At 70.0% G+C, this 57671-nt stretch carries 46 protein-coding genes and 1 pseudogene (1 of these 47 running past the window's edge); 24 read left to right on the forward strand and 23 right to left on the reverse strand.

Features of this window, described 5'->3' with window-relative positions; translation table 11 throughout:
* Positions 1-158, reverse strand: a pseudogene (locus GQ56_RS44695) (phosphonoacetaldehyde dehydrogenase); the annotation flags it as partial.
* Positions 159-211: 53 nt separating this feature from the next.
* Positions 212-550, reverse strand: coding sequence for a GNAT family N-acetyltransferase (locus GQ56_RS0125595; protein ID WP_031401352.1), 339 nt, complete (start codon positions 548-550; stop codon positions 212-214).
* 267 nt (positions 551-817) lie between these two features.
* On the opposite strand from GQ56_RS0125595, the gene pdxR reads away from it, so the two are divergent.
* From pdxR to GQ56_RS0125620, 5 genes are all read left to right on the forward strand, one after another.
* Positions 818-2341, forward strand: a complete 1524-nt coding sequence (pdxR, locus tag GQ56_RS0125600; protein ID WP_031401353.1) for a MocR-like pyridoxine biosynthesis transcription factor PdxR — start codon at positions 818-820, stop codon at positions 2339-2341.
* Between the two features lie 548 nt (positions 2342-2889).
* Positions 2890-3288, forward strand: coding sequence for a nuclear transport factor 2 family protein (locus GQ56_RS0125605; protein ID WP_031401354.1), 399 nt, complete (start codon positions 2890-2892; stop codon positions 3286-3288).
* Between the two features lie 172 nt (positions 3289-3460).
* Entirely contained in the window at positions 3461-5278 is a 1818-nt protein-coding gene (xsc, locus tag GQ56_RS0125610; RefSeq protein WP_031401355.1) for a sulfoacetaldehyde acetyltransferase, read from the forward strand.
* A gap of 127 nt (positions 5279-5405) precedes the next feature.
* Positions 5406-6440, forward strand: a complete 1035-nt coding sequence (gene pta, locus GQ56_RS0125615; RefSeq protein ID WP_031401356.1) for a phosphate acetyltransferase — start codon at positions 5406-5408, stop codon at positions 6438-6440.
* Positions 6437-7204, forward strand: a complete 768-nt coding sequence (locus tag GQ56_RS0125620; protein WP_031401357.1) for a sulfite exporter TauE/SafE family protein — start codon at positions 6437-6439, stop codon at positions 7202-7204. Before pta ends, GQ56_RS0125620 begins: the two co-directional genes overlap by 4 nt.
* A gap of 93 nt (positions 7205-7297) precedes the next feature.
* Here GQ56_RS0125620 and GQ56_RS0125625 read toward each other — a convergent pair whose 3' ends face one another.
* Positions 7298-9016 carry a cobaltochelatase CobT-related protein gene (locus GQ56_RS0125625; protein ID WP_031401358.1) on the reverse strand — a complete coding sequence of 573 codons (1719 nt, stop codon included), beginning with the start codon at positions 9014-9016 and terminating at the stop codon, positions 7298-7300.
* Complete coding sequence (locus tag GQ56_RS0125630; RefSeq protein WP_031401359.1) at positions 9013-10002, reverse strand: AAA family ATPase; 990 nt, start codon at positions 10000-10002, stop codon at positions 9013-9015. Before GQ56_RS0125630 ends, GQ56_RS0125625 begins: the two co-directional genes overlap by 4 nt.
* Before the next feature lie 176 nt (positions 10003-10178).
* Between GQ56_RS0125630 and GQ56_RS0125635 the strand changes: the two genes are divergently transcribed.
* Complete coding sequence (locus GQ56_RS0125635; protein ID WP_031401360.1) at positions 10179-10931, forward strand: IclR family transcriptional regulator; 753 nt, start codon at positions 10179-10181, stop codon at positions 10929-10931.
* A 32-nt stretch (positions 10932-10963) separates the two neighbouring features.
* Here the strand turns inward: GQ56_RS0125635 and GQ56_RS0125640 are convergent, their stop codons facing one another.
* From GQ56_RS0125640 to GQ56_RS0125675, 7 genes are all read right to left on the reverse strand, one after another.
* On the reverse strand, positions 10964-11911 hold the full coding sequence (locus GQ56_RS0125640) for a dimethyl sulfoxide reductase anchor subunit family protein (RefSeq protein ID WP_031401361.1): 948 nt from the start codon (positions 11909-11911) through the stop codon (positions 10964-10966).
* Positions 11912-11948: 37 nt separating this feature from the next.
* Positions 11949-12695, reverse strand: a complete 747-nt coding sequence (locus tag GQ56_RS0125645; RefSeq protein ID WP_031401362.1) for a 4Fe-4S dicluster domain-containing protein — start codon at positions 12693-12695, stop codon at positions 11949-11951.
* A gap of 16 nt (positions 12696-12711) precedes the next feature.
* Entirely contained in the window at positions 12712-15648 is a 2937-nt protein-coding gene (locus GQ56_RS0125650; protein ID WP_031401363.1) for a molybdopterin oxidoreductase family protein, read from the reverse strand.
* Positions 15649-15870: 222 nt separating this feature from the next.
* On the reverse strand, positions 15871-17295 hold the full coding sequence (locus tag GQ56_RS0125655) for an amino acid permease (protein WP_031401364.1): 1425 nt from the start codon (positions 17293-17295) through the stop codon (positions 15871-15873).
* 174 nt (positions 17296-17469) lie between these two features.
* Positions 17470-18885: an NAD(P)/FAD-dependent oxidoreductase gene (locus tag GQ56_RS0125660; protein WP_031401365.1), complete on the reverse strand. Its 1416-nt coding sequence runs from the start codon at positions 18883-18885 to the stop codon at positions 17470-17472.
* A 389-nt stretch (positions 18886-19274) separates the two neighbouring features.
* Positions 19275-20579 carry an MFS transporter gene (locus GQ56_RS0125665; protein ID WP_031401366.1) on the reverse strand — a complete coding sequence of 435 codons (1305 nt, stop codon included), beginning with the start codon at positions 20577-20579 and terminating at the stop codon, positions 19275-19277.
* A gap of 128 nt (positions 20580-20707) precedes the next feature.
* Positions 20708-22366 (reverse strand): GMC family oxidoreductase, encoded by a 1659-nt coding sequence (locus GQ56_RS0125675; protein ID WP_031401367.1) that lies wholly within the window; start codon positions 22364-22366, stop codon positions 20708-20710.
* A 183-nt stretch (positions 22367-22549) separates the two neighbouring features.
* Here GQ56_RS0125675 and GQ56_RS0125680 point away from each other — a divergent pair, with 183 nt between their 5' ends.
* Positions 22550-23374: an IclR family transcriptional regulator gene (locus GQ56_RS0125680; RefSeq protein ID WP_031401368.1), complete on the forward strand. Its 825-nt coding sequence runs from the start codon at positions 22550-22552 to the stop codon at positions 23372-23374.
* A 64-nt stretch (positions 23375-23438) separates the two neighbouring features.
* On the opposite strand, the gene GQ56_RS0125685 is transcribed toward GQ56_RS0125680, so the two are convergent.
* From GQ56_RS0125685 to GQ56_RS0125700, 4 genes are all read right to left on the reverse strand, one after another.
* On the reverse strand, positions 23439-23762 hold the full coding sequence (locus tag GQ56_RS0125685; protein ID WP_031401369.1) for a hypothetical protein: 324 nt from the start codon (positions 23760-23762) through the stop codon (positions 23439-23441).
* A gap of 124 nt (positions 23763-23886) precedes the next feature.
* A complete protein-coding gene (locus GQ56_RS0125690) occupies positions 23887-24909 on the reverse strand; it encodes a DUF2891 domain-containing protein (RefSeq protein ID WP_031401370.1) in 1023 nt (340 codons plus the stop codon).
* A 10-nt stretch (positions 24910-24919) separates the two neighbouring features.
* Entirely contained in the window at positions 24920-25870 is a 951-nt protein-coding gene (locus tag GQ56_RS0125695; RefSeq protein ID WP_031401371.1) for a DUF979 domain-containing protein, read from the reverse strand.
* Positions 25867-26556, reverse strand: a complete 690-nt coding sequence (locus tag GQ56_RS0125700) for a DUF969 domain-containing protein (protein ID WP_031401372.1) — start codon at positions 26554-26556, stop codon at positions 25867-25869. Before GQ56_RS0125700 ends, GQ56_RS0125695 begins: the two co-directional genes overlap by 4 nt.
* 346 nt (positions 26557-26902) lie before the next feature.
* On the opposite strand from GQ56_RS0125700, the gene GQ56_RS0125705 reads away from it, so the two are divergent.
* Positions 26903-27127 carry a hypothetical protein gene (locus tag GQ56_RS0125705; protein WP_031401373.1) on the forward strand — a complete coding sequence of 75 codons (225 nt, stop codon included), beginning with the start codon at positions 26903-26905 and terminating at the stop codon, positions 27125-27127.
* Between the two features lie 139 nt (positions 27128-27266).
* Here GQ56_RS0125705 and GQ56_RS0125710 read toward each other — a convergent pair whose 3' ends face one another.
* Positions 27267-27821 (reverse strand): DUF4946 domain-containing protein, encoded by a 555-nt coding sequence (locus tag GQ56_RS0125710; protein ID WP_031401374.1) that lies wholly within the window; start codon positions 27819-27821, stop codon positions 27267-27269.
* A 373-nt stretch (positions 27822-28194) separates the two neighbouring features.
* On the opposite strand from GQ56_RS0125710, the gene cheB reads away from it, so the two are divergent.
* A complete protein-coding gene (gene cheB, locus GQ56_RS0125715; protein ID WP_031401375.1) occupies positions 28195-29199 on the forward strand; it encodes a chemotaxis response regulator protein-glutamate methylesterase in 1005 nt (334 codons plus the stop codon).
* A gap of 49 nt (positions 29200-29248) precedes the next feature.
* Positions 29249-30322: a diguanylate cyclase domain-containing protein gene (locus GQ56_RS0125720; RefSeq protein WP_031401376.1), complete on the forward strand. Its 1074-nt coding sequence runs from the start codon at positions 29249-29251 to the stop codon at positions 30320-30322.
* Between the two features lie 13 nt (positions 30323-30335).
* On the opposite strand, the gene GQ56_RS0125725 is transcribed toward GQ56_RS0125720, so the two are convergent.
* Together GQ56_RS0125725 and GQ56_RS0125730 are read right to left on the reverse strand one after the other, a co-directional pair.
* Positions 30336-32567, reverse strand: coding sequence for a putative bifunctional diguanylate cyclase/phosphodiesterase (locus GQ56_RS0125725; protein WP_031401377.1), 2232 nt, complete (start codon positions 32565-32567; stop codon positions 30336-30338).
* Between the two features lie 336 nt (positions 32568-32903).
* On the reverse strand, positions 32904-33920 hold the full coding sequence (locus tag GQ56_RS0125730; protein ID WP_031401378.1) for a LysR substrate-binding domain-containing protein: 1017 nt from the start codon (positions 33918-33920) through the stop codon (positions 32904-32906).
* Between the two features lie 124 nt (positions 33921-34044).
* Here GQ56_RS0125730 and GQ56_RS0125735 point away from each other — a divergent pair, with 124 nt between their 5' ends.
* Entirely contained in the window at positions 34045-35898 is a 1854-nt protein-coding gene (locus GQ56_RS0125735; RefSeq protein ID WP_031401379.1) for a sulfatase-like hydrolase/transferase, read from the forward strand.
* A 45-nt stretch (positions 35899-35943) separates the two neighbouring features.
* Here the strand turns inward: GQ56_RS0125735 and GQ56_RS0125740 are convergent, their stop codons facing one another.
* A complete protein-coding gene (locus tag GQ56_RS0125740) occupies positions 35944-37338 on the reverse strand; it encodes an MBL fold metallo-hydrolase (protein ID WP_031401380.1) in 1395 nt (464 codons plus the stop codon).
* 210 nt (positions 37339-37548) lie between these two features.
* Between GQ56_RS0125740 and GQ56_RS0125745 the strand changes: the two genes are divergently transcribed.
* The 3 genes from GQ56_RS0125745 to GQ56_RS0125760 all read left to right on the forward strand — a co-directional run bounded on the left by GQ56_RS0125745 (position 37549) and on the right by GQ56_RS0125760 (position 41171).
* Positions 37549-38271, forward strand: coding sequence for a haloacid dehalogenase type II (locus tag GQ56_RS0125745; RefSeq protein WP_031401381.1), 723 nt, complete (start codon positions 37549-37551; stop codon positions 38269-38271).
* A gap of 216 nt (positions 38272-38487) precedes the next feature.
* Positions 38488-38868: a TraR/DksA family transcriptional regulator gene (locus tag GQ56_RS0125750; protein ID WP_031401382.1), complete on the forward strand. Its 381-nt coding sequence runs from the start codon at positions 38488-38490 to the stop codon at positions 38866-38868.
* 440 nt (positions 38869-39308) lie between these two features.
* Positions 39309-41171 carry a potassium transporter Kup gene (locus tag GQ56_RS0125760; protein WP_031401383.1) on the forward strand — a complete coding sequence of 621 codons (1863 nt, stop codon included), beginning with the start codon at positions 39309-39311 and terminating at the stop codon, positions 41169-41171.
* A 129-nt stretch (positions 41172-41300) separates the two neighbouring features.
* Here GQ56_RS0125760 and GQ56_RS0125765 read toward each other — a convergent pair whose 3' ends face one another.
* A complete protein-coding gene (locus GQ56_RS0125765; RefSeq protein ID WP_031401384.1) occupies positions 41301-42260 on the reverse strand; it encodes a LysR family transcriptional regulator in 960 nt (319 codons plus the stop codon).
* A 156-nt stretch (positions 42261-42416) separates the two neighbouring features.
* Between GQ56_RS0125765 and GQ56_RS0125770 the strand changes: the two genes are divergently transcribed.
* The 3 genes from GQ56_RS0125770 (at position 42417) to mmsB (ending at position 46280) form a co-directional block, all read left to right on the forward strand.
* Positions 42417-43736: an MFS transporter gene (locus GQ56_RS0125770; RefSeq protein ID WP_031401385.1), complete on the forward strand. Its 1320-nt coding sequence runs from the start codon at positions 42417-42419 to the stop codon at positions 43734-43736.
* 109 nt (positions 43737-43845) lie between these two features.
* Positions 43846-45372: a CoA-acylating methylmalonate-semialdehyde dehydrogenase gene (locus tag GQ56_RS0125775; RefSeq protein ID WP_031401386.1), complete on the forward strand. Its 1527-nt coding sequence runs from the start codon at positions 43846-43848 to the stop codon at positions 45370-45372.
* Between the two features lie 17 nt (positions 45373-45389).
* Positions 45390-46280 (forward strand): 3-hydroxyisobutyrate dehydrogenase, encoded by an 891-nt coding sequence (gene mmsB, locus GQ56_RS0125780; protein WP_031401387.1) that lies wholly within the window; start codon positions 45390-45392, stop codon positions 46278-46280.
* A gap of 133 nt (positions 46281-46413) precedes the next feature.
* Here the strand turns inward: mmsB and GQ56_RS0125785 are convergent, their stop codons facing one another.
* A complete protein-coding gene (locus GQ56_RS0125785) occupies positions 46414-46746 on the reverse strand; it encodes a hypothetical protein (protein ID WP_031401388.1) in 333 nt (110 codons plus the stop codon).
* 513 nt (positions 46747-47259) lie between these two features.
* Here GQ56_RS0125785 and GQ56_RS0125790 point away from each other — a divergent pair.
* The 3 genes from GQ56_RS0125790 to GQ56_RS0125800 all read left to right on the forward strand — a co-directional run bounded on the left by GQ56_RS0125790 (position 47260) and on the right by GQ56_RS0125800 (position 50785).
* Entirely contained in the window at positions 47260-48810 is a 1551-nt protein-coding gene (locus GQ56_RS0125790) for an NCS1 family nucleobase:cation symporter-1 (protein ID WP_031401389.1), read from the forward strand.
* A 21-nt stretch (positions 48811-48831) separates the two neighbouring features.
* Positions 48832-49560, forward strand: a complete 729-nt coding sequence (locus tag GQ56_RS0125795) for an aspartate/glutamate racemase family protein (protein WP_031401390.1) — start codon at positions 48832-48834, stop codon at positions 49558-49560.
* A 61-nt stretch (positions 49561-49621) separates the two neighbouring features.
* A complete protein-coding gene (locus GQ56_RS0125800; protein WP_031401391.1) occupies positions 49622-50785 on the forward strand; it encodes a LysR family transcriptional regulator in 1164 nt (387 codons plus the stop codon).
* A 32-nt stretch (positions 50786-50817) separates the two neighbouring features.
* Here the strand turns inward: GQ56_RS0125800 and GQ56_RS0125805 are convergent, their stop codons facing one another.
* Together GQ56_RS0125805 and GQ56_RS0125810 are read right to left on the reverse strand one after the other, a co-directional pair.
* Complete coding sequence (locus GQ56_RS0125805; protein WP_031401392.1) at positions 50818-51759, reverse strand: AEC family transporter; 942 nt, start codon at positions 51757-51759, stop codon at positions 50818-50820.
* An 87-nt stretch (positions 51760-51846) separates the two neighbouring features.
* Positions 51847-53415 carry an MFS transporter gene (locus GQ56_RS0125810; protein WP_031401393.1) on the reverse strand — a complete coding sequence of 523 codons (1569 nt, stop codon included), beginning with the start codon at positions 53413-53415 and terminating at the stop codon, positions 51847-51849.
* A gap of 100 nt (positions 53416-53515) precedes the next feature.
* On the opposite strand from GQ56_RS0125810, the gene GQ56_RS0125815 reads away from it, so the two are divergent.
* The 4 genes from GQ56_RS0125815 to GQ56_RS0125830 form a co-directional block, all read left to right on the forward strand.
* Complete coding sequence (locus tag GQ56_RS0125815; protein ID WP_031401394.1) at positions 53516-54394, forward strand: LysR family transcriptional regulator; 879 nt, start codon at positions 53516-53518, stop codon at positions 54392-54394.
* Between the two features lie 303 nt (positions 54395-54697).
* Complete coding sequence (locus GQ56_RS0125820) at positions 54698-55795, forward strand: glycosyltransferase family 2 protein (protein WP_031401395.1); 1098 nt, start codon at positions 54698-54700, stop codon at positions 55793-55795.
* Positions 55796-55801: 6 nt separating this feature from the next.
* Positions 55802-57049: a glycosyltransferase family 87 protein gene (locus GQ56_RS0125825; protein ID WP_031401396.1), complete on the forward strand. Its 1248-nt coding sequence runs from the start codon at positions 55802-55804 to the stop codon at positions 57047-57049.
* A gap of 192 nt (positions 57050-57241) precedes the next feature.
* Positions 57242-57671, forward strand: partial view of an ABC transporter substrate-binding protein gene (locus tag GQ56_RS0125830; RefSeq protein WP_031401397.1) — the 5' portion only. Its footprint extends 638 nt past the window's final position; only the first 430 of its 1068 coding nucleotides appear in the window; its start codon is at positions 57242-57244; its stop codon lies beyond the right edge, outside the window.

Raw genomic sequence — 57671 nt, forward strand, 5'->3', positions numbered from 1 at the left:
ACGTCGTCCAGCGTCGCCTTCGGCACGGTGCCGACCAGCGTGCCGTCGTACGGGTTGCGCACGTCGATCACCGCGTCGCGCCACACGCGCTGCCCGTCGATGCGCAACGCTTCGTGCCGCACGCCGGATGCGGGAATCGGCTTCAGGACCGTGCTCATGTCGTCTCCCTCTTCGTGTTGCGTGATCGCGGCCGCGCCGTCGGCTCCCGCCGCTAGCGAACCACGACCAGCCCTTCGTATTCGAGGCAGCGGCACAGCGTCGCCCACGCCGGCGAGTCGGGCCATGCGCGCGCACCGGAATCGATGCGGATCGGCCGCCCGAATTCGCGCGATGCGCACGCGAGCAGCGTGTGTGCGATGCCGCTGCGCCGGTACGCGGGCTCAACGTACAGCCGCGCGAGCGACGGCGCCGGGCCCATGCCGTCGCCATCGTCGAGACCGAGTTCGCCGATCGCCACGTCGTCGCGATACGCGACAGCCGTCGCACGCGCGTCGTCGAACACGATGCGGATCACGCGCTCGCAGCGATCCCTGAACACGACGACGTGCATGACGTTCCCCTCCTCCGCATGACCCGCGCGGCGAACGCAACGGGCGCACGCCTCCCTGCGCCCGCGTACCGGGGAGTAATCCGGATCGTCCGGGGGCGACGAGTTGAGTATCGTCTTGCCACGTCGGCGCGCAGTAGTGCCAGACGACGCCTTTCATTGAGTCCACATCCGCGACGCGACGCGCGTATTCTCGCGACACCGCGCCCGTCGCCGGCCGCGCGCCACGCGCACCGCCTCGCGTTTCCCGTATCGATCACAGGAGGAAGCATGCCGAGTCGTACCCCGACCGCCCTATGGGCCCAGCAGTTCCGGCGGTCGTCGGCGTCGAGCCTGCAGGACCAGATCCGGCGCATGCTGGTGGCCGCGATCCTCGACGGCCAGCTCGCGCCCGATGCCGCGCTGCCGTCGAGCCGCGAGCTTGCCGACCAGCTCGGCGTCGCGCGCAACACCGTCGTGCTCGCGTACCAGATGCTCGTCGAAGAGGGCTACCTGCTCTCGCGCGAACGCAGCGGGCATTTCGTGAACCCGAAGATGCTCCAGGGCGTGCCGGGCTTCGCGGCGGCCACGCCGGGCGCGAAACCCGAAGACGGCGACGACGCGCCGGGCCGCCCCGCATGGGAGAAACGCATCGCGCATCCACCGTCGAGACAGCGCAACATCGTGAAGCCCGCGAACTGGCAGCACTACGAATTTCCGTTCATCTACGGGCAGTTCGACCAGTCGCTGTTTCCGACCAACGACTGGCGCGAGTGCTGCCTGAAAGCGCTGTCGGTGATGGAAATCCGCAACTGGGCGCCCGACCTGATCGAGCGCGACGACGAATCGCTGATCCAGCAGATCCGCACGCGCGTGCTGCCGCGCCGCGGCGTGTTCGCGATGCCCGACGAGATCGTCGTCACGAACGGCTGCCAGCAGGCGCTGTACCTGATCGCGGATCTCCTGTGCGGCAAGCACACGACGGTCGGCTTCGAGAATCCCGGGTATCCCGATGCGCGCAACATCTTCGAGAACCGCAACGCGCCATTGCTGCCGCTGCCCGTCGACGGCCACGGGATCGCGCCCGATGCGCTCGGCGGCACGCTGTCGCGCTGCGACTACGTGTACGTGACGCCGAGCCACCAGTGCCCGACCACCGCGACGATGCCGGTCGAGCGGCGCCGCGCGCTGCTCGAATGCGCGCGGCAGCACGACTTCGTGATCATCGAGGACGACTACGAGAGCGAGAACACGTTCTCCGGCACGCCGCATCCGGCGCTGAAAAGCCTCGACACGGCAGACCGCGTGATCTACGTCGGCAGCTTGTCGAAGACCTTCGCGCCCGGGCTGCGGCTCGGCTACGTGGTCGGGCCGCGCGCGCTGATTCGCGAATTGCGCGCGCTGCGGCGGCTGATGGTGCGCCATCCGGTCGCGTACATCCAGCGTGCATTCGCGACCTTTCTCGCGCTGGGCCATCACGACGCGCTGCTGCGCCGGCTCGCGCATGCGTACAGCGAGCGCTCGCAGGCGCTGATGGCCGCGCTCGATGCGCATCTGCCGGAGGCGCGATACGTGCCGGTGACGGGCGGCGCGTCGTGCTGGGTCGAGGGCCCGCCATGGCTCGACGCGGCGCGGCTCGCGGCGGATGCGCAGGCGGCCGGGATCCTGATCGAGCCCGGCGGCGTGTTCTTCATGCGCGACGACGGCAATGCGCGCCGCTGCTTCCGGATGGGGTTTTCCGCGCTGCCGCTGGAGCGGATCGAGCCGGGCGTACGGGCGCTGGCCGCGTGTATGCGGGCGCAGCGGCCCGATTGACGAACACGGCCCGCGCTCGTGCGGCCCGCGCCTCGGGCATCCGGCATCGGCGCGTGTCATGCGGGCGGCCCGGCGTCGGGCGACCGTGGCTCGGACATCGCGGCCGCGTCGATCGCCCTACGCTGTTCGCTCCATTCCGTCGCGGGCCCGGCTTGTCGATTCAACCGATAAAAGCCCGCCGCTTCCATCGAAGCGGCCCCTGATCGAACGCCTGCATGACGTTCCCCCGCGTCGGCACGCGGGCCGGCGTGTGCGCGTTTCGATCGACGCCGGCATCGCGACGAAATTCGTTTCGCCTCACCTGACCAGCCCGCGCTTCCGGCGAGAAGCGCCCCGAACCACGCCGCGCCCCTCGCAGATCATGCCCCCGGGCACGTATCACGCCGCCCCGCCCCCGCCCCGATACGGATCGACGTCACTGCTGGCCCAAGCGAAACCTCCCGACTGGCGCTACCGTCAAAAACGAGCGCTCACTAACGTGTCGATACCGCGAACCGCATGCGCGCCAGCGCCTTGCGGCACGCCCACCATTCGACAGGAGACACGTCATGTCCGACACGCTCACCGCCCCCGTCACGGCCGCCACGCTCGCGGCGTTTTCCGACGCCTTCAACCGGCACGACGCCCATGCATTGATGGGCTTCATGACCGAGGACTGCGTGTTCGACGCGGCCGGCGGCCCCGAGATCCACGGCACGCGCTTCGTCGGCCGCGACGCGGTGCGCGCCGCGTTCGAGGCGGTCTTCAAGACCTTTCCCGACGCGCACTGGGGGCACGGCCGCCACTACGTCGCCGGCGAGCGCGGCGTATCCGAGTGGGTGTTCACCGGCACGCACGCCGAAGGCTGGCGCATCGAGGCCGAAGGCTGCGACCTGTTCGAATTCCGTGACGGATTGATCGCCGTCAAGCGCGCGTTCCGCAAGGAACGGCCGAAACAGCCGGCCTGAGCGCGCACGCCTCGCGCATCGTCCGGGCACGCCGCCCGACGCGCATTTTGAAACGAATCATTCCATTTCATTCCACATTCCCCGCCAGCGGGCGGAATGACTTGACCGGCTTTTCGCCGCACATAGCATCTGGAACGAGATGTTCCATTCATTGAACGATCGGAGACAACCCATGAGCGACCAAACCACTTCCCCGCGCGTGACGGCCAGCGGCCCGCAGGACATGACGCCGTCCGAAGCCTTCGTCGAGACCCTCGCGGCCAACGGCGTGACCGACATGTTCGGCATCATGGGCTCCGCGTTCATGGACGCGATGGACATCTTCGCGCCGGCCGGCATCCGCCTGATCCCGGTCGTGCACGAACAGGGCGCGGGCCACATGGCCGACGGCTATGCCCGCGTGTCGGGCCGCCACGGCGTCGTGATCGGCCAGAACGGCCCCGGCATCAGCAACTGCGTGACGGCGATCGCGGCCGCGTACTGGGCGCACAGCCCGGTCGTGATCGTCACGCCGGAGGCCGGCACGATGGGCATCGGCCTCGGCGGCTTCCAGGAAGCGAACCAGTTGCCGATGTTCCAGGAGTTCACGAAGTACCAGGGCCACGTCACGCACCCGGCGCGGATGGCCGAGTTCACCGCGCGCTGCTTCGACCGCGCGCAGGCCGAGATGGGCCCGACGCAGCTGAACATCCCGCGCGACTACTTCTACGGCAAGGTCAAGGTCGAGATCCCGCAACCGCGCCGGCTCGATCGCGGCGCCGGCGGCGAACAAAGCCTGGACGACGCGGCCGAACTGATCGCGCAGGCGAAGTTCCCGGTGATCATCTCGGGCGGCGGGGTCGTGATGGCCGACGCGATCGAGGAATGCAAGGCGCTCGCCGAACGGCTCGGCGCGCCGGTCGTCAACAGCTACCTGCACAACGATTCGTTCCCGGCGAACCACCCGCTGTGGTGCGGCCCGCTCGGCTACCAGGGCTCGAAGGCGGCGATGAAGCTGCTGTCGCGCGCGGACGTCGTGATCGCGCTCGGCTCGCGTCTCGGGCCGTTCGGCACGCTGCCGCAGCACGGGATGGACTACTGGCCGAAGGACGCGAAGATCATCCAGATCGACGCCGACCACAAGATGCTCGGCCTCGTGAAGAAGATTTCGGTCGGCATCTGCGGCGATGCGAAGGCCGCGGCCGTCGCGCTCGTGCAGCGCCTCGCGGGCCGCACGCTCGCGAGCGACGCATCGCGCGGCGAACGCGCCGACCAGATCGCGACCGAAAAGGCCGCGTGGGAAAAGGAACTCGACGACTGGACGCACGAGCGCGACGCGTACAGCCTCGACATGATCGAGGAGCAGAAGCACGAGAAGCCGTTCAGCGGCGGCCAGTACCTGCACCCGCGCCAGGTGCTGCGCGAGCTCGAGAAGGCGATGCCCGAGGACGTGATGGTGTCGACCGACATCGGCAACATCAACTCGGTCGCGAACAGCTACCTGCGCTTCAACAAGCCGCGCAGCTTCTTCGCGGCGATGAGCTGGGGCAACTGCGGCTATGCGTTCCCGACGATCATCGGCGCGAAGGTCGCCGCGCCGCACCGCCCGGCCGTGTCGTATGCGGGCGACGGCGCATGGGGCATGAGCCTGATGGAAACGATGACCTGCGTGCGCCACCGCATTCCGGTGACGGCCGTGGTGTTCCACAACCGTCAGTGGGGCGCGGAGAAGAAGAACCAGGTCGACTTCTACGACCGCCGCTTCGTCGCGGGCGAACTCGACAACCAGAGCTTCGCGGCGATCGCGCGTGCGATGGGCGCCGAAGGCATCACGGTCGACCGTCTCGAGGACGTCGGCCCGGCGCTCAAGCGCGCGATCGACATGCAGATGAACGAAGGCAAGACGACGATCATCGAGATCATGTGCACGCGCGAGCTCGGCGATCCGTTCCGCCGCGACGCGCTGTCGAAGCCGGTGCGCATGCTCGACAAGTACAAGGACTACGTGTGACGCCGCGTCGCTGACGCGCCCCGCCGCCGGTCGTGCGCCCCTCTCGCGCGGCCGGCCTTCCGGCCGGACGCCGCGCCCCGTGCGGGCCGCCGCTTCCGGCCGTTTTCCTTTCCTTCCCGAGCGAACGATGAAAGCCCTCGACCGCATACTCGAATCCGCGCGCCGCCAGCCGATGCGCATCGCGCTGTGCGAAGCCGACGATCCGCGCGTGCTGCACGCCGCCGCGCGCGCGACGCGCGACGGCATCGCGCGGATCGTGCTCGTCGGCCGCCGCGCGGCGATCCACGCGGCGGCCGCGCGCGACGCGATCGATCTCGACGGCATGACGCTCGTCGATCCGGCCGTCGCGCCGCGCCGCGACGCATATGCCGACGCGCTGCACGCACTGCGCAAAGGCAAGGGCATGACGGCGGACGCCGCGCGCGACGCGGTGCTCGACCCGCTCTGCCACGCGAACCTGATGGTGCGGCTCGGCGACGCCGACGGTTCGGTCGCGGGCGCCGTGCACGCGACGGCCGACGTCGTGCGCGCGGCGATCCAGCTGATCGGCGTCGATCCGGCGTTCCGGATCGTGTCGAGCTTCTTCCTGATGATGCTGTGCGAGCCGTTCCACACGATCAAGGGCGGGCTGATCTTCTCCGACTGCGCGCTGGTCGTCGATCCGGACGCCGGCCAGCTCGCCGAGATCGCGATGGCCGCCGCCGACAGCACGCACGCGCTGCTCGGCGAGGCGCCGCGCGTCGCGATGCTGTCGTTCTCGACGAGCGGCAGCGCGCATCACGCGGCCGTCGACAAGGTGACCGAGGCGACCGCGCGCGTGCGCGAGCGGCGCCCCGCGCTCGCGATCGACGGCGACGTGCAGCTCGACGCGGCGATCGTCGCGGAGATCGCCGAGCGCAAGATCGTGCATTCGCAGGTGGGCGGCCATGCGAACGTGCTCGTGTTCCCGAGCCTCGAAGCCGGCAACATCGGCTACAAGCTCGCCGAGCGGATCGGCCGCGCGAAAGCCGTCGGCCCGCTGCTGCAGGGGCTGCGCCGGCCCGCGAACGACCTGTCGCGCGGTTGCAGCGCCGACGACGTGTACCACGTGATCGCGACGACCACCGTGCAGGCCCAGGCGGCCGCGCGGCGCGCCGCAGCCGGCGAGGCCGCGCCCGCATGACGGCCGACAAACTGGCGATCCTGATCGCGGTGATCGGCGCCGGCAGCTATTTCCAGACGGTGACGGGCTTCGGGCTCGGGATGATCGTGATGGGCGCGACGAGCGGGTTCGGGCTCGCGCCGCTCGCGACCGTCGCGACGCTGATGAGCATCGTGTCGCTCGCGAACGGCGCGACCGCGCTGCCGGGCCGGCTGCATCACATCGACTGGCGCGCGGTGAGCGCGGCCACCCTCGGCATTCTGCCGTCGGTCGTCGCCGGCGTGGTGCTGCTCGAATGCCTGAGCCGCTCCGCCGCCGATCTCCTGCAACTGATCCTCGGCGCGGTCGTGCTGTACGGCGGCCTGAGCGCGGCGCTGCGCCCCGCGCCGCTCACGGCGCGCTCGGACAACCGCAGCTTCTTCGTCAGCGGCCTGTTCGGCGGCTTGCTGAGCGGGATGTTCGGCGTGTCGGGCCCGCCGCTGATCTTCCAGTTCTACCGGCAGCCGCTGACGCTCGTGCAGATCCGCTGCGCGCTGATCGTGCTGTTCACGACGACCTCGGCCACCCGCGTGCTCACCAGCGCATGCGAAGGCCAGCTCGACCGCGACATCTGGCTGCTGGCCGCGCTCGCGACGCCGGTCGTGATGCTGACGACGGTCGCCGCGCGCCGCTACCCGCCGCCACTGTCGGCGGTTGCATTGCGCCGGCTCGCGTTCGGCGTGCTGACGGCGATCGGCGTCGGGCTGATCGCGACCGCATTGCCGCCGCTGCTGCACGGCGCGTGACGCCGCGCGGCACTCGCCGCGACGCGCCGCATCGCAGCGAACCGCGCCCGCGCATCGCCGCAACCGCAGCCGCATCCGCTGTCGTCCTCCGCGTCACCGCCGCGCGCCGATCCAGCCGGCGATTTCGACGAGCCGCTTCATGTCGGGCGCGGACGCGAGATCGATCGCGAGCCGGTGCCGGTAGTACGGGCCGAGATCGAGCCCGACGCCGAGCCCCAGCACCTCGACGCGGCCGGCCGCCGACTGGCGCGCGACCACCTGCTTCAGATGATTGTCGAGGTAGTACGGATCGTTCGCGAGCGCCGTCGCGCCATCCATCGGGCTGCCGTCCGAAATCACGACCAGGATCCTGCGCGCCTCCGGCCGCGCCGCGAGCCGCGCGCACGCCCACTCGACCGCCTCGCCGTCGACGCCTTCGCGAAACAGGTCGGACTTGAACAGCGCGGCAATGCCCGTGCGCGCATGCCGCCAGCGCGTGTCCGCATCCTTGAACACGAGATGGCCGGTTTCGTTGAGCCGCCCCGGGTGGCGCGGCTTGCCGCGCGCGAGCCAGTCCTGCCGCGCGCGACCGCCGTTCCACGCGAGCGTCGTGAAGCCGAGCACTTCGGTCGCGAGGCCCGCCGCGTCGCCCGCGCGCGCCAGCGTGTCGACCATCAGCGCGACGCCGTCGATCCACGCCTTCATCGACCCCGAGCAGTCGATCAGGAACGCGAGCACGCAGTCGGCGCGCGGCCGCACGCGTTCGAGCCGGAACAGCCGCCGCTCGGCCGGCGAACTGACGAGCTGCGCGAGCCGGCGGCCGTCGAGACGGCCATGCTCCTCGCCGAACGACCAGCCGTCGGCCTGCGGCACGACGAGCGCCGCGCGCAGCACGCGCGCGAGCCGCGTGACGTGAATCCGCTGCGCGGCCGCCTGCGCGTCGAGCCGCTCGCGATACGTGCGCAGCAGCGCCGCGCGGATCTGCGCGGCCGGCCGGAATTCGCGGTCGTAACGCGTCGTGTACGCGCGATAGACGGCATCGCCGCCGTGCAGCACGACGCTGTCGCCCGTCTCCACGAGCGCGGGCAGGTCGATGCCCGTCTCGTCGAAGTCGACCCACAGCGAGAATTGCGTCAGCGCGTCGTCCTGCCGGCGCGCGTCTTCCGCCTCCGTGTCGACGACGGCCGCGCGCGCGTCGCGGATCATCGCCGCAATGCGCCGCGCGAGCGCCCGCGCATGCTCCGCGAAGGCGCGCTGGTCGTGCCGGCAGCGCCGCAGCCCGGCGAGCGGCGTGCCGATCTCCGGCACGATCGCGGCGCGAGGCGCTTCGATCAGGTCTTCCGTTTCCGCGAGCACCGGCCAGCCCGTCAGCCGCGACCAGGCGATCTGCGCGACCGTGTACACGAGGATCCCGACATGCGTGTCGGCCTGCCCCGACCGATGGAACGCGCGCGACCAGGTTTCGAAGCGATGCCGCAGGTTCTGCACGACGCCGCGCAGCGCGGGCGGCGCCAGCGATTCGCAGCGCAGTTGCTCGAGCAGCTCGAACAGCACGCGTTCGACCGGATCGTCGCCGGAGAGCGTGCGATGCAGTTCCGCATCCGAGTGCAGGATGCGCAGCGCGGCGCCGTCGGCCGCGCCACGCCACGACGCGGGATCGTCGTCGGCCTGCGCGCGCAGGTGCGGCGCATGGATCGGCAGCGGCCGCAGGTCGCGGCACACGCGGCCCGCGCGGTAATGCAGCGTCGCGTCCCGCGTCAGCGCGCGCACGGTCGACGCGCCCAGCGCCTCGCGCGCCGAGGCGCGGCGCGCGGCGTCGCGATCGGCGCTCACCGTCCCGCTCCGGGCCCGTTGCCGCCGGCGCGCGACGCGACCGCCAGCTCCTCGCCGAAACAGCGCTGGTAATACTCGGCGACGACGGGCCGCTCCGCGTCGTCGCACTTGTTCAGGAACGTGAGCCGGAACGCGAGCGCCGGATCGCGAAAGATCCCGCAGTTCTCGGCCCAGTCGATCACCGTGCGCGGCGACATCAGCGTCGACAGGTCGCCGGTCGCGAAGCCGTTGCGCGTCAGCTCCGCGAGGCTCACCATCGATTCGATCAACGGGCGGCCGGCATCGTCCGCGAGCGCCGGCACGCGCGCGCGCACGATGCCGATCTCCTCGTCGCGCGGCAGATAGTCGAGCGTCGCGACCACGTTCCAGCGGTCCATCTGCGCGTGGTTGAGCATCTGCGTGCCGTGATAGAGCCCGTTCAGGTTGCCGAGCCCGACGGTGTTCGCGGTCGCGAACAGCCGGAACGACGGATGCGGATGGATCACGCGGTTCTGGTCGAGCAGCGTGAACTTGCCGTCGCGCTCCAGGATCCGCTGGATCACGAACATCACGTCGGGCCGCCCCGCGTCGTATTCGTCGAAGATCAGCGCGACGGGCCGCTGCAGCGCCCACGGCACGATCCCCTCCTGGAACTCGGTCACCTGCACGTCGTCGCGCACGACGATCGCGTCCTTGCCGACCAGGTCGAGCCGGCTGACGTGGCCGTCGAGGTTCACGCGCACGCACGGCCAGTTCAGCCGCGCCGCGACCTGCTCGATGTGCGTCGACTTGCCGGTGCCGTGCATCCCCTGCACGAGCACGCGGCGGTTGCGCGCGAAGCCCGCGAGGATCGCGAGCGTGACGTCCGGGTTGAAACGGTATGCGTCGTCGATGTCGGGCACGTGATCGTCGCGCGCGCTGAACGCGGGCACCGTCAGGTCCGAATCGAAACCGAACCGTTCGCGGACCGACACCATGCAGTCCGGCTTGTTCGTCACCCCATCCATTGCGTTGCGCTCCTGTCGTCGCGTGTTGCGCGGGCGTCGTTCGCGCCCGCGTCGATCCTGCCGGCGGAACGCACGGTTCCGCCGCCGAAAATGCATGCCGCGCGGCCGCCCGCGCGCGGTCGCCCCGCCGGGGCGTTCGGTACAATGGCCGCAGTCCAGTTTCCGGAACGCCCGCCATGCTGCCCGCGGATACGCCCACGCTGCGCGCCTTCGCGCTGCTCGAACATCTCGTCCAGGCCGGCGAAGCCGTGTCGCTCGCCGATCTCGCGCGCGACGTCGATATCCCGAAGGCGTCGCTGCACCGCATGCTCGCGTCGCTGGAAGCCGGCGGCCTCGTGATCCGCGAGCCGGGCCGCAGGAACGCCTACGCGGTCGGCCCGCGCCTCGCCCGGCTCGGCACCGGCGTGATGCTGCATGCGGGCGCGCGCCGGCTGCGCCACGCGATCCTCGAACGGCTCGTCGCCGATCTCGGCGAAACCTGCAACCTGACCGCGCTGCACGACACCGAAGTCGTCTATCTCGACCGCGTCGAGGCCGACTGGCCGCTGCGGCTCGACCTGAAGCCCGGCTCGCGCGTGCCCGCGCACTGCAGCGCCAGCGGCAAGCTCCTGCTCGCGCTGCTGCCGCGCGACGAACGCGCCGCGCTGGTGCGCGCGCTGGCGCTGCCGCGCTATACGCCGAACACGATCCCCGATCCCGAACTGCTCGAAGCCGAACTCGACCGCACCGCGCACACGCGCATCGCGATCGACAACGAGGAATTCGTCGCGGGCATCGTGTGCGTCGCCGCGCCGATCGTCGGCGACGACGGCGCCTGCGTCGCCGCGGTCGCCGTTCATGCGCCCGTGTCGCGCGCGCCGCTGTCGCGGCTGCTCGACCACGTGCCGCGCCTGCAGGAAGCGGCTCGCGCACTCGCGGCCACGTTCTAGCGCCTTCCCGGCGCGGCGGCGCACGCGCACGGTCATGACGCGCGCTGGTAGTACAGGTTCTGCGGATGGCGCGCATCCGCGAAGAAGAACCAGCGTTCCGCGACGAGGCCCGCATACTGGATCACGAACGCCGCGCCGAGCGCGACGGCCGCCGCGGCCGACGTCGGCGCGAGCGCGCCCGCACCGGTCAGCACGAACGGCACCGCGAACGCGCCGGTCAGGAAGCCGGCCTTCACCGCGCGCAGCGTGCCGCTCGCCTGCCCGTGAAAGAACTCCTTCGTGTTGAACGCGCTGGCCGTGAAGCCGCGCGACTTCTGCTCGACCTTCGCGTGGCGAATCCCGGTCGCGCTCTGCACGGTCGACTTCGGCCGCAGCCGTGCATTGCGTGCGAGCGACGCGAGCCGCGCGACGCCGCCGGCCAGCGTCAGCACGCAGGCGGCCGCCGCGAGCCGGCCGACCAGTGCCGGCGCGAGCCACGCCGCGCAGGCCGTCGCAAGCGTGCACCCCGACGCGCAGCCGAGCAGCACGAAGTTCACGAGCGTCAGCGGGCTCGCCCATTCCTGCAGGAAGCGCAGGCACGCATAGATCATCGCGGTGCAGACGAACAACGCAATGCTCGCCAGCGCGCCGGCCGCGCCGATCAGCAGCGTTCCGGGCCAGCCGAACAGGTGTGCCGCGCCGTACGCGAACGCACACGCGAGAAACACCGGCAGCGCGATGCACTCGCGCGACAGCCACGACGTGCGCCACATCGCGATCGCGCGCCATGCGCGTTCGGGATGGCCAAGATGGAAGAACGATGCGAGCAGGCCGAGCGCGCCGAGCCCGACCGACAGCGCGGCGCCGGTCACGTAGAACGCGGCGGCCACGTCGAGGCCGGCCGGCCGCGCGAGCGCCTCGACGAGCACGAGCGTCAGCAGCAGGCCCTGTGCGGCGCCGCACAGCGTGGTGAGGAAAACGACCGAAAAGGCGGGACGCATGGAAACTCCGTCTGGTTCTGATGGACAGGCGGCGCACTCAGCGCCGCGTCGCGAGCGACACGAGATCGAGATCGCCGCGCGCCGCGCGCGCCTCGAACGACGCGCCTTCGTCGCGGCCGTCCGGGGCGTCGCCGCATCCGCCGGCGCCGCCGCACGCACACGACGCTTCGGTCTTCACGCGCGGCAGGTAGTGGTTCGACGGCCGCGTGCCCCACTCGGGCATCAGCGCATAGCCGCCGCGCTCGCGGATCGCGCGCGACACGTCCGACTCGGGATCGTGCACGTCGCCGAACAGGCGCGCCGACGTCGGGCACGCGAGCACGCAGGCCGGCTTGCGGTCGCGTTCGGCGAGCGCCGGGTTGTCGATGCGATCCGCGCACAGCGTGCACTTCGTCATCTCCTTGCGCCCTTCGTCGAGCTCGCGCGCGCCGTACGGGCAGGCCCATGCGCAGTACTTGCAGCCGATGCACTTGTCGTAGTCGACCAGCACGATCCCGTCCGACTTGCGCTTGTAGCTCGCGCCGGTCGGACACACCGGCACGCACGGCGGATCCTCGCAGTGCAGGCACGACTTCGGGAAATGGATCGTGTCGGTCAGCGGGAACACGCCGGCCTCGTAGGTCTGCACGCGGTTGAAGAACGTGCCGGACGGATCGTCGTCGTACGGGCGCAGATCGGCGAGACTGCCGGCTTCGCCCGACGTGTTCCACTCCTTGCAGCTCGTCACGCAGGCATGGCAGCCGACGCACACGTTCAGGTCGATGACGAGGGCCATCTGGGTCATGGTTGCACTCCTTCGCTCAGCGTTCGTCGGGCTTCGGGCCGGCCGACGCGGCGCGCCGCAGCCGCGCGGCGAATGCGCCGGTTCCCGCGAAATACGCCTGCACGCGCTGCAGCACGCGCGGCGTGCCGGGCAGCGCGGGCATCGGCGCGAACTGCGGCAGCGTCGTCGCGGCGTCGGCCTCGGCCGGATAGATCCGCACCCGCACGTCGTACCAGCCGGCCTGCCCCGTCACCGGGTCCGAATTCGACACCCGCGCACCGGCGCGCGCCGCATCCGGCAGCTCGTCGGTGATCACGTGGTTGAGCAGGAAGCCGCGCTGCGATTCGCCCGCCTGCGGGCCGAGGTTCCATGCGCCGGCCGCCTTGCCGATCGCGTTCCACGTCCACACGGTGCCGGGCTCGACGGCCTCGCTGTAACGCGCGCGGCAACGCACCTTGCCCCACGGCGATTCGACGTAGATCCACGCGCCGTCGTCGATCCGTTGCGCGGCGGCCGTCACGGGGTTCACGAACAGGTGGTTCTCGCCGTGGATCTGCCGCAGCCACGCGTTCTGCGAATCCCACGAGTGATACATCGCCATCGGCCGCTGCGTGATCGCCGCGAGCGGATAGCGGCCCGCATCGGTCAGCCCGCTCTCGAGCGACGGATGCCAGAACGGCAGCGGATCGAAATGGCGCGCGATGCGCTCGCGCAGATGGTCGGGCGGCTGGCGGCCCGACGTGCGGCCCTGCGCGGCGAGCCGGAATTTCTGCATCACGTCCGAATAGAGCTGGATCACGATCGGCACGCCGAACTTGCGCATCCCGTTGTCGACCGCCCACTGCATGTACGGGCCATTGCAGTTGCGCATGTACTGCAGCGCCTCCGGCAGCCGGTGGTGGTACACGCAGTTGTTCTCCGCGTAGCGCTTCCACTGGTCGGGATTCGGCTCGCCGACGACGGCCCGGTCGCCGTCCTTGCCGCGCCAGCCGATCAGGAAGCCGGTGCCGGAGTCCGGCGCGGTCTGGAAATTGACGACGAAATCCGGATAGTCGCGGTACTTGCGCTGCCCGTCCGCCGTCGTGAAGGCCGGGAACTTCAGCCGGCTCGCGAGTTCGATCAGCACCTCCTGGAACGGCTTGCACTCGCCGGTCGGCGGCACCACCGGCACGCGCACCGAATCGACCGGCCCGTCGAACTCGGAGATCGGCCGGTCGAGCACCGACATCACGTCATGCCGTTCGAGATAGGTCGTGTCGGGCAGGATCAGGTCGGCGAACGCCGTCATCTCCGACGCGAACGCGTCGCACACGACGAGGAACGGGATCCGGTATTCGCCGTCGTCGCGCCTGTCGACCAGCATCTTGCGCACTTCCGTCGTGTTCATCGACGAATTCCACGCCATGTTGGCCATGAAGATCAGCAGCGTGTCGATCGGATAGGGATCGCCGCGCCACGCATTGGTGATCACCGAATGCATGAGCCCGTGCACCGCGAGCGGGTACTCCCACGAGAACGCCTTGTCGAGCCGCGCGGGCGTACCGTCCGGATGGACGAACAGGTCCTCGGGGCCCGCCGGCCAGCCGAGCGGGCCGGTGGCGAGCGGCGTGTTCGGCCGGATCTGGTCGGGATCGTTCGGCGGTTTCGCCGAGGGCGGCACCGCACGCGGATACGGCGTCTTGTGCCGGAACCCGCCCGGCCGGTCGATCGTGCCCAGCAGCGACATCAGCACCGCGAGCGCGCGGATCGTCTGGAAGCCGTTCGAATGCGCGGCGAGCCCGCGCATCGCATGAAACGCGATCGGCACGCCCTTCACCGTCGCATGGGTCTTGCCCCACGAATCGGTCCAGCGCACCGGCAGCTCGATCGCGTGCTCGCGCGCGACCGTCTCCATCTCGCGGGCCAGGCGGCGGATCGTGTCGGCCGCGATGCCGGTGATGTCGGCCGCCCATTCCGGCGTGCACGCGGCCACCTGTTCGCGCAGCAGCGTGAACGACGGCGCGACGGGCGTGCCGTCGTCGAGCGTGTAGCGGCCGTCGAGCGCCGGCTCGGCGCCCTCGGTGTGGTGCAGCACCGCGCGGTTCGTCCTGCGGTCCCACCACATCCGGTTCTGCGGATACAGCGGGTTGAGTTCCGGCGCGCCGGCGTCGCGCACGAACAGCCCGAACGTGTCGGCGCCGTCGCGCCGGTCGACCAGCTCGGCCGCGTTCGTGAAGCGCGACACGAATTCGACGTCGAATGCATCGCGCGCGATCAGCTCGTGCATCAGCGCCATGAACAGCGCGCCGTCGGTGCCGGGGCGGATCGGAATCCATTCGTCGGCGATCGCCGCGTAGCCGGTGCGCACCGGGTTGATCGCGATGAAGCGGCCGCCCGCGCGCTTGAACTTGCCGAGCGCGATCTTCAGCGGATTCGAATGATGATCCTCGGCGGTGCCGATCATGAAGAACAGCTTCGCGCGGTCGAGATCGGGACCGCCGAACTCCCAGAACGAGCCGCCGATCGTGTAGATCATCCCGGCCGCCATGTTCGCCGAGCAGAACCCGCCGTGCGCCGCATAGTTCGGTGTCCCGAACTGTTTCGCGAACAGGCCGGTCAGCGCCTGCATCTGGTCGCGGCCCGTAAACAACGCGAACCGCTTCGGGTCGGTCGCGCGCAGGTGCGCGAGGCGCTTTTCGAGCACGTCGAACGCGACCTCCCACGACACGGGCTCGAACTGCGCGTCGCCGCGCTCGGCGCCCGGCTTGCGCATCAGCGGCTGCGTGAGCCGCGCGGGCGAGTACTGCTTCATGATGCCCGACGAACCTTTCGCGCAGATGACGCCCTGGTTCAGCGGATGCTCCGGATTGCCGTCGATGTAGCGCACTTCGCCGTCGCGCAGGTGTACGCGGATGCCGCAGCGGCACGCGCACATGTAGCACGTCGTCGTCCTGACCTCGGCCTGCTCGTCGCGCTCGCGTGCCCGATGTTCCATCGTCTTCCTCGTTCGCGGGTGACGGCGCGCCCTGCCGGGGCGCGCCCGTGAATCGGTTCATCCATGCTATGCCGGCAGGCGGCCGATATAAAGTCGCATCCGCCGATCGGTCCTATCGGTCGGCCCGATAGTTGGCCGCCCCGCCATCGGCGCGCCGCCGCCCCCGCATGCGCGAAAGCCCGGCGCGCGCACCGGGCCTTCGGCGTCAGGCGCTGCCGCCCGTTACCGCGGCGGGTACGCCAGCAGTTCGCTGTCGTCCAGATGCTCGCGGCGGCCGCGGCGCGTCAGCCCGTATGCGACCACCAGCACGCCGAGGCTCGCGACGCCGAGCCACAGCGGCTTGCGCTGGTCCGGAATGAACGCCATGGCGACGAGGATGCCGATCATGCCGACGATCGCGACCCAGGTGAGGTACGGGTACGCCCACATCTTCACGCGCAGCTTGCCGGCGGCGACCGGGTCGAGGCGCTTGCGCAGGCGCAGTTGCGAGAACGCGATCAGCACGTACACGAACAGCGCGACGGTGCCGTACGAGTTGACGAGGAACGCGAAGACGGTGTCGGGCGACACGTACGACATCACGACCGACACGTAGCCGAACACCGTGCCGAGCAGGATCGCGCGCACCGGCACGCCGCGCTTGTTGACCTTCGCGAGCGCGGCCGGCGCGTCGCCGTGGCGGGTCAGCGCGAACAGCATCCGCGACGCCGCGTACAGCCCCGAGTTGAGCGCGGACAACACCGCCGTCAGCACGATCGCGTTCATCACGTTGGCGGCGGCGGGCAGGCCCATCGCTTCCAGCGCGCTGACGTACGGCGTGGCCATCTGGTGCGAATTCCACGGCACCAGCGCGACGACGAGCGCGACCGAGCCGACGTAGAACACCAGCACGCGCGTGATCACCGAGTTGGTGGCCTTCGCGACGGCCTTGGCCGGTTCCTTCGCCTCGGCCGCCGCGATCGTCACGATCTCGGCGCCGAAGTAGAACCCGGTGGCCGCGACCGCCCCGCTCATCACCGGCCCGATGCCGAGCGGCATGAAGCCGCCGTGGCCGAGCAGCGTGGGCAGCACCGCCGTGGTGTGCAGCGACGCGGGCCACAGGCCGAGCACGTAGAGGCCGCCGAGGAACAGGAACACGATGATCGCGCCGACCTTGATCGACGAGAACCAGAATTCGAACTCGCCGTAGCTGCCGACCGAAATCAGGTTCGTGAGCGTCAGCACGATCAGCAACGCGAGGCTGATGATCCAGGCCGGCGTATCGGGCAGCCAGAACTGGATCAGCTTGGCGCCCGCGACCGCCTCGAGCGCGACGACGATCACCCAGAAATACCAGTACATCCAGCCGGTCAGGAAGCCCGCCATCTTGCCGGGCCCGCGCCAGTTGCCGAACGCGAGCCGCGCGTATTCGTAGAACGAACCGACGGCCGGCATCGCGCACGCCATCTCGCCGAGCATCCGCATCACGAGCACGACCAGCCCGCCCGTGATCAGGAACGACAGGATCGCGGCCGGCCCGGTCTGCTGAATCACCACGCCGCTGCCGACGAACAGCCCGGCACCGATCACGCCGCCAAGCGCGATCATCGTCATGTGGCGCTGCTTGAGCCCACACTTGAGGTCACTCTGTTCCATCGAGGGTTGCATGTCTTCTCCATATCCAGTTGTCCGGCGCCGCCCGCGCGTCACCGTCGGGTGAACGCGAACGCAGCCGGCGACAGCGCGTGCAGGGCCGCAGCCCCGCCCGCACGGATTTGCGTTGCTGTTCTTGTATTGGGCGCCCCGGCGCGAGCGCGCCGCGCCGGGCGCCATGCACCGCGTTCAGGGTTTCTCGTCGTTCCTGAAATACGACAGGTAGAGCATCCGCTGCCCGAGCCGCCGGAACGGCGCGAACGGGTGGCCGGGCAACGGCGACGTGAAGATCGGCAGCGTCTGGCGTGCGCCCTTCCCCGCGATCCGTTCGGCCAGGCGGCGGCCGGCCTGCTGCGAGTACGACACGCCGTTGCCGCCGTAGCCGAGCGCGTAGTACACCGATTGCCGCGGATCGGGCTGGCACACGCGCGGCATCATGTCGTGGCTCACGTCGACCCAGCCCCACCATGAATAATCGATCTGCACGCCGCGCAGCGCGGGAAACTTGCGGGCCATCCCTTCCTTCAGCAATTCGAGGTGGCGCGGGTTCGGCGCGTCGTCGCCGGTGATCGCGCTGCGGCTGCCGATCTGCAGGCGGCGATCGGGCAGGAAGCGATAGTAGAAGCGCAGCGTGCGCGTATCGGTCAGCACCTGCGTGGTGCGCAGGTTGCACGCGTCGATCTCCGCGTCGGTGAGCGGGCGCGTGACCATCGAGTTCGACAGGATCGGCATCACCTTGCTGTGCAGCGACGGATGCAGCGTCTGCGCGGTATATGCGCCGGTCGCGATGCCGACCGCGCGGGCGCGCACCACGCCGCCGGGCGTGCGCAGGTGGTGCACGCCGTCGATCGTCTCGAAGCCGAGCACCGGGCTGCCCGTATGCACCTTCGCGCCCGCTTCGCGCGCGAGGCGCAGATAGCCGAACGCAAGCTTCAGCGCGTGGATGCCGATGCCTTCCGGCTCGTGCAGCGCGCCGGCCGCCTCGTGATCGTTGACGAATTCGCGCCGGAAGGTCTCCGCGCTCAGCAGTTCCGACGGATAGCCGAACACGTCCTTCCACACCTTCGCCTCGGCCGCGAGCTTCGCCATGATGCGCGGGCGATGCGCGATCAGGAAGTGGCCGCCCGGCTGCGGCTCGCAGTCGATTTCCGCCACGAGCGACTTGAAGTGCTCGAAGCCTTCGAGAATCTCGTCGTGCATCTTCAGCGCGACGTCCTTGCCCCAGCGCTCGATCCACTGCGAGCGCGACAGCCGTCCCGACGCGTTCTGCCCCTGCCCGCCATTGCGGCTGCTGCAGCCCCAGCTCGTGCGGTTGGCTTCGAGCACGACGGCCTTGATGCCGTGGTCGCGCGCCAGGCACAGCGCGGTCGCGAGGCCCGTGTAGCCGCCGCCGATGATCGCGACGTCCACGTCGAGATCGCGCGTGACGGGGCCGTCGTCCGGCGGCGGGCTGCCGGCCGTCGCGACCCAGTAGGTCGGCGCGTACTGCTTGCCGCACCCGGGGCCGGGCGACACCAGCGGGTCGTAGGTCGGGTCGTAACGCGTATCGCCCGGCCGGCCGCCGGCAAAGCCGCCCGCGGTGCGTTCGATGGAGGGGGTCGCCATGGTCAGCCCTCCGATACGGGCGTGCCTGCCGCGCCGCCGCGGGCGTGCGACGCGATTCGACCGGCTGATGCGGGGCGCGCGCTCGCCGCGCGCACGGATGCTGCCGACTGCCTGTTGGTCATGCCTGTCTCCTGATCGTTCTCTTCGGGTCGATCGTGTGCAGATGCTTCAATGCGGCGATCTGTCGAGGAAAGTGTAGGCAGGCCGTTTTTTGGCAGGTAGGGCCAGTGGGCCGGATTCGCTTGGACCAGCGCGCGACGCAAGCCGGCGGGCAGCGAAGGTCGCGCCGGGGCGCCGGCATCGCGAGGCGGCCGGGGCAGCCGGGGCAGCCGGGGACGGCCGATACCGTCCGACGCCGTGCCGCCCGTGCGGCGCATCACCACGCCAAGTCACATCGCGCGCACCGCCACGCCGGCCACGCTGCCGCGCTTCTCGATCGCCCGGACCGACACGATCGACAGGAGTGCAGACAACATCACGTAAACCCCGACGAGCCACGGCGCGCCGCCGTTCACGCGCAGCAGCGCGGTCGCGACGATCGGCGTGAGGCCGCTCGCGACGATGCCCGACACCTGGTAGACGAACGAGATGCCGGTGTAACGCACGTTCGCGTCGAACAGCTCCGCGAACAGCGCGGCCTCCGGCCCGTACGCCATCGCGTAGAAGATCCCGAACGGAATCACCAGCGCGAGCCACACGGCCGGCAGGTGCGTCGACTGCGTCTGCAACAGCCAGAACGCGGGCAGCACCGACAGCCCGCACAGCGTCGCGCCCCACCGGTACACGCGGGCGCGGCCGAGCCGGTCGGACAGGCCGCCGAACACCGGAATGAACACGCACATCACGACGGCCGCGCTCATCACGCCGAGCAGCGCGTCGCCGCGCGAGATCGCCAGGTTGCGCGTCATGTAGCCGATCGAGAACACCGCGAACACGTTGAAGAACACGCCGTCGATATAGCGCGCGCCCATCCCGAGCAGGATCGCCTGCCGGTAGTGGCCGAGCAGTTCGACGACCGGCAGCTTCGCGTCGCGCCGCTGGCGCTTGAGCGCGACGAACTCGGGCGTATCGGCCACGCGCGTGCGGATGTAGAAGCCCACCGCGACGAGCAGCAGCGACGCGGCGAACGCGACGCGCCAGCCCCATGCGAGGAACGCGGCGTCCGGCAACGCGCGCGACAGCGCCGCGACCACGCCGGCCGCGAGGCACAGCCCGATCGCGAGGCCGATCTGCGGCAGGCTCGCGTACAGCCCGCGCCGGTGCGGCGGCGCGTATTCGTAGGCCATCAGCACCGCGCCGCCCCATTCGCCGCCGAGGCCGATCCCCTGCAGCACGCGCAGCGTCAGCAGCAGCGCCGGCGCCCACATGCCGATCTGCGCATAGGTCGGCAGGAACGCGACGCCGGCCGTCGATACGCCCATGATCAGCATCGTCAGGATCAATGCGGACTTGCGCCCGACTCGGTCGCCGAGATGGCCGAACAGCAGGCCGCCGAGCGGCCGCGTGACGAAGCCGACCGCGAACGTCGCATACGCGAGCAGCGTCGACACGAACGCGTCGCCGACCGGGAAGTACTGCTTGTCGAACACGATGCCGGCGACCACGCCGTACAGGAAAAAGTCGTACCATTCGACGGTCGCGCCGATCACGCTGGCCGCGGCCACGCGTCGGACGACCCGGGAATCGATTGCCATGCGAGCTTCTCCAGGTAAGGATGCGCCGCAACCTGCCCCGGCGCCGTACCGGCGGGGGCGTCGAACAGCGCGCGGCGGCCGTCCGGGCGCAGGAGCACGGGCCGCGCGGGCGGATGCGGGGCCCGGCCCTACGCGACGGCCTCGACGGCCGGCGCGACGCCGCGGCCGCGATCGGCCTCGCGGGCGTCCTCGAGGATCATGTCGGACGCCTTCTCGGCGACCATCACGATCGGCACGTTGGTATTGCCCGACACGAGCGTCGGCATGATCGAGCCGTCGACCACGCGCAGCCCGCGCGTGCCGTACACGCGCAGCCGCGCGTCGACGACCGCGAGCGGATCGCTCGCGACGCCCATTTTCGCGGTGCCGGACGGATGGAAGATCGTCTGCCCGTATTCACGACAGAACTCGAGCAGCTCGTCATCCGTCTGCGCCGGCGCGCCGGGTCGCACCTCGCGCTTCATCAGCGGCGCCATCGGCTCGGCGGCCGCGACGCGCCGCGCGAAGCGCACGCCGGCCACGGTCGTGCGGCGGTCGCGCTCGGTGTCGAGATAATTCGGCCGGATCGACGGCGCGTCGCGCGCATCGCCGGAGCGAATCCGCACTGTGCCGCGCGATTCCGGCCGCAACTGGCAGATCGAGTACGTGCAGCCCGGAAACGGATGCACGCTGCCGCCCGCCGAATCGGCCGACAGCGTCGAGAAATGGAACTGGATGTCGGGCGTCGCCGATTCGTCCGGCAACGCGCGGCAGAACATCCCGCCCTGGTTGATGCCGATCGCGAGCGGGCCGCCGCGGAACAGCGCCCATTGCAGCCCCATCTTCGCGCGGCCGACCCACGAATGCAGCGCGTCGTTGGTCGTGATCGGCTTCGTCACTTCGTAGATCAGACGAATCTGCAGATGGTCCTGCAGGTTCTCGCCGACGCCCGCCCGATCGGCAACGACCGGAACCCCGTGGCGGTTCAGCCACGCGGCCGGCCCGACGCCCGACACCTGCAGCAGTTGCGGCGACTGCAGCGCGCCGGCCGCGAGGATCACCTCGCGCAGCGCGCGCACCTCCTGCACCTGGCCGTGCCGCACGTAGCGCACGCCGCACGCCTGCGCGCCGTCGTCGAACAGCACCTTCAGCGCCTGCGCGTCGGTTTCGACGTGCAGGTTCGGCCGCCCGCGCGCCGGCTTCAGGTACGCGACCGCCGTCGAGCAGCGCAGCCCGTTGCGCGTCGTGAGCTGGTAGTAACCCACGCCCTCCTGGTCGCCCGTGTTGAAATCGTCGACGGTGCGCACGCCGAGCCGGTTCGACGCGGCGACGAACGCATCGACCAGCTCGTGCCGCTGCCGGATCGCCGACGCCCACAGCGGGCCGCCGGTGCCGCGCGTCGGCCCGTCTCCGAGCGTGTTGTGTTCGAGCCTGCGGAAATACGGCAGGCACTCGCGCCAGCTCCAGCCGCGATTGCCGAGCACGGCCCAGTGGTCGTAATCCTGCTGCTGCCCGCGCACGTAAATCAGCCCGTTGATGGAACTGCAGCCGCCGAGCGTGCGGCCGCGCGGCCAGTACAGGCGGCGGTCGTGCATGTTCGGATCGGGATCGGTATGGAAGCCCCAGTTGTACACCGGGTCGAACATCGTCTTGCCATAACCGATCGGCACGTGGATCCACATGGAGCGATCGGCGGGGCCCGCCTCCAGCAGGCACACCGTGTGGCGGCCGCCGTCGGACAGCCGGTTGGCGAGGACGCAACCGGCCGATCCCGCGCCGACCACGACATAGTCGAAGCTGCGTGTCATTCGTGTCTCCGTTCCGGTGATGAAAAATCCGGTATGTTTCGTCCAAATTTATTGAGCACACGGAACGCGTACAAGCCGATTTATTGTCCACGCCGCGAATGTGGTACAAAAACCGTTCGATTCGTTTCATTTTCATCGCACACACCATCCCGGGACGCATCGCGATCCCCATGGAGGAGACCCATGCGCGAACCCGCCTCCGCGCCGTCCGATGGCGCGCCCGCCGACGACGCGCGCGTACTGCGCGCCCTCGCCGTGCTCGAAGCGCTCGCATCGGCCGGGCAGCCGTACACGCTGTCGCAGCTCGCCGCGCGGCTGCACATCCCGAAGGCGACGCTGCTGCGGCTGATCGAATCGCTCGAGGCGCGCGGCTACGTGATCCACATGCCCGACTCGCGCGGCCACGACCGCGCGATCGCGCTCGGGCCGCGCGCCGCGCAGTTCGCGCTCGCGGCGCTGTCGAACAACGCCTTCACGCGCGGCTGCCGCTCGGTGCTGCGCGCGCTCGTCGACGTGCTCGGCGAGACCTGCAACCTCACGGCACTCGACGGCGACACGGTGCTGTACGTCGAACGCGTGGAAACGGCCGAGCCGCTGCGGCTCGAAATGCGGCCCGGCATGCGCGTGCCGCTGCACTGCACGGCGAGCGGCAAGCTGTTCCTCGCGCAGTTGAATGCGCTCGAGCGCCACGCGATGCTCGCGCGGCTGACGCTGAAGAAGATGACCTACCGGACGCTGACCGACGCGCAATTGCTCGCGGCCGAACTCGACCGCCTCGCCGCGCGCGGCGTCGGGATCGACAACGAGGAGTTCGTGCGCGGGATGGTGGCCGTCGCGGTGCCGGTGAAGGATGCCGCGAGCGGCCGCCTGCTCGCGGCGCTCGCCGTGCATGCGCCGACCGCACGCGCGACGCTCAACGACCTGCTGGAGAACGTGCCGAAGATGCGCGACGCGGCCGCGCGGCTCGCGCCGCTGCTGCACGCGGGCGACGGCGCGCCGCCGGGCTGACGCGGACGAACGCGTTCAGGCGCTCAGGCGCTCATCCGTTCATGGGTTTCAGGCGTTCAGGCGCTCACGCCAGGTGGTAACGCAGCCAGAAAGTCTCGCGGCAGGCGTTGTCGAACGTGATCCGCGTCGGGCCGATCGGCTGCCCGTCGGGTTGACGGAGCACGTCATAGTCGATCCAGCATTCGGCGCACAGCAGATCGGACGGCGCGTGGTCCTGCTCGACCGAGCGACGCACGATCGCGCCGTTGTCGAAACGGTATTCGGTTTCGTCGCGCGTGACCTCGACGTCGTCGTCGGTCCAGCGGTCGTGCGAGGTGGCGTGCGACACGATCGACACGGGGCCCGCGAGCCCGTGGATCGCGGCGACGTAGGAGATGAGCTTGTCCATGGAGCGGCGGCGAACGGTTGGATGGCGCGCATCGCGCAACGCATGCTGCGCGATGCGGCCCGAGCGGCGAGTATAGCCGCGCGTCGAAGACCTTGCCGCCGGCGGGGTTTCGCGACGACCGGCGCTACGCCTCCAGCGCGAGCAGCGCGAAGGTCGCGAGCCAGTGCTCGCCCATGTAGTCGCCCGCCACGTGCGCGAGCGCGCCCGCGAGATGGCGGCCGGCCGCGTCGAGCAGCCTGGCGCGGCGGGCGTCGCCTTCCGGCAGCGCGCCGGCCAGCGCGCGCTGGCACCATGCGCGGCTCAGGTTCAGCCCGTCGAGGTGGGCGATCTTGCCGTCGCTGCGATCGCTGACCGTCGCCGGCTCGAACAGCGTCGCCGGCTCGCCGCGCGCGAGGTCGGGCAGGAAGCGCGCGAACCAGCCGTCGAATTCGGCGGACGGCAGCACGCGCCGCATCAGCTCGGCCTCCATCAGCGCGGGCGACAGGAATTCGTCGCCCGACGGCTCCCACGCCTGGCACGCGACATCGTTCAGGTGCCAGCGCTTCGCGGTATCGACGATCAGCGCCGCGAGCCCGTCGCGCTGCGTGTCGCGCGCGAAGTCGAGCGTGAGCGCCAGCGCGAACGCGGTGTTGAAGTGGGTGCCGACGCGCAGCGGATACGTCGCCTTCGGCAGGAAGGTCTCGAAGCGCGCCACGAACAGGTCGGTGAGCGGCGCCATCGTCTTCGCCCAGCGCGCCGCCTGCGGTCGCGTGCCCTTCAGCGCGAGCCGCTCGAGCTGCGCCGCGAGCGCGAGGAACCACGCCCAGCCGTACGGGCGCTCGAAGCCGCCGTTGTGCGGCAGCGCGAGATAGGCGCGCTCGCCGGCGACGTTCGCGTCGGTGAAGTGCGCATCGACGACGGCGACGATGCGCTCGGCTTCCGGCAAGGACGGGTAGCGTTCGAGCACGCGCAGCACGAGCCAGTAGCCGTGCACGCACGAGTGCCAGTCGTAGCTGCCGTAGAAGATCGGGTGCAGCGCGCGCGGCCCCTGCACGTCGTGCGGGCCGGCGAGCGAATGCGTGAGCTTGTTCGGATACTCGCGGGTCAGGTGTGCCAGCGCGAGCGACGCGAAGGTCGAGGCGAGTTCGGGCGTGAGTCGGTCGGTCATGGGCATCTCGTCAGAAGCGGAATACGAACGCGTACATCAGGAGCGTGTTCACGGCCAGCAGCAGCACGGCCGTCGGCCACTGCGCCTTGATCACGCCGTTCTTGTCCTTCAGCTCGAGCAGCGCCGCCGGCACGATGTTGAAGTTCGCGGCCATCGGCGTCATCAGCGTACCGCAGAAACCGCTCAGCATCCCGATCGCGCCGACGATCGCCGGGTTGCCGTGAAACTGGTGGACGATCAGCGGCAGGCCGATGCCGGCCGTCATCACCGGGAACGCGGCGAAGCCGTTGCCCATGATCATCGTGAACAGCGCCATGCCGACCGTGTAGGCGGCGACCACCGCGAACGGCGAATCGATCGGCACCCACGCCTTCACGAGCCCCGACACCACGCCGCCGACGCCCGCGACCGCGAACAGCGCGCCGAGCGCCGCGAGCATCTGCGGCAGGATCGCGGCCCAGCCGACCGCGTCCATCGTGTGGCGCGCGTCCTTCAGCGCATGCACGGGCGAATCGCGCAGCATCGCGAGCGCGACGGCGAACGCGACGAGCGTGCCGAGCACGAGCGAGATCAGCGTCACGCTCTTCGGGTCGACGAACGGCACCTGCTTCAGCGCGAACGTGCCGATCAGCGTGACGACCGGAATCAGCAGCGCGGGCAGGAACAGACGGTTGCCGAAGCGCTGCGCGAGCGTCTCGCGCCGCCCGGCCGCCGCCTCGCCGGCCTCCTCCGACCGGCCGCGCCCGAGCTTGCCGGTGCCGGCGATCACCGCGAGCGCGATCGCGAGGCAACCCGTCACGAAATGCGGCAGCCGCGCGCCGAACAGGAACGTCGCCGCGTAGATCGCCCAGAACGCGAAATTCACCACGCGGCGCGGGTTCGTGCGGTCCGTCAGGTTGAAGTACGCGAACGCCGCGAACATCAGCCCCGCGAGCGTGTACAGGGATTCGAGGCCGATCATCGCGCTCCCTCCTGCTTCCGCAGGCCGAAGCCGCGGGCCAGCCGGCGGTCGAGCAGCGCCAGCCGCGCGCAGTGGATCAGCAGCGCGGCGATCGCGGTCGGGATCGCCCACACCGACAGGTGCAGCGGCTCGATGGAAATTCCGTTCTGTTCGAGGAAGCCCTTGATCAGCAGGATCGACTGGATCGCGATGAAGATGTCCTCGCCGAAGAACACGGCGATGTTGTCGACGCCCGACGCATGCGCGCGGATCTGCTGGCGCACCGACTCGGGCAACTCGCCGTGCCGGTTGACGGCGGCGGCCTCGGCCATCGGCGCGATCAGCGGCCGCACCATCTGCGCGTGGCCGCCGAGCGACGTGAGGCCCAGCGCGGCCGTCACCTGGCGCAGCACGAAGTACAGCATCAGCACGCGGCCCGTGGTCGCCGCCTGCACGCGCGAGATCATCCGCTTCGCCTGCTCCTTGAGGCCGTTGCGCTCGAGCAGCGCGATCACCGGCAGCGTCAGCCAGATGAGCCCCATGTAGCGGTTCTCGGTGAACGCCTTGCCGAACGCGCTGACGATGTCGACGAGATTCAGCCCGCCCGCCAGCCCCGTCGCGAGCCCCGCGACCGTGACCACCAGCAGCGCATTGAAGCGCAGCGCAAAACCGATCACGACGATCGGCACCCCAATCAGCACCAGCATTGCTCCTCCTTGTGTCGAACCCGCGGCGCCCGGACACCGCGCCGCCGGCCCGGTATCGACCGGGCTCGGACGGCAAAATCTAACACGAGACTTTATCGATAAAAAGTCGACAAATTACCGACTCGGGTAAACGTTGAAACGCGCGCATGCTGCGTCGGGCCGCGAGCTGCCCGCGTTTCGTCGGAGGAATCGGCGGCCGGCAGGCCGCAGTGGGTGCGTTGGGTGCGTTGGGCGCGGCAGGCGATGTCCCGCGACAGCGCCATGCTCGCGCGGGGCCCGCGCGCGTGGCGCGGCCCCGGAGCGCCGACTAAACTGGAAAGCATCGGCAACGTACGGGAGAGCCGCCATGATTGACGTATTCCAGACCATCGGCAGCCGCGCGTTCTCCGCTCATCTGGCGAAGGACGGGATGGTGACGCTGATGGAGCAACGCCACGAGGTCGACCGCGTGACGCTGGCGACCGCCTATGCCGCGCTCGTCGAGGAAGCCGAGGCGGAAGCCGACCTGCTCGACGCGACGGTCGAAGGGATGATGCGCGCGCTGATCCAGGGGTACGCGCGCAGCCATTGACGGCGCGGCCGCGCCCGCGAAGCGCGGCCGGTTTCCGCCGGGGACTGCCGAAGTCGGCGCCGGCGCCGGGCCGACACGGCGGATCAGCCGTACCTCCCCCGTCCCGCCGGCATCGATCCCGCCCGGCCGTGGCCGCTCGCTATTGCACCGTCAAACGCGCGCGCATCGTGTCGAATGCGGGCCGGTACGCGTCGAAGCGGTCGACGGGCGCCGTGAAGGACAGTTCGTACACGGTCGTCTCCGTCATCGTCGCGACGATCGCCTGCCGGATCGCCGTCGCGCCCTCGCGGCGCATGTCGCAGGTCGTCGCGAGCCCCGGCCGGCCGCCCAGCGGCGCCTGCACGGCTGCCGCGCATTGCGCGGTCCAGCCGCGCTGCCGGTAGCCGTCGACGATCACGTGCAGCATCGTCCCGAATTCGTCGTCGAGACGCGCGGCGCCGTGGTCGATCCGGACCAGCCGCATCAACGCCAGCGCGGCCTCGGGCGCACCCGATGCGCCGCGTTTCATCGCGACCTCGTTCGAACCGGGCAGCGTCCTGCCGGCGCGGGTCGTCGGCGCGGGGCCGGCCTGGACGTCCCAGCCCGGCGGCCAGGGCACCGCCGCGGGCGCGTCCGCGAACGCCGCCGCGGATACGACGCACAGCCATGCGGCAATGGCGCGCACGATCAGGCGAAAACGGTTTTTTTCGCTCATGTTGCTCGACGGATCGGGTTCGGTGGACGGGGCTGGACAGCGCTGGACCGGGCCGGTGGGCGCGTCATGATCGCACGGCGTACCGTCCGCCGGCCCGCGGCGACCGGCTGGCGCGGGCCGCGCGCCCCCCGCTCGGCGCCGGGCGAATCCCCCCGTCACGCCTTTTACCATAGAGGAAACGCACTGAAACGACGTACCGTGCGAATTTTTCGATTGCCGACGCCCGCGTCGCATGACAGCATGCGGGCGTCGCCAACCGAAACGAATGCCGTGCCGGCCGGCCGCCGATGCCGATCGGCGGCGCCGAGCCGGCCGCCCCTTCCATGAACCCGGCCCACCTCCAGCATTACGAACCGACCGGAGAATTCCGCTTGTGAACATCGGCATCGTCAACGACCTCCCGCTAGCCGTCGAGGCGATGCGCCGCGCGATCGCGCGACGGCCCGAGCACCGCGTGCTGTGGGTCGCGACCGACGGCCCGCAGGCCGTCGAACTGTGCGCCGCGCAGCCGCCCGACGTCGTGCTGATGGACCTGGTCATGCCGAAATTCGACGGCATCGAAGCCACGCGGCGGATCATGCGATCCGAACGACCGTGCGCGATCCTGATCGTGACGAGCTGCATCGGCGCGAACGCGTGGCGCGTGTTCGAGGCGATGGGCGCCGGCGCGCTCGACGCGGTCGACACGCCGCGGCTCGGCGAAGGCGCGGCCGGCGACACGACCAAACTGCTGCTCGCGAAAATCGACCAGATCGGCCGCCTGCTCGACGCGCCCGGCGGCCCGCGCCTCGCCGGCATGCCGCTGCCCGCCGGCGGCGGCCCGCTGATCGCGATCGGCGCGTCGGCCGGCGGCCCCGGCGCGCTCGCGTCGATCCTCGGCGGCCTGCCGGCCGATTTCAACGCGCCGATCGTGATCGTGCAGCATGTCGACCGCGCCTTCGCCGAGGGCATGGCGCAATGGCTCGACGGCCAGACGCCGCTCGCCGTGCGCGTCGCGCACGAAGGCGACCGCCCGCAGCCGGGCGTCGCGCTGCTCGCCGCGACCGACGATCACCTGCGCATCACCCGCGCCGGCACGCTCGAATACACGCGCGAGCCGGCCGCCACGCCGTATCGCCCGTCGGTCGACGTGTTCTTCAACAGCCTGACCGAGCACTGGCCCGGCCGCGCGATCGGCGTGCTGCTCACCGGCATGGGGCGCGACGGCGCGATCGGCCTGAAGGCGCTGCGGATGAAGGGCTACCATACGATCGCGCAGGACGAGGCGACGAGCGCCGTGTACGGCATGCCGAAGGCGGCCGCGACACTCGGCGCGGCGCGCGCGATCCTGCCGCTCGGACGCATCGCGGGCGAACTGGCGGCGCTCGCACGGATTTGAGCCCGATAAACATGTGCAACACCCATGCCCGTCCCCATCCGCATCGATCATGAGCATTGACCTGACTCGCCCGCCAGGCGGCCCCTACACGCCGCGCATCGACGTGCCGGCGATGGTACTGCTGGTCGACGACCAGACGATCGTCGCGGAAGCCGTACGGCGCGCGCTCGTCGACGAGGAAGGCATCGACTTCCATTACTGCCCGCGTTCGGACGACGCGATGGCCACCGCGATCGAGACGCGCCCCACCGTGATCCTGCAGGACCTGGTGATGCCCGGCATCGACGGGCTGAGCCTCGTGAAGGCGTACCGCGAGAATCCGGCGACGCGCGACGTGCCGATCATCGTGCTGTCGACGCAGGAAGAACCGGCGATCAAGAGCACCGCGTTCGCGGTCGGCGCGAACGACTACCTCGTCAAGCTGCCCGATCGCATCGAGCTGGTCGCGCGCGTGCGCTACCACTCGCGCTCGTACATGAACCTGCTGCAGCGCGACGAGGCCTATCGCGCGCTGCGGCAGTCGCAGCAGCAACTGCTCGAGGCCAACCTCGAGCTGCGACGCCTCACGCATTCGGACGGCCTGACCGGGCTGTCGAACCGGCGCTATCTCGACGAATACCTGTCCGCCGAATGGCGGCGCGGCACGCGCGAGCGCAGCGAGCTGTCGCTGCTGATGATCGACGTCGACAACTTCAAGCTGTACAACGACACGTACGGCCACGTGTCGGGCGACAGCGTGCTCAAGCAGATCGCGTCGACCATCGAGCGCTGCCTCGGCCAGTCGGGCGATCTCGCCGCGCGCTTCGGCGGCGAGGAGTTCGCGGTGGTGATGCCGGCCACGTCGCCGGGCGCCGCGCGGCTGCTGGGCGAGAAGATCCGTCTCGCGGTCGAGGCGCTGCGGCTGCGGCACGCGCATTCGTCGACGGGCGACACCGTGACGATCAGCATCGGCGGCGCGACCATCGTGCCGATGTCCGGCCTGCCGACGACCGTGCTGATCGAGGCGGCCGACCGTGCGCTCTATCGCGCCAAGCACGAGGGCAAGAACCGCGTCGAGATCGACGCCACGCCGACGCAGACGCCCACGGGCGCCGGCGACTTCAGCACGCCGCGCATCGACTGAGCGCGCGCGCCGCTCACGCGCGGCGCAGCCGGCGCGCGTAGTCGTTCGCGTCGAGCGGATGGCTGAACAGGTAGCCCTGCTGCATGTCGCAGCCGATCTGCTGCAGGAAACGCGACTGCGCCTGCGTTTCGACGCCTTCGGCCGTCACCTTCATCCCGAGCGAATGCGCCATCGCGACGACGGCCTGCGTGATCGCGACCGCGTCGTGATGATCGGGCACGCCCGACACGAACGAGCGATCGACCTTCAGGTTGTGCAGCGGAAAACGCTTCAGGTAGGCGAGCGACGAATAGCCGGTGCCGAAATCGTCGACCGAGATCCGCACGTTCATGTCCGTGAGCGCCTCGAGCATCGGCAGCACGGTGTCCGTGTCGTTCATCAGCAGTCCTTCCGTGATCTCGAGTTCGAGCGCGGACGGATCGAGCCGCGTCTGCGCGAGACAGCGATCGACCGATTCGACCAGCCCTTCGTGGAACTGCCGAGGCGACAGGTTGACGGCCAGCATCAGGTCGGGCGCGATCGTGCGGCGCCATTCCGCCGCCTGCCGGCACGCGGTTTCGAGCACCCACTGGCCGATCGCGACGATCTGCCCCGTATCTTCCGCGACCGGGATGAACTCCGTCGGCGACATCGGCCCGAGCTCGGGGCTGGTCCAGCGCAGCAGCGCTTCGGCGCCGACCGTGCGGCCGCTGCGCGCATCGACGACGGGCTGATACGCGAGCCGCAGCATGTCCGACGAAAGCGCGCGCCGCAGCGACTGCTCGATCGCGAAACGGCGCTGCAGCCGCTGGTTCAGCTGCGCCGTGAAGAACGTGAAGTGGTTGCGGCCGCGCTGCTTCGCCTCGTACATCGCCGAATCCGCGTTGCGCATCAGCGTGACCGCATCGTCCCCGTCGCGCGGCGCGACGCTGATCCCGATCGACACGCCCAGCCAGTATTCGTTGTTCGCGATCGCGAACGGCTTCGCGATCGTGTCGATCACCTCGCGTGCGAGCGCCGCGAGCCGGTCGGGATCGTCGCAGTCGTCGACGAGCATCACGAACTCGTCGCCGCCGACGCGCGTCAGCGCGTACCGGCCGCCGCCGCAGGCCGCGAGCCGCGCCGCGACGCTGCGCAGCAGCGCGTCGCCCGCGTCGTGGCCGGCCGTGTCGTTGACCTTCTTGAAGCCGACGAGGTCGATGAACAGGATCGCGACGCGCGCATGCCCGCAGAACAGCTCGCGCATGCGGTCGGCAAGCCAGCGGCGGTTGTAGAGGCCCGTCAGCGCATCGCGCGTCGCCAGGTAGCGCAGTTGCTCCTGCGCCTCGCGCACGGGGCCGATGTCGTTGAACGACACGAGGACCGAGTCGGCCTGCCGCTCGCCCGGCTTCACGATCGGCACCGCGTTGCCGCGCACCCAGATGATGTCGCCGTCCGCCAGGCCGAAGCCGACCGTGTAGTCGAGCATCGGCGTGGCCGTCTCGAGCGCGACCCGGCTCGGCCAGTCGTCGGGCGCGATCGGCGTGCCGTCCTCGTTCAGCTTGCGCAGGATCACCGTCGACAGCCGCCGGCCGACGAGGTCGCCCTGCACCCGCATCATCCGGTTCGCGCTCGGGTTGCTCGCGACCACGACGTCGTCGCGCGACACGACGAGGATGCCCTCGTTCAGGCTGTTGACCACGAGCCGGTGATGCTCCTCGCTGCGCGCGAGCTGCCGCGCGATCCGGTCCTGGTGCACCGCGAGGCCGACGCTGTTGCCGATGTCGCGCAACAGCTCGGTTTCCTCGTCGCCCGGCCGGCGCGGCCGGCGGTGATAGACGGCGAACGCGCCGAGCACGGCGCCCGCATCGTCGAGGAACGGCACCGACCAGCACGCGCGCAAGCCCAGCGGCAACGCGACGGCCCGGTAGTCGGCCCATAGCGGATCGGTTTCGATGTCCTCGACGGCGACCATCCGGCGCAGGTACATCGCGGTGCCGCACGAGCCCGCCGCGGGCCCGATCGGCGCGCCCTCGATCGCCGCGCTGTACTGCGCGGGCAGCGACGGCGCGGCGCCGACATGCACGTGCACACCGTCCGGATCGAGCAGCAGGATCGTGCACGAGGCGCCGTCGCCGAGCAAAGCCTCGGCGCGCCGGCAGACCTCGATCAACAGGTCCGGCAACGGTGTATTGCGCGTGATCAGCCTCAGCACGCTCTGCTCGGACGCGAGCACTTCCGCTGCGAGCCCGAGGCTGTAACGAGAACTATGCGGTTCGGTATTCAAGATGAATCCTGCCGTCTGTCCGATCGGGTCTGATACGCCCGATTCGTTTTCGATCTTTCGTGCCCTTGCCGCCCCGGATTCATGCCGACGCCCGGTGCGCCCCGTATCGCGCGCTGTGCCAAGGCGCGCCGAAAATACATTTAACACCAATCCGTGACACCCGGCTCATCCGCGCGCATCAGGGCTTACGCGCGGTCGACGCGGCGCCTGCGGCCTGCTGTCAGCCCGCCGAAAGACTTGCGCGCGGCGCGACGGCCTCGGGCGCATTCGCACCCGGCCCGCGCCTTCACTGCAACCGATTCGTCAGCTATCTGACGAAACCCGTTTCGTTCGCGTTCATTCGTCCGCGCCGGGATGCGCGCGCGTCACGGCCTTCAGCGCGTCGATCGCGGCAGCGATCGACGCGCTCGCGGGCGCCGCATGCAGCGCGCCCACGCGGTCGGGCATCGTCGACAGCTTCAACGGCAACCGGCCGACGCGCTCGCCCGCGCGCATGGCCAGCCCGAATGCCCGGGACGACTGCACGAACAGGCACGGCGACTGCTCGGCGACCGTGCGGTTGGTCTGCCATGACACCGATTCCATCTGCACGTGCGGCGGCGGCAGGCCGGCCTTCGCGAACTCGGCGTCCAGCGCCGTGCGCGCCGGCGACCCGAGCGGCGGCGCGATCCACGGAAACGCGGCGGCGTCGCGCCACCCGATCCGCGCGCGCCCGAGCAGCGGATGGCGCGGCCCGCACACGACGATCATGTCGTCGCGATACAGCGGCGCGACGTCCAGCCCCGCGCCCAGCGCGGATGCATCGAGCCGGCACACGAGCAGGTCCAGCTCGCGACGCTGCGCCTGCGCGAGCATCCGGTCGAGCGTGTCCTCGCGCACGTTGAGCTGCACGGGACGCCCGGCCTCCCGCAGCCACGCCAGCGCGCCCGGAATCAGCAGCGGCGCCATGTTCGGCAGCAGCCCGATCGACACCGGGCGGCCGGCGCCGGTGCGCAACGCGTCGAACGCGGGCGCGACGCCGCGCAGGTCGGTCAGCACGCGGCCGAGCCGTTCGAGCAGCGCATCGCCGTACAGCGTCGGCGCGACGCGCCGCGACGTGCGCTCGAACAGCGGCAGGCCGAGCGATTCCTCGAGCTCGCGCAGCCATTTCGACAGCGCGGGCTGCGTGATCGACGCGGCCTCGGCCGTGCGGGCGAAACTGCGCGTACGCGCGAGCGTGTCGAGCGTTTCCATGTCGCGCACGCGCAACCGCCGCAGCGCCTGCGCGATGCGCTGCTCGTGGGCCGGCGCGCCGGGCGGCGCAAGCGGTTCGGGCCGGGTGCGGCCGGCCGGGCTGCGGGGGGCTGGGGTCACGGGCGTCTCCGTCATTCATGTCGCTCAGGTTATCGATCGACCCGGATCTTTCATCGATCGATACGCGATCCTGCCGCATAGTCGTCGCCATGAACACCCCCGGCACGATCAGGAGACGCCCCACATGAAAGACGATCAGGACACCCCCGCCGCCGGCCCCACCGCGCGCCGCCAGTTCCTCAAGCTGGCCGGCGCGGCGGTCGCGGCGGCCGGCTTCGGCGCCGACGCGGCGGCCGCGCCCACGCCGCCGGCCGAACCCGCCGCAGGCGCGGGCCCGGGCGTCGATCCCGCCCCCGCGTTCCACGGCGCGGCGCACGCGCCCGCCGCGCCGCCCGCCGGTTACAACATCCTGTTCATCCTGACCGACCAGGAGCGCCACTTCGACCGCTGGCCGTTTCCGGTGCCGGGCCGCGAAGCGCTGCGCCGCGACGGCATCACGTTCATGCATCACCAGATCGCCGCGTGCGTGTGCTCGCCGTCGCGCTCGACGGTCTACACGGGGCAGCACATCCAGCACACGGGCGTGCTCGACAACGCGGGCCTGCCCTGGCAGAAGGACATGTCGCCGGACGTGCGCACCGTCGGCCACATGCTGCGCGACGCCGGCTACTACGCCGCGTATCTCGGCAAGTGGCACCTGAGCGGGTCGCTGCACGAGACCGCCAGCCCCTATACCGCGCCCGTGGCCGACTACAACCGCACGATCCGCTCGTACGGCTTCGACGACTATTTCGGCGTGGGCGACCTGATCGGCATGGTGCGCGGCGGCTACCAGTACGACGGCATCACGACCGAGGCCGCGGTGAGCTGGATGCGCAACCACGCGCCGCGTCTCGCGAAGGAAGGCAAGCCGTGGTTCCTCGCGGTGAACCTCGTGAACCCGCACGATGCGATGTTCGTGAATACCGACACGGCCGGCTCGACGGTGCAGGACGCGAACCACCCGCTGCTCGGCAACGCGCCGCCGCCCGACGACGCGCTGTATCGCACGTCGTGGCGCGACGTACCGCTCGCGGCATCGCGGCGGCAGCCGTACGACGAACCGGGGCGGCCGCCCGCGCACGGCATGTTCGACGCCGCGCATGCAAACCTCGTCGGGCGCTATCCGTTTAGCGACGAACGCCTGCGCATCTACCAGGACAACTACTTCAACTGCGTGCGCGACTGCGACACGCACGTCGTGCGCCTGCTGCAGTCGCTGCAGTCGCTCGGTCTCGACGAGCGCACGATCGTCGTGATGACCGCCGACCACGGCGACCACGTCGGCGCGCACCAGCTCGTCGGCAAGGGCGCGACCGCGTACCAGCCGCAGAACCACGTGCCGCTCGTGATCCGCCATCCCGCCTATCCGGGCGGCGCGCAGTGCGATGCGCTGACGTCGCACATCGACATCGCGCCGACGCTGCTCGGGCTGACCGGCCTCGACGACGCGCGCCTCGCGCCGATCCGCGGCGGCGCGCTGAAGGGGCGCGACCTGACGCACTGGCTCGCGCGGCCGGCCGATGCGAAGCGGCACGCGGTGCGCGATGCCACGCTGTTCAACTACGCGATGCTGCTGTACTACGACAGCGAATGGATGCTGAAGGAGCTGGGCACGCTGCGGCAGCAAGGCGTGCCCGAGGACGAGCTGCTGCGCCGCGCGCTGGCGCAGCAGCCGGATTTCCGGTTGCGCGGCACGATTCGCAGCGTGTTCGACGGCCGCTACCGGTTCGCGCGCTACTTCTCCCCGCTCGAATTCAACCGGCCGACGACGCTGGAGGACCTGTTCGCGCGCAACGACGTCGAACTGTTCGACGTGGCGAGCGATCCGGGCGAGATGCGCAATCTCGCGACGGACCGCAAGAAGAACGGCGAGTTGCTGCTCGCGATGAACGACCGCCTGAACGACCTGATCGCGAGCGAAGTCGGCGACGATCGCCCCGACGTCATGCCGATCCGGGACGGCAAGGTACAGGTGCAGGTCCGGAAGCGGCACTGACGGACCGGAAATCGGCTTGACGCAGGTCGCGCGCAGGCCACTGCGTCAATCGAAAATCACGATGTACGGGTATCCGCATCGCACGCTTTCCTGGAAGAGTGTCGCGCGCTTGTCGTCGACGATATGCGCGAATCCGGATGTGCGACACTGCGTCATCACCGAATCGTCCGGATGCTTGTATCGACCGGTTGGCAGCGCCGGTGCAAGAAACAGGGGCCGGTCGTCAAGCGTCCTGGCCAACGCGTCCAGTCTCCGCAGATCTCGACCGTAGCTGCGTACCGACCCGTGATGCGGCAACACCAGTACCGAAACCGTTCGCAACTCGGCCTCGTAGTGCCCCAGGAATTTCTCCAGTTTCGTATCGTCGTCCAGATTCAGGTCCCCGGTATGAATCCAGCCCACACTTCGAGTGCTTCGAATGCCTTTTTCCCTGGCCCACGCCGCGCCGTCGGCGGTCGTCTGAACGTGTCGGCTGAACCATTTCACGGGACGGTTCGTGCCACTCTGCACCGGGCCGGAGTACACGCACATCGACGCATCGTTATAGTCCGTCAGTCCGGGCAGGCGTCGGTACACTTGGCCGAGCAGGCGCTTGACACTGATTGCGCTCTCGACGACGGTCTCTTTTCCAGTCAGCGTGAAAATTGCGCCACTCGCCTGCTCCGCGGGGATCTTGTCCTCGAGCCTGTCTTTCATGGCTTGCGCCACGCCGGAACGCCCCGGGTCGTCCACCAGCGCGGCGATGGCATCCTTCAGGTCGTCGAAGAACGGATGCATCCAGATTTTCTCGAGCTGGGCCGGGCAGGTCCACTCGTACGAATAGAAACGGAATGCCCAGTCGATATCCACGAGGCCGATCGAGGTGGTCGACGGCAAAACCGCTGCGGCGCCATCCAGCAATTTGCGAAGCGCGTCCGGCATCAGCGGATTGGCGGCGTCGCGGTCGTCTCTCGCTCCTCCGGGCTCGACCGGTCCGGCGTCGCGCACGATGACCGGGTGGCCATATCGCCCGTCATACAAGCCGGTGACGATATCGATCGACCGGACGATCGAGCCGGCTTCCGCGTCCTCCTCCACCTCGAACGCGAGCCGGGTCGTCATCCAGCGTGCGTACGCGTGCTCGTCGACGTGAGGAAGAAACACGTATCGGAATTGTGCCGTTTGCGTGAGTTCCGGCACGCCGTCGATATGGTCCAGGTCCAGGTGACTGATGGCCAGGATGTCATGTTGCGTGGGAACGCCGCCGGTGAATGTCTCGATCAGCGGCTTCCTGGTTTTCATGCTTCCGCCGCCACAGTCGACGACAACGCTGAATCGCGCGCTGCCGGCATGAACGACAGTCGAGTGGAAACCACCCTGACCGATGGAGAATTGATTGCGGTCGACCGAGTAGAACAAGATGTGCCCCCGTAGTGCGTCGTGGCGCAGGCGCTCATCCATCACCGCTTCCCGGCTGTCGCGGCCCGCTCGATTTTGGCTGCAATTTATACACGATGACGGACATCCTGTCGTCGACGCAGTCAATACGGCCGCGCGAATCGCGCACAATCCATATACATGCTCTAATGCGGACGGCAGGCCCTGCCCGTTGCCGCCGTCGGCCATCGCCGCCGCAGCCTGTTCCGATCCCCCGCCCACGCAAAGGACCGCATGACGAACCCCACTGAAATCAAGGCGCTCGTTTTCGATGTCTTCGGAACGATCGTCGACTGGAGAAGCGGCGTCGCACACGGCGCCGCCGCGTTCCTCGATCGCTACGCGCCCGCGCTCGACCCGTTCGAATTCGCCGATGCCTGGCGCGCCGAATATTCGCCGTCGATGGAAGAAATCCGCAGCGGGCGCCGCCGCTACGTGCGGCTCGACGTCCTGCACCGCGAGAACCTCGTGCGCACGCTCGACCGCTACGGAATCGCCGACGTGCCCGACGCCGACCTCGACGCGCTCAACCTCGCTTGGCACCGCCTCGATCCGTGGCCCGACGCGGTCGCGGCGCTGCACCGGCTGAAGCGGCGCTTCATCATCGCGCCGCTGTCGAACGGCAACATCCGGCTGATGGTCGACGTCGCGAAACGCGCGGGGCTGCCGTGGGATGCGATTCTCGGCGCCGAGGTCGTGCGCGCATACAAGCCGTCGCCGCAGGTATACAGCGACACGGTCGAGATTCTCGGCATCGCGCCGGCCGAACTGTGCCTGGTCGCCGCGCACAACGGCGATCTCGCGGCCGCGCGCCGGCAGGGGCTGTCCACCGCGTTCGTGCTGCGCCCGACCGAGCACGGGCCCGGCCAGACGACCGACCTGCAGGCCGCCGACACATGGGATTTCGACGTCAGGAACCTGAACGAACTCGCGGATCGGCTCGGCTGCCCGGATTGAGCGGCACGCCGACCGGCGTTCGGGCGGGCCGCGCGATCGGCCCGTCGCGAACCGGTTGCGCCGCGACCGGAGCCCGCGACACGTTTCCCGGTCGAACCCGTTACGCATGCCGCACGGTCGCCACGTGCGCCGGCTTGTCCGGCGCGGCGACATGATCGAGAATGCAGCGACGCCGATCGCGTTCCGGCGCCCGGCAGCACTCACAGGAGAACCGAGATGGACGATCACCCGAACGGCCTGGACGCTGCATTCATCGCCAGGCAGCGCCAGCGGCTCGAAGCCTTGCAGCAGCAGGTGCTCGGCGGCGAGGAAAACACCATCGCACAGGGCCGGCAACAGCAGGAAACGAGCGGCGCGGAGGCCGGTGAACGCGAGGACGACGCGCAGACGCTCGAACAGGACGTCGCAAACCAGGCGCTGCGCAACGTCAATGTCCGCCGGATCGCCGATATCCAGCGCGCGCTGGAAAAGATCGCGGACGGCACCTACGGCTACTCGGACGAAAGCGGCGATCCGATCCCGATCGAGCGGCTCGAAGCCTTGCCGGAAGCGATATATACCGTCGCCGAAGAAAGCCGGCGCGAATCGGGCCAGTAACCCGCGGCGCGACCATCGCGACGGCGGCGTCGCACGGGCCGTCGCGGCCCGCACCCGGCAGGATTGCCCGGCGTTGCCGCCCGCACCCCGAACCCGGCGGACGTCATCGTGACGTCCGCGCCCTTCCCCACCCGGGAGAACGCCATCCGTCGGCGTGAGCAGCTCGCTCGCGTTGGCGTCATGCCGCTGACACATCCTTTGCGCGTCGTCATACGGATGCAAAGGATTCCAGAATACAGTGCACCGCTCGCTTGCCTTTTTGCCGGCGCCAACGCACAGAATGCCGCGTGCCGCCGAAGCACAGCGCGCACTGTGCGCCGCAACGCAAACATCATGCGGGATACTGCGCGGTCTCGCGCGGCGCGGCCGAGCGTCGACGCGCCGCGTGCGGCGGCATCGACGGATTGTCCGGCGGTCCCCTATCGAAGCCGAGGAACAGCATGCCGAATCAAAGCAAATCGCCGTTGCTGCTCACCAGTGGAATCGGTGCGCTGGGTGTCGTGTTCGGCGACATCGGCACGAGCCCGCTCTACACCTTCAAGACGGTGCTCGACCTGACGGGCGGCACGAATCCGCAAACCATCCTCGGTGTCGTGTCGCTGCTGGTCTGGACCCTGATCGTCGTCACGACCGTCAAGTACGCCGGATTCGCGATGCGTATCGACAACGACGGCGAAGGCGGCATCCTCGCGCTGATGGCGCTGCTCGGGGTGAAGCGGCATCGGCGTCCGCTGATCGTCGCGGCCGGCCTGTTCGGCGCGGCGCTGATTTACGGCGACGGCGCGATCACGCCGGCGATTTCCGTGCTGTCCGCCCTCGAAGGGCTGACGCTCGTCGAACCGACGCTGGAGCCGTACGTGCTGCCGCTGGCCATCCTGATCCTGTTTGCGCTGTTCGCGCTGCAGTCGCTCGGAACCGCGAAGATCGGCCGTGCGTTCGGGCCGATCATGGCCCTGTGGTTCGTCGTGATGGCCGTGCTGGGCATTTCCGGCATCGTGCGCCATCCGGCGATCCTGTGGGCGCTCAATCCGGTGCATGGCGTCACCTACCTGATTCATAGCGGCGGCACCGGTTTTCTCGTGCTCGGCGGCGTGTTCCTGTGCGTGACGGGCGCCGAGGCGCTGTACGCGGACATGGGGCATTTCGGCGCGAAGCCCATCAAGTTCGCCTGGAGCATGCTCGTGTTTCCGAGCCTGGTGCTCAACTACGCGGGCCAGGGGGCGCTCGTCCTGGCCGGCGCCCCCACCAGCGGCAACATCTTCTACCGCCTGTGCCCCGGGTCGCTCACGCTGGCGCTCGTGATCCTGTCCACGGTCGCGACCGTGATCGCCAGCCAGTCGATCATCGCCGGCGCGTTCTCGATGACGCGCCAGGCCATCCAGCTCGAATGGATGCCGCGCATGAAGATCGTGCAGACGTCGCAGGCCGGGTACGGGCAGATCTACATCGGCGCGGTCAACTGGACGCTGATGATCGTCACGATCGGCCTCGCGCTGCTGTTCCGCAAGTCGGACAACCTGGCCGGCGCCTACGGGATCGCGGTCTCCGCAACGATGCTGATGACCACGGTGCTGCTGTTCATCGCCATGCGCGAGATCTGGGGCTGGAACCTGGCCGCCAGCGGCACGGTGGCGGCGCTGTTCTTCACGTTCGACACCGCGTTCTTCACGTCGAACGTGCTGAAGCTGTTCGACGGCGGCTACGTGCCGCTGCTGCTCGCCGCGCTCGTGTATCTCGTGATGTATGTCTGGCATCGCGGCGTGACGGCGGTCGCCGCCCGGCTTGCCGAGCACCCGGTTTCCGTCGACACGTTCATGCATGCGACCGGCGACACGCTCGCCCGCGTGCCGGGCACCGCGGCATTCCTGACCCGCACGAAGGACGGCGTGCCGCCGGTGCTGCTCTGGTACGTCCGGCACAGCCAGGCGCTGCAACGCAACGTGCTCGCCGTGACGCTCGACATCGCGTCGAAACCCTGGGTCGACCCCGACAACCGGATCGCGATCGCGGAGCCGTTGCCCGGCTACTGGACGGTGACCGCGACCTACGGGTTCATGGAACGCGCCGACCTGCCGGCGCTGATGACGCAGATCGCTACCCGGCACGGCTGCCCGGTCGATCCGGCCGCGCTGACGTATTTCATCGGGCGGGAGCGCGTGACGAGCCGGGACGACGGGACAGGCTTGCCGCGCTGGATGGCGTCGGCGTTCGGGCTGATGCTGCGCAACTGCACGCGGGTCACGGATTATCTGCGCGTGCCGGCCGACCAGGTGGTCGATCTGGGCCGGCAGGTCTCGATCTAGCGCACGGCCGCGGTCGCGCCGCCGCCCGGTTCCCGGGCGCACGCGCGGCGGCGCGACTTTTGCGGCGCGCGACCGCCCGTGCGCCGCGGCCATGCTCGCGGGGCGGCGCGCCGCCGTCTGCGCCCGCCGCTATGCCGGCTCGCCGACGAACCGCAGCGTCCCCGACTCCCCCATCAGCAATTCCCGATTCGCGTCCGCCGCCGCGCGCAGGTAATCCCACAGCGCGGTCACGCGCCGCAGCTTGCGCAGATCCTCGCGGCACGTCAGCCAGAAACAGCGCGTGACGACCACGTCGCGCGGCAGCACCGGCACCAGCGCCGGCTGCGTGGCCGCCATGAAGCACGGCAGGATCGCGAGGCCGCCGCCCTGCAGCGCCGCGAAATACTGCGCGATCACGCTGGTCGTGCGCAGCCCGGCCGTCGCGCCCGGCACCGCGCGATCCAGGTACAGCAGTTCGTTGCTGAACGCGAGATCGTCGACGTAGCTGATGAACGCGTGCCGCGCGAGATCGTCCGTGCAGGCGATCGGCGCGTGGTTCGCGAGATAGTCGCGCGTCGCATAGAGCCGCAACTGGTAGTCGCACAGCCTGGTGACCACGTAGGGCCCGCGCTCGGGCCGCTCGAGCGTGATCGCCAGGTCGGCCTCGCGCTTCGGCAGGTTGACGAAATGCGGGACCGGCAGCAGGTCGACCGTCACGTGCGGATGGTCGGCGCGGAACCGCGCGAGCTGCGGCGCGAGGAAAAAGCAGCCGAACCCTTCGGTCGACCCGATCCGCACGTGGCCCGACAGCGCCTCGCCGGTGTTCGCGACCTGGTCGCACGCGGACTGCACGGTCGTCTCCATCGCGTCCGCATACGCGACGAGCCGCTGGCCTTCGGCGGTCAGCGTGAAGCCGCCGGAGCGCGACTTGTCGAACAGCAGCGTGCCCAACGACGCCTCGAGCGCGCGGATGCGCCGCGCGACGGTCGTGTAGTCGACGCCCAGCCGCTTCGCGGCGCCGCTCGCGCGCTGCGTGCGGGCGACTTCGAGGAAAAAACGCAGGTCGTCCCAGTTCAGGTTGCCGGAAACCGGCTCGGTGACGTGTCGCATCGGCAAGGAAAAAAGGCTGGAGTCTCCGGACCGGCCGTCGATATGCATAAATGCACATCGAACCGGTTTCTTTATCGGTACATGATGAATCTGCGCATAACTATACTCGACCGTGACCTGCGGACCACGAGCCGCGGCAACCCAAACGGAGACACCATGCAGACGCGATCCACCCTCGATGAGCATGCGACAGTCGCGGCGCCGGCGCCCGCGCGCACCGCGAAGCACTACCTGCTGGCCGGCTGGGCCAGCATGGCCGGCACCACGATCGAGTGGTACGACTTCTTCCTCTACGGCACGGCCGCCGCCCTCGTGTTCAACCGCATCTTCTTCCCGTCGCTGGACCCCGTCGTCGGCACGCTCGCCGCGTTCGGCACGTTCGCGGTCGGCTTCATCGGGCGGCCGATGGGCGGCATCGTGTTCGGCCACTTCGGCGACCGGATCGGCCGCAAGTCGATGCTGATGATCACGCTGCTGCTGATGGGCGTGCCGAGCATGATCATCGGGCTGATCCCGTCGTACGACCGCATCGGCTACTGGGCCGCCGCGCTGCTGATCGCGATGCGCTTCCTGCAGGGCATGGCCGTCGGCGGCGAATGGGGCGGCGCGGTGCTGATGGCGGTCGAGCACGCGCCGAAGGGCCGCAAGGGGCTGTTCGGCAGCCTGCCGCAAACGGGCGTCGGGCTCGGCCTGATCCTGTCATCGCTCGCGATGGCCGCGGTCGCCGCGCTGCCGGAAGCCGACATGCTGTCGTGGGGCTGGCGCGTGCCGTTCCTCGCGAGCATCGCGCTCGTCGGCCTCGGCTGGTTCATCCGCGCGCGAGTGCCGGAATCGCCCGACTTCGAGAAGGTGCAGCGCCAGGGCAAGGCCGAGAAGTCGCCGGTCATGGCCGCGCTGCGCCGCCATCCGCGCGAGGTGCTGACGATCGTCGGCGCACGCGCCGCCGAGAACACGTGGTTCTACATGGTCGTCACGTTCGCGCTCGCTTACGCGACGCAGCAGCTGCATCTGCCGAAGGCCGACATGCTGCACGCGATCACGGCGGGCGCCGCGCTGTCGCTCGTCACGATGCCGCTGTGCGGCCACCTGAGCGACCGCATCGGCCAGCGCCGGATGTTCGCGATCGGCCTCGTGCTGATGTGCGCGTTCGCCGCGCCGTTCTTCATGATGCTCGGCACGCAGCACACGTCGACCGCCTGGTGGGCGATCGTGCTCGGCCTCGGCGTCGTGTTCCCGATCCTCTATGCGCCGGAAGCGCTGCTGTTCGCGCAGCAGTTCCCGGCGGAAATCCGCTACAGCGGCATCTCGCTGTCGGTGCAGCTCGCCGGCGTGATCGGCGGCGGCTTCGCGCCGATGATCGCGACGTCGCTGCTCAAGACCGGCGGCGGCCAGCCGCATTACGTGATCGCGTACCTCGTCGGCTTCGGCGTGTTCGCGCTCGCCTGTACCGCGCTGATGCGTCCGGCGCGCGCCTGATCGCGCCTGCGCCGGATCGATTTCGGTTCGTCCCGCCTCCACCGTGCACGCACGCGCGGTGGATGCCGGAGCCCCTTTTTTTATCGCCACACCGTTTCCCGGAGACTCCATGAACGCCGCAGTTCCCCAGACCACCCTCGCCCTGCCCACCGCCAAGCTGCTGATCGACGGCGCGTTTGTCGAATCGCAAAGCGCCGAATGGGGCGACATCGTCAACCCCGCGACGCAGGAAGTCATCGGCCGCGTGCCGTATGCGACGCTCGACGAGGTCGACGCCGCGATCGCGTCCGCGCAGCGCGCATTCCAGACCTGGAAGACGACGCCGATCGGCGCGCGGCTGCGCATCATGCTGAAATTCCAGGATCTCGTGCGCCGCAATCTCGAACGGATCGCGCACACGCTGACGGCCGAGCAAGGCAAGACGCTGCCCGACGCGCAAGGCGACATCTTCCGCGGCCTGGAAGTCGTCGAGCACGCATGCTCGATCGGCACGCTGCAGCAGGGCGAATTCGCGGAGAACGTCGCGGGCGGCGTCGATACCTACACGCTGCGCCAGCCGATCGGCGTGTGTGCGGGCATCACGCCGTTCAACTTCCCCGGGATGATCCCGCTGTGGATGTTCCCGATGGCGATCGTCTGCGGCAACACCTTCGTGCTGAAGCCGTCGGAGCAGGACCCGCTGTCGACGATGCAGCTCGTCGAACTCGCGATCGAGGCCGGCGTGCCGCAAGGCGTGCTGAACGTCGTGCACGGCGGCAAGACGGTGGTCGACCGCCTCTGCACGCATCCGGACATCAAGGCGATCTCGTTCGTCGGCTCGACGCGCGTCGGCACCCACGTGTACAACCTCGGCAGCCAGCACGGCAAGCGCGTGCAGTCGATGATGGGCGCGAAGAATCACGCGGTCGTGCTGCCCGACGCACACCGCGAGCAGTCGATCAACGCGCTCGTCGGCGCGGGCTTCGGCGCGGCCGGCCAGCGCTGCATGGCGACCTCGGTGGTCGTGCTGGTCGGCCGCGCGCGCGACTGGCTGCCCGAGCTCGTCGAGAAGGCGAAGGCGTTGAAGGTCAATGCGGGCGCGGAAGCCGGCACGGACGTCGGGCCGGTCGTGTCGAAGGCGGCGAAGGAACGCATCCTGTCGCTGATCGACGCGGGCGTGAAGGCCGGCGCGAAGCTCGAACTCGACGGCCGCGACGTGAAGGTGCCGGGCTACGAGCAGGGCAACTTCGTCGGCCCGACGATCTTCTCGGGCGTGACGACCGACATGCCGATCTACACGGAAGAAATCTTCGGGCCGGTGGTGGTCGTGATGGAAGCCGACACGCTCGACGAAGCCATCGCGCTCGTCAACCGCAACCCGATGGGCAACGGCGTGGGCCTGTTCACGCAGAGCGGCGCGGCCGCGCGCAAGTTCCAGAGCGAGATCGACATCGGCCAGGTCGGCATCAACATCCCGATCCCGGTGCCGGTGCCCTACTTCAGCTTCACCGGCTCGCGCGGCTCGAAGCTCGGCGATCTGGGCCCGTACGGCAAGCAGGTCGTGCAGTTCTACACGCAGACCAAGACCGTGACCGCACGCTGGTTCGACGACGACGCGACGGTCGGCGGCGTGAACACGACGATCGCGCTGCGCTGATGCCCGGGAGCCAGCACATGGAAATCGCATTCATCGGGCTCGGCAACATGGGCGGCCCCATGGCCGCCAACCTGCTCAAGGCCGGCCACGCGCTGACGGTGTTCGACCTCGACGCGCACGCGGTCGACGCCGCGGTGCGCGCGGGCGCGACCGCCGCCGGCTCGCCGCGCGACGCGGCCGCGCGCGGCGCGGTCGTGATCACGATGCTGCCGGCCGCCCAGCACGTGCGCGCGGTCTATCTCGGCGACGACGGCGTGCTGGCCGGCGCGCGCGCCGGCGCGACGCTGATCGACTGCAGCACGATCGATCCCGGCACCGTGCGCGCGGTGGCCGACGCGGCCGCGCAGCGCGGCTTCCCGCTCGCCGACGCGCCCGTGTCGGGCGGCACCGGCGGCGCGCAGGCCGGCACGCTGACCTTCATGGTCGGCGCGGAAGGCGCGCTGTTCGAGCGCATCCGCCCCGTGCTGCTCGACATGGGCCGGAACGTCGTGCATTGCGGCGGAACGGGCACCGGGCAGATCGCGAAGATCTGCAACAACCTGCTGCTCGGGATCTCGATGATGGGCGTGTCGGAGGCGATGGCGCTCGGCGCCGCGCTCGGCATCGACCCGGCGGTGCTGGCCGGCATCATCAACACCTCGACCGGGCGTTGCTGGAGTTCGGACACGTACAACCCGTATCCGGGCGTCAGCGACACCGCGCCGGCCGCACGCGGTTACGCGGGCGGCTTCGCGGCGAACCTGATGCTGAAGGATCTCGGGCTCGCGACCGAAGCGGCGCGGCATGCGCATCAACCGGTGTGGATGGGCGCGCTCGCGCAGCAGCTTTATCAGTCGATGAACCAGCAGGGGCTCGGCACGCTCGACTTCTCCGCGTGCGTGAAGCTGTACGAGGCGCAGCCGGCGTAAGCGCCGCGGCCCGCGCCGGACGTACGCCGGCCCGCGATGCACCTGCGTGCATCGCGGGCCGGTCTGCATGCGGGGGAGGAAAACCGCCGCGCCGCTTCGGCGGGCCGGGCGGCGCAACCGCGCCGCCGGCCGGTCAGCTGCGCGGGTTCGACGCCGTCTCGAAGGTCGGATGGCACTCGAACGCGAGTTCGGAACGCGCGCCGACGCGGCTGCCGCCGGTCAGCGCCTCCTGCTTCAGGCTCGCGCGCATGCCGCGCTGCGTGCAATAGCTGGTGGCTTCGTTGACCGCCCGCTCATGGGCGTCGGCCCATGTCGTCGACACGCCGACCGTGCGCGTCGTCACGGTGAACACGTTCGGATTCGACGTCGCGGTCACGTCGGAAGCGGTCGAACACGCGGCGAGCAAGCATGCGGCAGCCGCAACGGTCAACCATCGCAGGGTTCGGGAAGAAACGGAAGTGGACATGGGGGGCAGGCACGCGCCTTTTGGCGCGCATTGAGCAACATAGGCCACAGTATGCCTGCCCGATCACCGGAGATCATGCCCCTTTCGGTGAACACATTGTTTCGAAAGGTTAAACGATACCGGTATCGCTCTGGTCGGTCGGGAATTTTGGGGCCATATTCGGTCCGCTCACGGGCCTTCCGGCATTTTTGACACCCGCGACGCCGGGGCCAGCCGCACGGCCCGAACCGCCCCAAACAGAGAACCGCGACCGGGAGGCCCGCAAGGCCGGAAAACCGCCTCGCCGCTCCACCGCCTTCGCCACGGATCGCGCCCTCAAACCCACCATCCGCCTGCCTCACCCGGCCGCCACGGCCCGTCGCATTCCATTCATTTTCCGAATGCCACCCAGCCGAATATTTAATTTCCCATCGCCGGACGGCCCGCCCATACTCGCCAGCAAATCCGAGACATAACGTCCACGCCGGCCGGGCCAGCGCAATGCGCCCCCGCAGCCGGTTCGCGCCCCTGCACATGGAAGGAGACACCTGCGTGCAACTGGAAGCCACTCACCGCCCGGGCCTCATGCCCGGCGCGCACGACGCATCGCATCGAACCGACACGGCCGCGCACGATCCCGCGCTGAGCCCCCGGCTGCACAATTCCGACCTCGCGCCGACCCGGGCCGAGGGCCGCACATGGGGCCGCTACAGCATCTTCGCGCTGTGGACCAACGACGTGCACAACATCGCCAACTACTCGTTCGCGATCGGGCTGTTCGCGCTCGGCCTGTCGGGCTGGCAGATGCTCGCGTCGCTCGCGATCGGCGCGGTGCTCGTGTACGGCTTCATGAACCTCACCGGCTACATGGGCCAGAAGACCGGCGTGCCGTTCCCGGTGATCAGCCGGATGAGCTTCGGCATCTACGGCGCACTGCTGCCGGCGATGATCCGCGCGGTGATCGCGATCGCGTGGTTCGGCATCCAGACCTATCTCGCGTCCGTCGTGCTGCGCGTGCTGCTCACCGCGATCTGGCCGGGCCTCGCCGCGTTCGACCGGGACGCGATCCTCGGGCTGTCGACGCTCGGCTGGATCACGTTCGTCGCGATCTGGCTCGTGCAGATCGGCATCCTCACGTACGGGATGGAAATGGTCCGCAAGTACGAAGGGCTCGCCGGCCCGGTGATCCTGGTCACGACGCTGTCGCTCGCCGCATGGATGTTCAGCCGCACGGGCGGCCATCCCGCGATGTCGATCGGCAAGCCGCTGACCGGCCTGAAGATGTGGACGGAGGTGTTCGCGGGCGGCGCGCTGTGGCTCGCGATCTACGGCACGCTGGTGCTCAACTTCTGCGATTTCGCGCGCTCGTCGCCGAGCGCGAAGACGGTGCGCGTGGGCAACTTCTGGGGGCTGCCGGTCAACATCCTCGTGTTCGCGACGATCAGCTTCGTGCTCGCCGGCGCGCAGTTCAAGCTGAACGGCCACATCATCCACAGCCCGACGGAAATCATCGCGACGGTGCCGAACAGGCTGTTCCTCGTGCTCGGCTGCCTCGCGTTCCTGATCGTGACGGTCGCCGTCAACATCATGGCGAACTTCGTCGCGCCGGCCTTCGTGCTGACGAGCCTCGCGCCGCACCGCCTGTCGTTCCGCCGCGCCGGGCTGATCAGCGCGACGGTCGCCGTGCTGATCCTGCCGTGGAACCTGTACAACAGCCCGATCGTGATCGTCTACTTCCTGTCCGGGCTCGGCGCGCTGCTCGGCCCGCTGTACGGGATCATCACGGTCGACTACTGGCTCGTGCGCAAGCAGCGCGTGAATGTGCCCGATCTCTACACCGAAGCGCCGACCGGCGCCTATTTCTACACGCGCGGCGTGAACCGCAAGGCGCTCGCGGCACTCGTGCCGTCCGCGCTGATCTCGATCGCGCTCGCCGTCGTGCCGGCCTTCGGCGCGATGACGCCGTTCTCGTGGCTGCTCGGCGCGGCCATCGCGGGCGGCGTGTACTGGCTGCTGGCCGATCGCACGCGGCACTACGACGAGCGCTCGGGCGAGCACATCGCGGTCGCCTGCGCCCGACACTGAACCCACGCTTACGGAGTCACGATGAGGATCCTGGTAGTCAACGTCAACACGACCGCGTCGATCACCGACGCGATCGCCGCGCAGGCGCAGGCCGCCGCGTCGCCGGGCACGGAGATCGTCGGGCTGACGCCGCGCTTCGGCGCGGAATCGGTCGAAGGCAACTTCGAGAGCTACCTCGCGGCGATCGCGGTGATGGATCGCGTGCTGAGCTACGACGAACCGTACGACGCGGTGATCCAGGCCGGCTACGGCGAGCACGGCCGCGAAGGCCTGCAGGAACTGCTGACGGTGCCCGTCGTCGACATCACCGAAGCGGCCGCGAGCGTCGCGATGCTGCTCGGCCACCGCTACTCGGTGGTCACGACGCTCGACCGCACGGTGCCGCTGATCGAGGATCGCCTGAAGCTCGCCGGGCTCGATGCGCGCTGCGCGTCGGTCCGCGCGAGCGGCCTCGCGGTGCTCGAACTCGAAGAGAATCCGGCCCGCGCGATCGAGGCGATCGTCGGCCAGGCGCAGCGCGCGGTGAAGGACGATCGCGCGGAAGTGATCTGTCTCGGCTGCGGCGGGATGGCCGGCCTCGACCGGCAGATCGGGGAATGCACGGGCGTGCCGGTCGTGGACGGCGTCGCGGCCGCCGTCGCGCTCGCCGAGTCGCTGGTCCGGCTGAAGCTGACGACGTCGAAGGTGCGCACGTACGCGCCGCCGCGCCCGAAGCGGATCGTCGGCTGGCCGGGCACGTTCGTCAAATGAACGGCCGCCGGCCCGCGGCGACGCCGCGCGCGGACCTCGCCGTGCCGGACGCCCCGTCGACATGCGGGACGCGGTAGGCCCGTCGTCGCCGCCGCGCGACGCGTCCGACGCCGCGCACGCGCTCGACCTCCTCGATGCGCGGCTGATGCGCATCCTGCTGGTGCTGCTGACCGAGCGCACCGTGTCGCGCGCGGCCGTGCGCCTGAACATGTCGCAGCCGGCGACGAGCGCCGCGCTCAAGCGCCTGCGCACGCTGCTCGGCGATCCGCTGCTGGTGCGCGGCCGCTACGGGATGGTGCCGACCGAGTTCGGCGCGCGGCTGATCGACCCGCTGCGCAACGCGCTGCGCGTGATCGACTTCATCCGCATCCAGCAGCCGACGTTCGACGCCCGCTCGTCGGTGCGCACCTATCGGATCGGCTGCCCCGATTACCTGAACGTGCTGTTCGTGCCGAAGCTCGTCGCGCTGTTCCGCGAGCGCGCGCCGAACGCGCAGCTCGTGTTCCATCCGCTCGGCGACGGCTTCGACGACGAGCGCGCGCTGGCCGACGGCGAGCTCGACGTCGTGATCGACAATCGCCCGGCCCGCTCGTCGCGCTTCCGGCAGGACGACCTGTTCGACGATCGCATCGTGTGCCTGATGCGCGCGACGCATCCGCTCGCGCGGCGCGGCGCGATGACGGCCGCCGAGTATGCCGACGCGCCCCAGCTGTGCCCGACGCCGTCGCGGCTCGAAGCGTCCGGCGCGATCGACCGGCAGCTCGAACGCGTGGGCCTGCAGCGGCGGATCGTCGTCACGCTGCCGCATTTCGAACTCGCCGCGCACGCGCTCGTGCGCACCGACATGCTCCTGACCACCACGTACCGGCTCGCGCGACACTATGCGAAGCTGCTGCCGCTCGCCGCCGTGGCGCTGCCGGCCGAGCCGCCGGAGATCGTGTACCGGATGACGTGGAACGAAGCGGGCGCGGGCGTCGACGGCGTGCGCTGGCTGCGCGGGCTGATCGCGGAAGCGACGCGCGCGTGGCTCGACGCCGAGGCCGGGCGGCCGGCGGTGGCTGCGGTGGCCGCCGGCGCGGCCGACGACGCGCGCGACGGCACGCCTGCCGTCACGGCCACGCCCGAACCGCCGCGACGCACGCGCCGCGGCCGGCCGACGCATTGCCGCGCCTCGCACCCGCCGAGGGCGGCGCGCGTCCATCGCGTCGCGACCAAGCCGCACTGAACGGCGCGACGCGATGCGACGGGCGCACGATGTCAGGTATGCCGCGCAAGCGTGAGCAAGATCGACAGCGACACGATCGATCCGAGCGTCGACAGCAGGATCGTGCGCGACGTCACGTGCGCTTCGCGCCCGTAGAACTCGGCCAGCATGTAAGGCCCCGTGCCGGTCGGCAGCGCGGCGAGCACGACGGCGATCTGCACGAGCACGGGCGGCATCGCGAACACGCGCACGCCGAGCCACCACGCGAGGGCCGGCTGCACGAACAGCTTCACCGCCGTCAGCGCGACGCTGCCGCGCGGCGCCGGACCGCCCGCCTCCCGCTTCTCCGCGAGAAACAACCCGAGACTGACGAGCGCACACGGGCTGGCGGCCGCGCCGAGCAACTTCAGGAACGTGTCGACGGGCGCGCCGAGCGGCACCCGGGCGGCCGATACGCAAACGCCCGCGAGCGGCGCGACGATCAGCGGATTGCGCAGCAGCGCGCCGATCACCTTCCACATCAGTTTCAGCGGCGCGCGGTCCCGCTGCAGCCCGATCTCGATCAGCACGATCGCACCGGCGAACAGCACGCACGCGACGAGGATGGTGGCGATCGTGGTCGGCGTGAGGCTGTCGGGGCCGAACGCGAGCAGGCACAGCGGAAAGCCGAGATAGCCGACGTTCGGATACGACGCGGCGATCGCGTCGACGCTCGCATCCGCGAGCCCGCGCCCGCTGCACAGGCGCCACGCGAGCACGCCGACGAACACGAGCGCGCACGTCGATGCGAAGGTGGCCACGAAGGCCGGCTGGTCGAGCTCGCGCCACGACGCATGCGCCATGATCTGGAACAGCAGCGCGGGCAGCGCGAGCCACACGACGAACCGGTTCAGCTCCGGGGCCGCGGCCGGCCCGAGTACCCCGCGCCGGCGGCACAGGAACCCTGCCGCGATCAGCCCGAATACGGGCAACAGAATCTCGATCGTCGATGACATCTTGAATGCGCTGCGTGAAACCGGAACGCGCCAGCATAATGGTTCGGCCGGAGCGCGTCCAATCGCGCGGCCCGCCGACGCCCCGCGTCACGCGTCGCGCAGCGGTTGCGCAAGCAACCTGTATGCGACGGCGGCCGTGACGAGCGCGAGCGCGCCGCTCGCCGTCAGCGCATCGGCGAACCCGCTCGCGAACGCGACCGGCGCCGCCCGGGCGAGCACGCCGGCGGCCGACGGCGGCACGCGCTCCAGCGCGCGCGCCAGGTCGCCGGCCAGCAGGCTCGACATGAACGGCGCGTCGGCAAACGCGCGCAGGCCGGGCGCGTCGGACAGCAGGCGGTCGAGCCGCGCCTGCGTGCTCGCCGCCAGCACCGCGCCGAGCACGCCGACGGCCGTCACGATCGCCGAGAAGCGCGTCGTCGTGCTGATGCCCGACGCCATGCCCGTGCGGTGCGGCGGCACGCACGCCATGATCGCCTTCTGCGTGTCGCCGTTCATCACGCCGGCGCCGCAGCCCGTCACGAACATGCCGATCGCGACGAGCCGGTAGTCGCCGCCGGCGGTCAGCGCCGCGGTCGCGAGGTTGCCCGCGCCGATCAGCGCGAGCCCGCCCGCCAGCACGCCGCCCGGCGACGCGCGCGCGGCGAGCGCCGCGCCCAGCGACGGCCCGGCGATCATCGCGACCGCGAACGGCAGCATCCCGAGCCCCGCATCGATCGCCGACATCCCGAACGCGTTCTGCAGGTACAACGGCAGGAACGTCATCATCACCTGCGCGCACGCGGCATAGCCGAACATCGCGAGCACGGCGCCGACGAAGCGCGGCTGGCGAAACAGCGCGAGATCGATCATCGGCCGCGCCTGCCAGCGCTCCGCGCCGACGAACGCCGCCAGCAGCGCGGCGGCGAGCGCGAGCCGGCCGAGCGTCGCGGCCGACAGCCAGCCGTGCGACGGCGCACCGATCAGCGCGGCGATCGCGCATGCGAGCGCCGCGCCGAACAGCAGGCTGCCGGCCGCATCCACGCGTTTCGCGTGCGGATCGCGCGATTCGTCGATCGCGACGCGCGCGCCGGCCGCGAGCAGCAGGCAGACGGGCAGGTTGAGCAGGAACACCCAGCGCCATCCGATCCATTGCGTGATCGCGCCGCCGACGAGCGGCGCGACGGCCGTCGCGATCCCCATGCACATGCCCCAGACCGCCCATGCGCGCGCCCGTTCGCGCCCTTCCGGAAACCGGTTGGCGATCACGGCGAGCGCCGCCGTCAGCAGCAGCGCGGCGCCGCCGCCCTTCACCGCCCGCGCGGCGATCAGCCAGCCGGCCGACGGCGCGACGCCGCAGCCGAGCGACGCGCAGAAAAAGACCGCGAGCCCCGCGCCCAGCATCCGCTTGCGCCCGAAGCGGTCGGCCAGCCCGCCGGCCGGCAGCAGGCACGCGGCGAACGCGGTCATGTAGGCGCTCACGACCCACTCGATCGCGGCAAAGCTCGCGTGAAAGCTGCGCGCGATGCTCGGCAGCGACACGGCGACGACGTTCGTATCGAGCACGATCAGCGCGCAGGTCGCGGACGCGACGGCGAGCGTCGCGGCGGCGGGCGCCCGGGCGGCCATGTGCGGGGCGTCGGCCGCGCCTGCGCGCGACACCGGTGAGGATCGGGACATCGGCAACTCCGGAACAGGATGAACGAGCCGTATGCTAGGCTTGCCCGGTATTGCCTGTCATTGATACTCAGGCGCTGTTTTATTGACGAAAAATGCAATCATGGACCGGCTCGAATTCCGTCACGTGCGCGCCTTCCTGAGCGTCGCGGAGCACCTGCACTTCGCCCGCGCGGCCGACGCGCTCGACATGGCCCCGCCCGCGCTCACGCGCCAGATCCAGGAAGCCGAACGCGCGCTCGGCGTGCGGCTGTTTCACCGGTCGCGTCGCGCGGTCACGCTGAGCGCGGCCGGCGAGGCCTATCTCGCCGAAGCCCGCGCCGCATTCGAGCACCTGCAGCGCGGCCGCGAACTCGCCGCGCTGGCCGAGCGCGGCGAGCTCGGCCGGATCGAGATCGGCTACGTATCGTCGGCCGTCTACTCGGGCACGCTGCAGCGCACGGTCGGCGCATTTCGCGCCGCGCACCCGCGCATCGAGCTGAACCTGCGCGAAGTGCCGATGGACGACGTCGCGAACCAGCTCGACGCGGGCCGGCTCGACCTCGCGTACGTGCGCCCGCCGCTGCCCTTGCCCGGCGGCCTGCGGATCGTCACGCTGCAGCGCGACGTGTTCGTCGCGGCGGTGCCGGCCGGGTCGCGCCATGCGTCGATGGCGGCCGTGCGCGCCGCCGATCTCGCGGACGCGCGCTTCGCGGTGCCCGAACAGGAACTCGGCACGCTGGAGGTGGCGCGCCGCGGCCGCTTCGCGCCGGTCGTCGCCGCGCGGCCGGGCGGCCTGCTCGCGGTGCTCGCGTGCGTGTCCGTGAACGGCTGGGTCGCCGTGATTCCCGATGCGCTCGCCGGCTGCGTGTCGCTGCCGGGGGTCGTGTACCGGCCGATCGCCGGCAAGCCGATCACGTCGGAGCTCGCGCTCGCGCACCGGCGGTTCGACAAGGCGCCGGCGGTACGCGCGTTCCTGCGCACGGTCGCGCCAGCCGCGTAAGGCGCCCGGTCCGCGCGCCCCGGCGCGGCCGCCGGCGTCGTGGCCGGCCGGCGGAGCGGCCGCCGCCTACGCGTCCGACGTCCGCCCCGCCGCACACGCGCTCCCCCCCGAGCAAACCCGCGCATGCTGTCACCACCGTGCCATTCATGCGTACAATCATCTGACAGCTTGCCGCCGCGGCACGCGGCAAACGAACCAGGCCAATACAAGCACAAGACTTGAGCCGATCCGGACCCGTTTCCGCGAGTCCGGCGGCAACAGGACCCAATAATGCGGCGCAGACCGGATCTCACGGGGGGACATATGTCCAGGCACACCCGAAAGCCGTTGGTATCGCTCGTCGTGCCGTTTCACGACGAGGCGGAAGCGATCGAGGCATTTTTCGCGACCACCGTTCCCATCCTCGAATCGGTCGACGCCACGCGCTTCGAAATCGTTTGCGTGAACGACGGCAGCCGCGACGACACGCTGGAGCGGCTGATCGACTTCGCGGCGGGCGATCCGCGCGTGCGCATCGTCGATCTCACGCGGCGCTTCGGCAAGGAGGCCGCGCTCACGGCCGGCATCGACGAAGCGGCCGGCTCGGCCGTGATCCTGATCGACGCCGACCTGCAGGATCCGCCCGCGCTGATTCCCGAGATGATCGAGCGCTGGCGGGCCGGCGCGGAAGTCGTCGCCGCGAAGCGCACCGACCGCATGTGCGACCCGCTGATGCAGCGCGTGGCCGCCGCGCTCTACTACCGCGTGCACAACCAGCTCTCCGAAGTCGAAATGCCGGAGAACGTCGGCGATTTCCGGCTGATGGACCGCCAGGTCGTCGACGCGCTGCGCGCGCTGCCCGAGCGGCGGCGCTTCATGAAAGGGCTGTTCGCGTGGGTCGGCTACCGCATCGAGATCATCGAATACACGCGCGCCCCGCGCAGCGGCGGCCGCTCGAAATTCTCCGGGTGGCGCCGCTGGAACTTCGCGCTCGAAGGCATCACGAGCTTCAGCACCGTGCCGCTGCGCGTGTGGACCTACATCGGCCTCGCGTTCGCCGCGCTGTCGTTCGCCTACGGCGCGTACATCGTCATGCGCACGCTGCTGTTCGGCAACCCCGTGCACGGCTACGCGTCGCTGATCTCCGTGATGCTGTTCGTCGGCGGCATCCAGCTGATCGGCATCGGCGTGATCGGCGAATACCTCGGCCGCATCTATCACGAATCGAAGCAGCGCCCGGTCTACCTCGTGCGGCGCCGTTACCGCACGCAGGTCCACCTGGGCCAGCAACCCGCGCGGCACGCGGCGCAGCCCGACGGCTCGAAGCTGCTGCCGTTCCCGGTCCGGCGCATCGCCGCGGCCCGGCGCCGGCAGACGGCCGCCATGGGCGCGCCGGCCGCGCGCAACCTGTCGGTCAAGTAACGCCGCATGGATATTTCCGGCTTGTCGATCCGGACCGACGACCGCCCCGTCCGCGCCTGGCTGACACCGGGACGCATCGCGTTCTACAGCGTCGTCATGCTGACGGCCACAGTGCTGCTCGGGTCGATCCTGGCCTGGGTCGGCTTCCGCTCGAACGACCCGCAGATGTTCCGCGCCGGCTCGGGCTACGCGGTGTTCTGGTCCGCGTCGCATCTGATGCTGCGCGGCACGCCGTGGCACGCCTACGACGTCCCCACGTTCTCGCGGGTGTTTGCCGAACTGTTCCCGTCGGCCGGCCGCTACGCGTTCCTGCCGTGGCTGTACCCGCCGTCGTACCTGCTGGCGGTGGCGCCGTTCGCGCTGCTGCCCTATGCGATCGGCTATCCGTTGTTCGTCGCGCTCGGTATCGGCGTGCTCGGCCTGGCGGTCTGGCACGTGTCCGGGCTCGCCGCGACGCCCGGCGCGAAACGCGTCGGCTGGCTTGCGCTGGTCGCGTGCCCGGGCGTGTTCGTCACCGCGATGTACGGGCAGAATGCGATGCTGACGGCGGCATGCGCGGCGCTGGCCGTGCATTTCGCCGACCGCCGGCCGATGCTGGCCGGCTTCCTGATCGGACTCCTGTCGGTCAAGCCGCAACTGGCGCTGCTGTTCCCGTTCGTGCTGATTGCCGCGCGCGCGTGGCGCACGTTCGCGTGGGCCGCCGCATTCGCGGCCGCTTTCACGATGCTCGGGGTCGCGGCGGGCGGCATCGAATCGGTCCGGCTTTTCCTGCAGAACGCCAGCGCGCTGCGCGCGCTGATCATCGAGCACGGCGTGGCGTTCTGGTTCGCGTCGCCGACGCCGTTCGCCGCGCTGCGCCTCGCCGGGCTCTCGCCGGCGCTCGCCTACGCCGGACAGGCCGCCATCGCCGCGATCGCGATCGCGGCCGCATGCGCGATCTGGCACCGCAGCCGCGACACGCGGTTGCGCGCCGCGGTGCTGATCGTCGCGACGCTGGTCGCGAATCCCTATGTCTGGCACTACGAACTGTCGTGGTTGTGCATTCCAATCGCGTGCATGGTCGCCATCGGCTCGCAAGGCGGCTGGCTGCGCGGCGAGCAAGCCATCGTGGCCGTCATGTGGGCGCTGCCGCTGTACGAATTCCTGAACCCGCCGATGCACCTGCCGCAGATCGGGCCCGCCGTGACCTTGTTCGCACTGCTCGCGTTGCTGCGGCGCGCACGGCTCGCCGGCAGCGTCGGCGCGAGGCGCTAGCCGCGCGCCGCCCGTCCGGGCGGCCCGCCATCCGACCCCGCCCGCCGGGGGCCCGCCCGGGCTTCCGCGCTCCCCCGATGCGGCGATAAGCATAGTTCAAATCGTTGCTTGTCCGGCCCCGGCACGTCATCGAGAATGACCCGACGGGCTGCGGCCCCGCCTCGTTCCCCAACGTTCCGGATCCATCGATTCATGCTTCCACTGCGCCTGTTGCGATCGCTGCTGATCGCGTCCCTCATTGCGTTGCCGGCCGCCGCCGCGCACGCCGACAAACCCGCCACGATCCGCATCGGCGTCGCCCAGCAAGGCGCCGGCGATCCGCCGACGTTCGGCGGATCGAGCACCGCCACCGCGCAATTGCAGCAACTGGTCGAAAAGGAATTCGCGGCCGACGGCATCCAGGTGCAGTGGCTGTTCTTCAAGGGCGCGGGGCCGGCCGTCAACGAGGCGATCGCCAACAAGGCGATCGACTTCGCGTACCAGGGCGACCTGCCCGCCGTGCTCGCACGCGCGAACGGGATCAAGACGCACCTGCTGCTCGCCGCGAGCGTGCGCTCGGGCGTCAAGATCGCGGTACCGCCCGACTCGCCGATCCGCTCGATCAAGGACCTGAAGGACCGCC

Source organism: Burkholderia paludis, from assembly GCF_000732615.1.
Taxonomy (GTDB): domain Bacteria; phylum Pseudomonadota; class Gammaproteobacteria; order Burkholderiales; family Burkholderiaceae; genus Burkholderia; species Burkholderia paludis.

What these genes read in the sequence shown, in the direction of transcription:
- GQ56_RS0125595 (WP_031401352.1), bottom strand. Translation starts at nt 550, where the DNA reads ATGCACGTCGTCGTGTTCAGGGATCGCTGCGAGCGCGTGATCCGCATC.
- pdxR (WP_031401353.1), top strand. Translation starts at nt 818, where the DNA reads ATGCCGAGTCGTACCCCGACCGCCCTATGGGCCCAGCAGTTCCGGCGG.
- GQ56_RS0125605 (WP_031401354.1), top strand. Translation starts at nt 2,890, where the DNA reads ATGTCCGACACGCTCACCGCCCCCGTCACGGCCGCCACGCTCGCGGCG.
- xsc (WP_031401355.1), top strand. Translation starts at nt 3,461, where the DNA reads ATGAGCGACCAAACCACTTCCCCGCGCGTGACGGCCAGCGGCCCGCAG.
- pta (WP_031401356.1), top strand. Translation starts at nt 5,406, where the DNA reads ATGAAAGCCCTCGACCGCATACTCGAATCCGCGCGCCGCCAGCCGATG.
- GQ56_RS0125620 (WP_031401357.1), top strand. Translation starts at nt 6,437, where the DNA reads ATGACGGCCGACAAACTGGCGATCCTGATCGCGGTGATCGGCGCCGGC.
- GQ56_RS0125630 (WP_031401359.1), bottom strand. Translation starts at nt 10,002, where the DNA reads ATGGATGGGGTGACGAACAAGCCGGACTGCATGGTGTCGGTCCGCGAA.
- GQ56_RS0125635 (WP_031401360.1), top strand. Translation starts at nt 10,179, where the DNA reads ATGCTGCCCGCGGATACGCCCACGCTGCGCGCCTTCGCGCTGCTCGAA.
- GQ56_RS0125640 (WP_031401361.1), bottom strand. Translation starts at nt 11,911, where the DNA reads ATGCGTCCCGCCTTTTCGGTCGTTTTCCTCACCACGCTGTGCGGCGCC.
- GQ56_RS0125645 (WP_031401362.1), bottom strand. Translation starts at nt 12,695, where the DNA reads ATGACCCAGATGGCCCTCGTCATCGACCTGAACGTGTGCGTCGGCTGC.
- GQ56_RS0125650 (WP_031401363.1), bottom strand. Translation starts at nt 15,648, where the DNA reads ATGGAACATCGGGCACGCGAGCGCGACGAGCAGGCCGAGGTCAGGACG.
- GQ56_RS0125655 (WP_031401364.1), bottom strand. Translation starts at nt 17,295, where the DNA reads ATGCAACCCTCGATGGAACAGAGTGACCTCAAGTGTGGGCTCAAGCAG.
- GQ56_RS0125660 (WP_031401365.1), bottom strand. Translation starts at nt 18,885, where the DNA reads ATGGCGACCCCCTCCATCGAACGCACCGCGGGCGGCTTTGCCGGCGGC.
- GQ56_RS0125665 (WP_031401366.1), bottom strand. Translation starts at nt 20,579, where the DNA reads ATGGCAATCGATTCCCGGGTCGTCCGACGCGTGGCCGCGGCCAGCGTG.
- GQ56_RS0125675 (WP_031401367.1), bottom strand. Translation starts at nt 22,366, where the DNA reads ATGACACGCAGCTTCGACTATGTCGTGGTCGGCGCGGGATCGGCCGGT.
- GQ56_RS0125680 (WP_031401368.1), top strand. Translation starts at nt 22,550, where the DNA reads ATGCGCGAACCCGCCTCCGCGCCGTCCGATGGCGCGCCCGCCGACGAC.
- GQ56_RS0125685 (WP_031401369.1), bottom strand. Translation starts at nt 23,762, where the DNA reads ATGGACAAGCTCATCTCCTACGTCGCCGCGATCCACGGGCTCGCGGGC.
- GQ56_RS0125690 (WP_031401370.1), bottom strand. Translation starts at nt 24,909, where the DNA reads ATGACCGACCGACTCACGCCCGAACTCGCCTCGACCTTCGCGTCGCTC.
- GQ56_RS0125695 (WP_031401371.1), bottom strand. Translation starts at nt 25,870, where the DNA reads ATGATCGGCCTCGAATCCCTGTACACGCTCGCGGGGCTGATGTTCGCG.
- GQ56_RS0125700 (WP_031401372.1), bottom strand. Translation starts at nt 26,556, where the DNA reads ATGCTGGTGCTGATTGGGGTGCCGATCGTCGTGATCGGTTTTGCGCTG.
- GQ56_RS0125705 (WP_031401373.1), top strand. Translation starts at nt 26,903, where the DNA reads ATGATTGACGTATTCCAGACCATCGGCAGCCGCGCGTTCTCCGCTCAT.
- GQ56_RS0125710 (WP_031401374.1), bottom strand. Translation starts at nt 27,821, where the DNA reads ATGAGCGAAAAAAACCGTTTTCGCCTGATCGTGCGCGCCATTGCCGCA.
- GQ56_RS0125720 (WP_031401376.1), top strand. Translation starts at nt 29,249, where the DNA reads ATGAGCATTGACCTGACTCGCCCGCCAGGCGGCCCCTACACGCCGCGC.
- GQ56_RS0125735 (WP_031401379.1), top strand. Translation starts at nt 34,045, where the DNA reads ATGAAAGACGATCAGGACACCCCCGCCGCCGGCCCCACCGCGCGCCGC.
- GQ56_RS0125740 (WP_031401380.1), bottom strand. Translation starts at nt 37,338, where the DNA reads ATGGATGAGCGCCTGCGCCACGACGCACTACGGGGGCACATCTTGTTC.
- GQ56_RS0125745 (WP_031401381.1), top strand. Translation starts at nt 37,549, where the DNA reads ATGACGAACCCCACTGAAATCAAGGCGCTCGTTTTCGATGTCTTCGGA.
- GQ56_RS0125750 (WP_031401382.1), top strand. Translation starts at nt 38,488, where the DNA reads ATGGACGATCACCCGAACGGCCTGGACGCTGCATTCATCGCCAGGCAG.
- GQ56_RS0125760 (WP_031401383.1), top strand. Translation starts at nt 39,309, where the DNA reads ATGCCGAATCAAAGCAAATCGCCGTTGCTGCTCACCAGTGGAATCGGT.
- GQ56_RS0125765 (WP_031401384.1), bottom strand. Translation starts at nt 42,260, where the DNA reads ATGCGACACGTCACCGAGCCGGTTTCCGGCAACCTGAACTGGGACGAC.
- GQ56_RS0125770 (WP_031401385.1), top strand. Translation starts at nt 42,417, where the DNA reads ATGCAGACGCGATCCACCCTCGATGAGCATGCGACAGTCGCGGCGCCG.
- GQ56_RS0125775 (WP_031401386.1), top strand. Translation starts at nt 43,846, where the DNA reads ATGAACGCCGCAGTTCCCCAGACCACCCTCGCCCTGCCCACCGCCAAG.
- mmsB (WP_031401387.1), top strand. Translation starts at nt 45,390, where the DNA reads ATGGAAATCGCATTCATCGGGCTCGGCAACATGGGCGGCCCCATGGCC.
- GQ56_RS0125785 (WP_031401388.1), bottom strand. Translation starts at nt 46,746, where the DNA reads ATGTCCACTTCCGTTTCTTCCCGAACCCTGCGATGGTTGACCGTTGCG.
- GQ56_RS0125790 (WP_031401389.1), top strand. Translation starts at nt 47,260, where the DNA reads ATGGAAGGAGACACCTGCGTGCAACTGGAAGCCACTCACCGCCCGGGC.
- GQ56_RS0125795 (WP_031401390.1), top strand. Translation starts at nt 48,832, where the DNA reads ATGAGGATCCTGGTAGTCAACGTCAACACGACCGCGTCGATCACCGAC.
- GQ56_RS0125800 (WP_031401391.1), top strand. Translation starts at nt 49,622, where the DNA reads ATGCGGGACGCGGTAGGCCCGTCGTCGCCGCCGCGCGACGCGTCCGAC.
- GQ56_RS0125805 (WP_031401392.1), bottom strand. Translation starts at nt 51,759, where the DNA reads ATGTCATCGACGATCGAGATTCTGTTGCCCGTATTCGGGCTGATCGCG.
- GQ56_RS0125810 (WP_031401393.1), bottom strand. Translation starts at nt 53,415, where the DNA reads ATGTCCCGATCCTCACCGGTGTCGCGCGCAGGCGCGGCCGACGCCCCG.
- GQ56_RS0125815 (WP_031401394.1), top strand. Translation starts at nt 53,516, where the DNA reads ATGGACCGGCTCGAATTCCGTCACGTGCGCGCCTTCCTGAGCGTCGCG.
- GQ56_RS0125820 (WP_031401395.1), top strand. Translation starts at nt 54,698, where the DNA reads ATGTCCAGGCACACCCGAAAGCCGTTGGTATCGCTCGTCGTGCCGTTT.
- GQ56_RS0125825 (WP_031401396.1), top strand. Translation starts at nt 55,802, where the DNA reads ATGGATATTTCCGGCTTGTCGATCCGGACCGACGACCGCCCCGTCCGC.